62 protein-coding genes and 3 tRNA genes (1 of these 65 cut by a window edge) are annotated in these 55,959 nt (G+C 61.4%); 8 read left to right on the forward strand and 57 right to left on the reverse strand.

The features are described 5' to 3' along the window. From ABDB84_RS10715 to sucC, 25 genes are all read right to left on the reverse strand, one after another. Positions 1-1,479: the beginning of a beta strand repeat-containing protein gene (locus ABDB84_RS10715; protein ID WP_345919722.1), read on the reverse strand. Its footprint begins 8,475 nt before the window's first position; the window shows 1,479 of its 9,954 coding nt (coding positions 1-1,479); the start codon lies at positions 1,477-1,479; its stop codon lies beyond the left edge, outside the window. Between the two features lie 49 nt (positions 1,480-1,528). Next, positions 1,529-3,094: a pilus assembly protein gene (locus tag ABDB84_RS10720; protein ID WP_345919723.1), complete on the reverse strand. Its 1,566-nt coding sequence runs from the start codon at positions 3,092-3,094 to the stop codon at positions 1,529-1,531. Next, complete coding sequence (locus ABDB84_RS10725) at positions 3,091-3,684, reverse strand: TadE/TadG family type IV pilus assembly protein (protein ID WP_345919724.1); 594 nt, start codon at positions 3,682-3,684, stop codon at positions 3,091-3,093. The genes ABDB84_RS10720 and ABDB84_RS10725 overlap by 4 nt, the downstream gene beginning before the upstream one ends. Then, on the reverse strand, positions 3,684-4,181 hold the full coding sequence (locus tag ABDB84_RS10730; RefSeq protein WP_345919725.1) for a hypothetical protein: 498 nt from the start codon (positions 4,179-4,181) through the stop codon (positions 3,684-3,686). The genes ABDB84_RS10725 and ABDB84_RS10730 overlap by 1 nt, the downstream gene beginning before the upstream one ends. Continuing rightward, entirely contained in the window at positions 4,178-5,131 is a 954-nt protein-coding gene (locus ABDB84_RS10735) for a tetratricopeptide repeat protein (RefSeq protein ID WP_345919726.1), read from the reverse strand. The genes ABDB84_RS10730 and ABDB84_RS10735 overlap by 4 nt, the downstream gene beginning before the upstream one ends. After that, complete coding sequence (locus ABDB84_RS10740; protein ID WP_345919727.1) at positions 5,128-6,066, reverse strand: type II secretion system F family protein; 939 nt, start codon at positions 6,064-6,066, stop codon at positions 5,128-5,130. The genes ABDB84_RS10735 and ABDB84_RS10740 overlap by 4 nt, the downstream gene beginning before the upstream one ends. A 10-nt stretch (positions 6,067-6,076) precedes the next feature. Then, complete coding sequence (locus tag ABDB84_RS10745; RefSeq protein ID WP_345919728.1) at positions 6,077-7,078, reverse strand: type II secretion system F family protein; 1,002 nt, start codon at positions 7,076-7,078, stop codon at positions 6,077-6,079. Then, complete coding sequence (locus ABDB84_RS10750; RefSeq protein ID WP_345919729.1) at positions 7,078-8,532, reverse strand: TadA family conjugal transfer-associated ATPase; 1,455 nt, start codon at positions 8,530-8,532, stop codon at positions 7,078-7,080. The genes ABDB84_RS10745 and ABDB84_RS10750 overlap by 1 nt, the downstream gene beginning before the upstream one ends. Before the next feature lie 27 nt (positions 8,533-8,559). Next, a complete protein-coding gene (locus tag ABDB84_RS10755) occupies positions 8,560-9,810 on the reverse strand; it encodes a CpaE/TadZ family protein (RefSeq protein ID WP_345919730.1) in 1,251 nt (416 codons plus the stop codon). Between the two features lie 8 nt (positions 9,811-9,818). After that, on the reverse strand, positions 9,819-10,523 hold the full coding sequence (locus ABDB84_RS10760; RefSeq protein WP_345919731.1) for a CpaD family pilus assembly lipoprotein: 705 nt from the start codon (positions 10,521-10,523) through the stop codon (positions 9,819-9,821). A gap of 21 nt (positions 10,524-10,544) precedes the next feature. After that, the gene (locus ABDB84_RS10765; RefSeq protein WP_345919732.1) at positions 10,545-11,891 is read right to left on the reverse strand and encodes a type II and III secretion system protein family protein; all 1,347 of its coding nucleotides are present in this window, start codon (positions 11,889-11,891) and stop codon (positions 10,545-10,547) included. Positions 11,892-12,108: 217 nt separating this feature from the next. Further along, positions 12,109-13,065, reverse strand: coding sequence for a Flp pilus assembly protein CpaB (gene cpaB / locus ABDB84_RS10770; protein ID WP_345919733.1), 957 nt, complete (start codon positions 13,063-13,065; stop codon positions 12,109-12,111). Between the two features lie 59 nt (positions 13,066-13,124). Then, on the reverse strand, positions 13,125-13,667 hold the full coding sequence (locus ABDB84_RS10775) for an A24 family peptidase (protein WP_345919734.1): 543 nt from the start codon (positions 13,665-13,667) through the stop codon (positions 13,125-13,127). A 26-nt stretch (positions 13,668-13,693) separates the two neighbouring features. Further along, positions 13,694-13,918, reverse strand: coding sequence for a Flp family type IVb pilin (locus ABDB84_RS10780; RefSeq protein ID WP_345919735.1), 225 nt, complete (start codon positions 13,916-13,918; stop codon positions 13,694-13,696). Positions 13,919-14,652: 734 nt separating this feature from the next. Continuing rightward, positions 14,653-14,728, reverse strand: a tRNA-His gene (locus ABDB84_RS10785). 52 nt (positions 14,729-14,780) lie between these two features. Continuing rightward, a tRNA-Arg gene (locus ABDB84_RS10790) sits at positions 14,781-14,857 on the reverse strand. 49 nt (positions 14,858-14,906) lie between these two features. Then, positions 14,907-14,983 (reverse strand) — tRNA-Pro (locus ABDB84_RS10795). 113 nt (positions 14,984-15,096) lie between these two features. Beyond that, on the reverse strand, positions 15,097-15,576 hold the full coding sequence (locus tag ABDB84_RS10800) for an FKBP-type peptidyl-prolyl cis-trans isomerase (RefSeq protein ID WP_345919736.1): 480 nt from the start codon (positions 15,574-15,576) through the stop codon (positions 15,097-15,099). Then, positions 15,527-16,135, reverse strand: coding sequence for a peroxiredoxin (locus ABDB84_RS10805; RefSeq protein ID WP_345919737.1), 609 nt, complete (start codon positions 16,133-16,135; stop codon positions 15,527-15,529). The genes ABDB84_RS10800 and ABDB84_RS10805 overlap by 50 nt, the downstream gene beginning before the upstream one ends. A gap of 122 nt (positions 16,136-16,257) precedes the next feature. After that, positions 16,258-18,603 carry a GspE/PulE family protein gene (locus tag ABDB84_RS10810; protein WP_345919738.1) on the reverse strand — a complete coding sequence of 782 codons (2,346 nt, stop codon included), beginning with the start codon at positions 18,601-18,603 and terminating at the stop codon, positions 16,258-16,260. A gap of 56 nt (positions 18,604-18,659) precedes the next feature. Next, positions 18,660-19,433 carry a 3',5'-cyclic-nucleotide phosphodiesterase gene (locus ABDB84_RS10815; RefSeq protein WP_345919739.1) on the reverse strand — a complete coding sequence of 258 codons (774 nt, stop codon included), beginning with the start codon at positions 19,431-19,433 and terminating at the stop codon, positions 18,660-18,662. A gap of 21 nt (positions 19,434-19,454) precedes the next feature. Continuing rightward, positions 19,455-20,204: an FHA domain-containing protein gene (locus ABDB84_RS10820; RefSeq protein ID WP_345919740.1), complete on the reverse strand. Its 750-nt coding sequence runs from the start codon at positions 20,202-20,204 to the stop codon at positions 19,455-19,457. A 253-nt stretch (positions 20,205-20,457) separates the two neighbouring features. Further along, positions 20,458-21,156 (reverse strand): TerC family protein, encoded by a 699-nt coding sequence (locus tag ABDB84_RS10825; protein WP_345919741.1) that lies wholly within the window; start codon positions 21,154-21,156, stop codon positions 20,458-20,460. A 61-nt stretch (positions 21,157-21,217) separates the two neighbouring features. After that, positions 21,218-22,111, reverse strand: coding sequence for a succinate--CoA ligase subunit alpha (gene sucD / locus ABDB84_RS10830; RefSeq protein ID WP_345919742.1), 894 nt, complete (start codon positions 22,109-22,111; stop codon positions 21,218-21,220). Positions 22,112-22,134: 23 nt separating this feature from the next. Beyond that, a complete protein-coding gene (sucC, locus tag ABDB84_RS10835) occupies positions 22,135-23,301 on the reverse strand; it encodes an ADP-forming succinate--CoA ligase subunit beta (protein ID WP_345919743.1) in 1,167 nt (388 codons plus the stop codon). A gap of 365 nt (positions 23,302-23,666) precedes the next feature. Here sucC and ABDB84_RS10840 point away from each other — a divergent pair, with 365 nt between their 5' ends. Further along, entirely contained in the window at positions 23,667-26,003 is a 2,337-nt protein-coding gene (locus tag ABDB84_RS10840) for a type IV pilus assembly protein FimV (protein ID WP_345919744.1), read from the forward strand. Here the strand turns inward: ABDB84_RS10840 and ABDB84_RS10845 are convergent, their stop codons facing one another. Continuing rightward, positions 26,004-26,750: a Nif3-like dinuclear metal center hexameric protein gene (locus ABDB84_RS10845; protein WP_345919745.1), complete on the reverse strand. Its 747-nt coding sequence runs from the start codon at positions 26,748-26,750 to the stop codon at positions 26,004-26,006. A 33-nt stretch (positions 26,751-26,783) separates the two neighbouring features. Between ABDB84_RS10845 and ABDB84_RS10850 the strand changes: the two genes are divergently transcribed. Continuing rightward, entirely contained in the window at positions 26,784-27,950 is a 1,167-nt protein-coding gene (locus ABDB84_RS10850) for a Do family serine endopeptidase (protein ID WP_345919746.1), read from the forward strand. A 93-nt stretch (positions 27,951-28,043) separates the two neighbouring features. Further along, on the forward strand, positions 28,044-28,328 hold the full coding sequence (locus tag ABDB84_RS10855; protein WP_345919747.1) for a hypothetical protein: 285 nt from the start codon (positions 28,044-28,046) through the stop codon (positions 28,326-28,328). A gap of 84 nt (positions 28,329-28,412) precedes the next feature. Here ABDB84_RS10855 and tatC read toward each other — a convergent pair whose 3' ends face one another. From tatC to hisB, 10 genes are all read right to left on the reverse strand, one after another. Continuing rightward, positions 28,413-29,141, reverse strand: a complete 729-nt coding sequence (gene tatC, locus ABDB84_RS10860) for a twin-arginine translocase subunit TatC (protein WP_345919748.1) — start codon at positions 29,139-29,141, stop codon at positions 28,413-28,415. 7 nt (positions 29,142-29,148) lie between these two features. Further along, positions 29,149-29,643, reverse strand: coding sequence for a Sec-independent protein translocase protein TatB (gene tatB / locus ABDB84_RS10865; RefSeq protein WP_345919749.1), 495 nt, complete (start codon positions 29,641-29,643; stop codon positions 29,149-29,151). Positions 29,644-29,741: 98 nt separating this feature from the next. Next, a complete protein-coding gene (gene tatA / locus ABDB84_RS10870; protein ID WP_345919750.1) occupies positions 29,742-29,960 on the reverse strand; it encodes a Sec-independent protein translocase subunit TatA in 219 nt (72 codons plus the stop codon). Positions 29,961-29,969: 9 nt separating this feature from the next. Then, positions 29,970-30,317 (reverse strand): histidine triad nucleotide-binding protein, encoded by a 348-nt coding sequence (locus ABDB84_RS10875; RefSeq protein ID WP_345919751.1) that lies wholly within the window; start codon positions 30,315-30,317, stop codon positions 29,970-29,972. A 5-nt stretch (positions 30,318-30,322) separates the two neighbouring features. Then, positions 30,323-30,646, reverse strand: a complete 324-nt coding sequence (locus tag ABDB84_RS10880; RefSeq protein WP_345919752.1) for a phosphoribosyl-ATP diphosphatase — start codon at positions 30,644-30,646, stop codon at positions 30,323-30,325. Continuing rightward, the gene (gene hisI / locus ABDB84_RS10885; protein ID WP_345919753.1) at positions 30,639-31,058 is read right to left on the reverse strand and encodes a phosphoribosyl-AMP cyclohydrolase; all 420 of its coding nucleotides are present in this window, start codon (positions 31,056-31,058) and stop codon (positions 30,639-30,641) included. The genes ABDB84_RS10880 and hisI overlap by 8 nt, the downstream gene beginning before the upstream one ends. Further along, positions 31,055-31,816, reverse strand: a complete 762-nt coding sequence (hisF, locus tag ABDB84_RS10890; RefSeq protein ID WP_345919754.1) for an imidazole glycerol phosphate synthase subunit HisF — start codon at positions 31,814-31,816, stop codon at positions 31,055-31,057. The genes hisI and hisF overlap by 4 nt, the downstream gene beginning before the upstream one ends. Positions 31,817-31,852: 36 nt before the next feature. Beyond that, a complete protein-coding gene (gene hisA / locus ABDB84_RS10895; protein ID WP_345919755.1) occupies positions 31,853-32,599 on the reverse strand; it encodes a 1-(5-phosphoribosyl)-5-[(5-phosphoribosylamino)methylideneamino]imidazole-4-carboxamide isomerase in 747 nt (248 codons plus the stop codon). Between the two features lie 90 nt (positions 32,600-32,689). Further along, positions 32,690-33,334, reverse strand: a complete 645-nt coding sequence (gene hisH / locus ABDB84_RS10900) for an imidazole glycerol phosphate synthase subunit HisH (RefSeq protein WP_345919756.1) — start codon at positions 33,332-33,334, stop codon at positions 32,690-32,692. Between the two features lie 84 nt (positions 33,335-33,418). Next, a complete protein-coding gene (hisB, locus tag ABDB84_RS10905; protein ID WP_345919757.1) occupies positions 33,419-34,006 on the reverse strand; it encodes an imidazoleglycerol-phosphate dehydratase HisB in 588 nt (195 codons plus the stop codon). A 157-nt stretch (positions 34,007-34,163) separates the two neighbouring features. Between hisB and hisC the strand changes: the two genes are divergently transcribed. Beyond that, complete coding sequence (gene hisC, locus ABDB84_RS10910; RefSeq protein WP_345919758.1) at positions 34,164-35,231, forward strand: histidinol-phosphate transaminase; 1,068 nt, start codon at positions 34,164-34,166, stop codon at positions 35,229-35,231. Between the two features lie 78 nt (positions 35,232-35,309). Here hisC and hisD read toward each other — a convergent pair whose 3' ends face one another. From hisD to ABDB84_RS10965, 11 genes are all read right to left on the reverse strand, one after another. Next, positions 35,310-36,605: a histidinol dehydrogenase gene (gene hisD, locus ABDB84_RS10915; protein ID WP_345919759.1), complete on the reverse strand. Its 1,296-nt coding sequence runs from the start codon at positions 36,603-36,605 to the stop codon at positions 35,310-35,312. Beyond that, a complete protein-coding gene (gene hisG, locus ABDB84_RS10920; RefSeq protein WP_345919760.1) occupies positions 36,602-37,246 on the reverse strand; it encodes an ATP phosphoribosyltransferase in 645 nt (214 codons plus the stop codon). Before hisG ends, hisD begins: the two co-directional genes overlap by 4 nt. Before the next feature lie 105 nt (positions 37,247-37,351). Then, positions 37,352-37,603 carry a BolA family protein gene (locus ABDB84_RS10925; protein ID WP_345919761.1) on the reverse strand — a complete coding sequence of 84 codons (252 nt, stop codon included), beginning with the start codon at positions 37,601-37,603 and terminating at the stop codon, positions 37,352-37,354. Positions 37,604-37,607: 4 nt separating this feature from the next. Next, positions 37,608-38,363 (reverse strand): ABC transporter permease, encoded by a 756-nt coding sequence (locus ABDB84_RS10930; protein ID WP_345919762.1) that lies wholly within the window; start codon positions 38,361-38,363, stop codon positions 37,608-37,610. Between the two features lies 1 nt (position 38,364). Further along, entirely contained in the window at positions 38,365-39,282 is a 918-nt protein-coding gene (locus tag ABDB84_RS10935; protein WP_345919763.1) for an ABC transporter ATP-binding protein, read from the reverse strand. After that, entirely contained in the window at positions 39,266-39,571 is a 306-nt protein-coding gene (locus ABDB84_RS10940; protein ID WP_345919764.1) for an STAS domain-containing protein, read from the reverse strand. Before ABDB84_RS10940 ends, ABDB84_RS10935 begins: the two co-directional genes overlap by 17 nt. Further along, positions 39,568-40,185, reverse strand: coding sequence for an MlaC/ttg2D family ABC transporter substrate-binding protein (locus tag ABDB84_RS10945; protein WP_345919765.1), 618 nt, complete (start codon positions 40,183-40,185; stop codon positions 39,568-39,570). The genes ABDB84_RS10940 and ABDB84_RS10945 overlap by 4 nt, the downstream gene beginning before the upstream one ends. A gap of 10 nt (positions 40,186-40,195) precedes the next feature. Further along, the gene (locus tag ABDB84_RS10950) at positions 40,196-41,098 is read right to left on the reverse strand and encodes an MlaA family lipoprotein (RefSeq protein WP_345919766.1); all 903 of its coding nucleotides are present in this window, start codon (positions 41,096-41,098) and stop codon (positions 40,196-40,198) included. A gap of 8 nt (positions 41,099-41,106) precedes the next feature. After that, positions 41,107-41,577 carry an outer membrane lipid asymmetry maintenance protein MlaD gene (mlaD, locus tag ABDB84_RS10955; protein WP_345919767.1) on the reverse strand — a complete coding sequence of 157 codons (471 nt, stop codon included), beginning with the start codon at positions 41,575-41,577 and terminating at the stop codon, positions 41,107-41,109. A gap of 1 nt (position 41,578) precedes the next feature. Then, entirely contained in the window at positions 41,579-42,370 is a 792-nt protein-coding gene (gene mlaE / locus ABDB84_RS10960) for a lipid asymmetry maintenance ABC transporter permease subunit MlaE (RefSeq protein WP_345919768.1), read from the reverse strand. Further along, the gene (locus tag ABDB84_RS10965; protein ID WP_345919769.1) at positions 42,363-43,190 is read right to left on the reverse strand and encodes an ABC transporter ATP-binding protein; all 828 of its coding nucleotides are present in this window, start codon (positions 43,188-43,190) and stop codon (positions 42,363-42,365) included. Before ABDB84_RS10965 ends, mlaE begins: the two co-directional genes overlap by 8 nt. Positions 43,191-43,369: 179 nt before the next feature. On the opposite strand from ABDB84_RS10965, the gene ABDB84_RS10970 reads away from it, so the two are divergent. Then, positions 43,370-44,875 carry a sigma-54-dependent transcriptional regulator gene (locus ABDB84_RS10970; protein WP_345919770.1) on the forward strand — a complete coding sequence of 502 codons (1,506 nt, stop codon included), beginning with the start codon at positions 43,370-43,372 and terminating at the stop codon, positions 44,873-44,875. Between the two features lie 11 nt (positions 44,876-44,886). On the opposite strand, the gene ABDB84_RS10975 is transcribed toward ABDB84_RS10970, so the two are convergent. The 4 genes from ABDB84_RS10975 to ABDB84_RS10990 form a co-directional block, all read right to left on the reverse strand. Next, entirely contained in the window at positions 44,887-45,468 is a 582-nt protein-coding gene (locus ABDB84_RS10975; RefSeq protein ID WP_345919771.1) for a C40 family peptidase, read from the reverse strand. Positions 45,469-45,589: 121 nt separating this feature from the next. Continuing rightward, positions 45,590-47,047 (reverse strand): PhoH family protein, encoded by a 1,458-nt coding sequence (locus ABDB84_RS10980; protein ID WP_345919772.1) that lies wholly within the window; start codon positions 47,045-47,047, stop codon positions 45,590-45,592. 77 nt (positions 47,048-47,124) lie between these two features. Further along, positions 47,125-47,580 carry a peroxiredoxin gene (locus ABDB84_RS10985; RefSeq protein ID WP_345919773.1) on the reverse strand — a complete coding sequence of 152 codons (456 nt, stop codon included), beginning with the start codon at positions 47,578-47,580 and terminating at the stop codon, positions 47,125-47,127. A 120-nt stretch (positions 47,581-47,700) separates the two neighbouring features. Next, positions 47,701-48,081 (reverse strand): Mth938-like domain-containing protein, encoded by a 381-nt coding sequence (locus ABDB84_RS10990; RefSeq protein ID WP_345919774.1) that lies wholly within the window; start codon positions 48,079-48,081, stop codon positions 47,701-47,703. Positions 48,082-48,184: 103 nt separating this feature from the next. Here ABDB84_RS10990 and ABDB84_RS10995 point away from each other — a divergent pair, with 103 nt between their 5' ends. Genes ABDB84_RS10995 through thrC form a run of 3 tightly spaced genes read left to right on the forward strand, consistent with a single transcriptional unit; the run spans position 48,185 to position 52,245 of the window. Beyond that, positions 48,185-49,462 (forward strand): pyridoxal phosphate-dependent aminotransferase, encoded by a 1,278-nt coding sequence (locus ABDB84_RS10995; protein WP_345919775.1) that lies wholly within the window; start codon positions 48,185-48,187, stop codon positions 49,460-49,462. A gap of 36 nt (positions 49,463-49,498) precedes the next feature. Then, positions 49,499-50,809, forward strand: a complete 1,311-nt coding sequence (locus ABDB84_RS11000) for a homoserine dehydrogenase (protein ID WP_345919776.1) — start codon at positions 49,499-49,501, stop codon at positions 50,807-50,809. Positions 50,810-50,817: 8 nt separating this feature from the next. Beyond that, positions 50,818-52,245: a threonine synthase gene (gene thrC, locus ABDB84_RS11005; protein ID WP_345919956.1), complete on the forward strand. Its 1,428-nt coding sequence runs from the start codon at positions 50,818-50,820 to the stop codon at positions 52,243-52,245. A gap of 70 nt (positions 52,246-52,315) precedes the next feature. Here the strand turns inward: thrC and ABDB84_RS11010 are convergent, their stop codons facing one another. The 6 genes from ABDB84_RS11010 to ABDB84_RS11035 form a co-directional block, all read right to left on the reverse strand. Next, positions 52,316-52,519, reverse strand: coding sequence for a cold-shock protein (locus ABDB84_RS11010; RefSeq protein WP_345919777.1), 204 nt, complete (start codon positions 52,517-52,519; stop codon positions 52,316-52,318). 243 nt (positions 52,520-52,762) lie between these two features. Beyond that, positions 52,763-53,740 (reverse strand): S49 family peptidase, encoded by a 978-nt coding sequence (locus ABDB84_RS11015; protein WP_345919778.1) that lies wholly within the window; start codon positions 53,738-53,740, stop codon positions 52,763-52,765. Beyond that, positions 53,737-54,078, reverse strand: coding sequence for a Rieske (2Fe-2S) protein (locus ABDB84_RS11020; RefSeq protein WP_345919779.1), 342 nt, complete (start codon positions 54,076-54,078; stop codon positions 53,737-53,739). The genes ABDB84_RS11015 and ABDB84_RS11020 overlap by 4 nt, the downstream gene beginning before the upstream one ends. Further along, entirely contained in the window at positions 54,066-54,722 is a 657-nt protein-coding gene (locus ABDB84_RS11025; RefSeq protein ID WP_345919780.1) for an HAD-IIIA family hydrolase, read from the reverse strand. Before ABDB84_RS11025 ends, ABDB84_RS11020 begins: the two co-directional genes overlap by 13 nt. Positions 54,723-54,756: 34 nt before the next feature. Beyond that, positions 54,757-55,719 (reverse strand): RluA family pseudouridine synthase, encoded by a 963-nt coding sequence (locus ABDB84_RS11030; RefSeq protein ID WP_345919781.1) that lies wholly within the window; start codon positions 55,717-55,719, stop codon positions 54,757-54,759. 65 nt (positions 55,720-55,784) lie between these two features. After that, positions 55,785-55,958, reverse strand: coding sequence for a hypothetical protein (locus ABDB84_RS11035; protein ID WP_345919782.1), 174 nt, complete (start codon positions 55,956-55,958; stop codon positions 55,785-55,787). Position 55,959 lies beyond the last annotated feature (1 nt).

The raw sequence follows: 55,959 nt of genomic DNA on the forward strand, positions 1-55,959 counted from the left end.
GCTTTCGAGCGTATAGACCTGGAGCGTGCCATTGCTGCGAGCGGCATAAAGCTGGCTGCCGTCCGCGCTGAGCGCCAGGCTGCCAACCCCACTCAAGGCAACGCTGCCTGACTCGCTCAATGCTCCGTTCTTGAACTGGAAGATGGCGATGACGCCATTGTCCGGGTCCGCGACGTAAAGGCTCTGACCGTCTGCCGAGACGACCAGGTGGTCATTCGAGGTATCCCGGCCGATGGTGCTGGAAGTGATGCTGGTCAATAGACTCAGGCTGCCATCGGCATTGCGCTGGTAGACAGTCAGGCTGGCTGGGTTCAGGACCCCGACCCCGGCGTAGAACACGTAGACATGATCACCCTGCGTGGCAATCACCCCGTCGCGTCCATTTCCATTGCTGATGGCACGGCCGAATATAGCCAAGGCTCCGGTCGTTGCATCGCGACTGAATATGACTACGTCGTTGTATTGGGTGCCCACATAGACATAGGCGCCATCGCTGGAAATCGCCAGGCCACCGGTGGCATTGCCGTTCCCGGTGGCGACGGTGCTGGCGCTGACGATGCGGCCATCACTGGACAAGCTCAATTGCACCACCGTAGCCGTACCGGAAATGCTGTAGATCGACTTGCCATCACTGCTGACGACCATCTGGCTGACACTGCCCAGATCTGTGCTGGTAAAGGTTTGCAAGGAGCTCAGCGTGCCGATGCTGTCCACCGCGAAGACCTGGATGCCGTTGCTACCCGCCACATAGGCAAACTTGCCGTCCGTGGAGTAGGCCACCTCGTTGGCGCCAAGCTCGGCCAGCGTCAACTGCTCGCGGATTTCGAGCGCGCTGACGGCCTCGATCACCGGTGCCGCATTGATCGCACTGTCGATGGTGATACTCGCCTGGATCGCACTCAGATCGCTGCTCTGCCCCCCTTCATCGCTGAGGCTGCGCAGGGTCACGGTGGCAGTGCCGGCGCTGACCGTCTTGTCCAGCACCTGGTAGGCCAGACCGTCGATCAAGGCCTGGGCGCCGGCCACGGTGTCAGAGGCAAAGGAATTGATCTGCACCGTGATGGTCGTGGTGCTGCCGGAAACCGTCACGCTATAGACATAACCATCGTCGGCAGCGCGTGTCGTACCGCTGCCAGCTTCGAGCGTGATGGCCTTGCCATCGATCACCAGGGCTTGATTGCTGCCAGCGCGATCGATGCTGATGACCAGTGTGCTCAGGGAATCGGCCGTGCCGGTGGCAGCAGTTTCGGCGGTCACGCTGACCGCCTTGAACAGATCCACCGCCGCAAAGCTGTCCGTCGTATCGGTGAGGGTGATCGTGGCATTCACCGGGGTGGCCTGCACACCCGGCGCCTCAGCGCTAGCCGTGACCGCCTTGGCCACTGAGTCGGCCGTGCTCACTGCGGCGGCATCGAACATCATGCGTGGTTCCAGAACCAGGGCTTGGAAACGACGCGGCGAAGGTAGGCGTGTGGTCATGAAGATCTTCCGGGACAAGAGGAATGAAAATGGGAGGCGGGCGCAGGCTTCAATCGATCAGTCGGACATAGGTGCTTTTCTGTCGGATGTCCTTGAGGATCTCGTCCAGGCGGTCCTGGATCGTGCCTTCCCGCGCCACGAAGTCGAAGCCGGACAGATAAGTGATGTCGCCCTTATCTTCGGCGCAGTTGGTCAGCCCCGGCCCCGCGATGCGCCTGAATTGAGAAGCCCCATCAATCGTGCCGCTAGCGCCCAGATCGTTGTTCGGGATCTCGTCCTGGCCCACGGCGATCAGGAAGAAGCGCAGCTTGCGCTGGCGGAAACTGTCACACAGCCGGGCGAAGCGCCGGGTAATGACCGGATCACTGGCCCCGCTGCCCTGCCCTGTACCGCCGTCAATAGACTGGCCAACATAGGCGTTGTAGGAATCGCTGTCGAACCAGCGCTGACCGGTGGTATTGACGAGCATGACGATGGTCTTATAACTACCGCTATTGCCATCCTGGAACTCACCTGGCAAGTCATTCTGCAGCCCCCAGCCTGAACTGCCTTGAAAAGCCGGCGCCAGCGCCATCGCCGCCCAGCCCATGGCAATCGCGTAATTGACATTGAAGCGCGTGCTCATCTGGTCGAGCCGCTCGCCAATCTTGTCCAGATCATTGCTCAGCGGCAGCAGCGGAGCATGCGGGCAGCCCTTGTCCGCCACCATCCAGCGGGTGTCGTTGGCACCGTTGGCCTGACCGAAAGTTGGGTTGGGGCCGATCCAGCTGATGGCCGGGGCGCCGGGGCTGCCGTTCTCGGGCAGATCGGCGCGGTAATAGACCCTGAACTGGCCACTCGGGGGCTGATCCCAGAAGTAGTTTTCGCCCAGATTGAGTCCGCGATACATGCACAGCAGATTGGCACGACGGTCCGGAATACGGCGGTCCGTCAAGCCGGCATAACCGCTGCGGAACAAGGCTGTCAATTCGACCGGGCGCAGCGCACTGGCCATCGCCCATTGCCGAAGACGCAGCGCATGTTCGGCGCCCGGGCCGTTCGAGCCGAGTTCGACCGACACGTTCACCGCCTGGCTATAGGGCACCAGCGCCAGCCAGGCGTTCTCCCGGCTGTCTACGAGATTTTCTGCAAAGTGCCGCCCCAGGCGCCGCAGCACGGCAAGATTGCTGTCATTCTCACTCGAGGTATTGGGCAGCACCAATGACACTTCCAGCGGCTGATAGCGAGCAATTGCCGTCGATGACACGCTGACCGTCTGCGTGCTGGCCCCGCTCAACAAGGGCGCGCTGACAAAGCTTGCACTGACGGTGTAGCCCTTGCCTTCAGCGTTTGAAACCGGGCTCAGCTGGATGCGCAGATCCTCTGACAATTGCGCTGCATCGGTACCCAGATTGCTGCGCACATAGCTCTCCGCCAGCGTCTGTACATCCGTATCCGGCGCGCGCGCGGCGGCCTGCGCCACCGCCAGCGCGGCCGCGTCGGTCGCACGTTTGAGCTGAGCTGCATCACTCTTCATGCGTGCCGCATCCAGCGCAAAAACCGACAGTGACAACACGCCAGCAAGGAGTAACAAACTCAGGGGCAGTGCCGCCCCACGACAGTCTTTGCTCATCATGATTCGCTATCCGCCAAGCCAGTGGCTTTGTTCTCGCTTGTCAGGGTGTCATCCAGCTCCGGATCGAGGACCACGCTGCGCTGGAGGCTATTGACCTGCAGCACCTGCGGCCAGCTCACCCCGCCAGCCAGGCTGATGTCATCGGTATTGCGGCAGCTGCGCACCACGATGTAGGAAAACGTGCTGCTATCGGTGCCGCTCTCACTGTCTTCAGGCAGAGCTTCGGGCAGCGCGCCGGTATAGCGGCCGGCGCTGACCGGCACCTCACATAGCTCACCGCCTTGACCACGCTTGAAGCCCCAATTGAGCTTGCCGGACTGGCGAACATTGAGGATCAGCAGCTGGTAGCGCGTGGGCGCATCCTGCGTACTCAAGTCCACCAAGGCCTGCAAGCCGCTCTCGGTGAGCTGGTGTTGCATCGCCAGCGTCAGCGCCAAGGAGCCATTGCGCTGTTCGAGCTCGGTACGCGTAATGCCAATGCGATACATGTCGCTACCGACCACGCCGACACCAAACAGGATCGGCAACATGAGTGCCGCTTCGACAGCGAAGCTGCCGCGCTGACGCATCAGGCGAAGCATCGTACGCATCAGCTGGTCTCCTTGGGCAGATAGCCCAGCAGTTGCTGATAGCGATAGCGGAAGTTGGTATTTTCCAAAGCCATCAAGCGCGGAATCGGCGTGATGAAATCCTTGCGGATATCAACGGTGACGCGCCACACCGGCACTTGTTGCTGGGTGCTGGAGCTCGTGTCGGCCGCGCTGTCGCCGCCCTTGCCCATCGCGTCGAGCGAGCTGAAGCGCTCGACGCTGACCTCGACGATATTGCCGGCCGTCAGATAGCCATGCGAGGCTGCCGCCATCTGCTGGCGGATGCGATCCTCCATATCGTCCATATCGACGCCGGCCGCGCCGGCCGGGCGGAATTCCTGCAAGGCACGCTCCAGAGCCGTGTTACCAATGTCGATGGTCAAACCGATGCTGGCCAGCTCCATGAACATCATCGCCCCGGCAATCACCACCGGCAGCACGAAAGCCGCCTCGACCGCCAGCACGCCACGCTGTGCGCCCCGCCCTGCGCCTCTCACGGCTTGTACTCCTCACGCAAAGCCAGCAATTGGCGGCTTGCTGCCAGGAACTCTGCTGCCACGGGCGCACCGTCGCGAATCCGCGTCCGATAGCTTTGCAGCGTCACCAAGGCTTTGTCCGCCATGCGTGGCGAGAGAAAGCCGAGCGCTTGTCGGGCTTCCTGGTCCTGTCCGTCGAGCAGATACGCCAGCGCCAGATTCAAGCGTGCGGTGGGCAAGCCGGTCGCTCCCGCCTGCTTGAGCAGCCGGATGCCCTCCGCCGAGTTGCCGCTGGACAGATGCGACAGGGCCAGATTATTGAGGACGCGAAAATCTGCGGGGTCCAGCGCGCTGGCACGTGCAAACATGCTGCGTGCGTCTTCGTGTCGTCCCAGCGCGTCAAGAGCCACGCCTCTGGCGTTGAGCGCGGGAAGGTTGTCTGCATCCTGCTGGAGCACGCAATCGAAGTCACGCAAGGCCTCTTCCGTTTGCCCCAGCGCCAGGCGTGCGCGCCCCAGTCCGCCGCACAAGGCAATCTGTGCGGCCGGCGAGAGCAGCTCGGCACTGCGCTGCAACTCGCGGCGGGCACGCCCGAACAGCGCCAGGCTATCCTGGGAGGTCTGCACGATGGCTGCCGTACTGGCGTATTCGAGCAGTTCCAGCGGTTTGAGCAACTGCTTGTGATCCAGTTGTGAATACACCTCGCTGGCGGCCTGGAAACTACCCTGATCACGCAGCACACGCGCCAGACGCAAACCTTCCGCCCGACGCATCTCCCCTTCCGCCGCCGCAGCCGCCGTGTTGTCCTGTTGCGAACGGCTGGGCGCGGCGCCAGGGAGTCCGGCCACACTGGCTGTAGCGGGCAGCGTGCGACTGCTCAGCACCGTTGCATTGCGGACGGGAATTGCGCCGCAGCCTGCCAGCGCGAGGATCAGGAGCGGCAATGAAAGACGTACAAATAGCTTTTTCATGACATCAGGGAACGCATGACGCGCATCAGCGCAGGGGTGGCGACCAGTGCCACCACGGGTGGCAGGATCAGGGTCATCAGCGGCAGCGAAAGCTGCGCAGGCAACTTGCCGGCACGCTCCTCCAGGCTGAGGATCAGCGTGCTGCGGCTTTCATCGGCGATGGTGCGCAGCGCTTGCGCCAGCGGCGTGCCATAGCGCTCGGCCTGGATCAGCGAAGACACCGTGCTCTCGACCGCCGCCACGCGCGTCCGCTCGGCCAGATGGTGCAGCGCCTGGGTCCGGTCGGGCAGCATTTGCAGCTCGGCACTGGTATAGGCAAGCTCCTCGGCCATCACCGGGGCACTCAGCGCCAGCTCGCGCGAGACCACCTTGAGAATGCGCGGGAAAGGCAAACCCGCCTCCGCGCAAATCACCATCAAGTCGAGCGCATCGGGCATGCTGCGCGTCAGGCTCTCGTGACGCCGGGCGGCACGCCGCTTGACCAGTAACTCAGGCAGCGTGCTACCGACGAACAAGGCCAGCAGTCCGACCGCCAGAGCGCTCATGCCGAAGTGGCTGGCGGGCGCAAACGGCCCCCACAGCGCAGCGATCAGGCACAGCAGGCCAGACGCATATTTCGCCAGCATCAGCAGCCCCAGCGCATCGCTGTGGTGCCAACCGGCCGTCCCCAGCAAGCGGCGCAGCGTGGCGCGATCCTGCTCGCTGCCGGCGATACGCTCGCCGAAAGTCGCAAGACGAGTGAGCCAGGGCGACAACACGGCCTGCTCCAGCGCGATCCCCTCACCCGAGGGGGTCAGCCCGGCGGCGGCGGAATCTTGCTGCAAGCGCTCACGCAGCGGATTGCGGGCCAGTTCGCGGCGCCACAGCAACACGCTTGCCGCCAGACTGCTGAGGAACATGCCCAGCAGCACATTGAACAAGAAGTCTTCGCTCATACGCAGCCCCTCAACCGACACGCCGAACCATCACGTGAGTGATCAACAAACCCAGGGCGACACTGGCCAGCGCATAGGCACTGACCTTAAGGCCGGTCGGATCACTGAACATGAAACGGAAATCTGCCGGTGCGTTGAGGTACATGTAAGCCAGCACGCCGGGCACCAGCAAGGCCACGATCTTGGTCGAGGCGCGGGCCTCGGAGGTCTTGGCCATCACCTTCAGTTTCAGCTCGGCGCGTGCCCGCAGGGTGGCGGCCAGACGTTCCAGCGTATCGCCAAGGCGTCCGCCAGACTCCTGGCTGATGATCAGAATGACCGCGAAGAAACGGTATTCGGCAAGCGGCACGCGCTGTGCCGAAGTCTGCACGACCTGGCGCAGCGGCAAGCCCAGGCGCAACCACTGGTCGATCTGATTGAATTCATCTGCCAAAGGGCCTGGCTGATTCGCTGCGGTGATCGCAAAAGCGCTGTGCAGGGGCACGCCGGCGCGGCAAATACGCGTAATGGCATCGATGCACTCGGGCAGATGACGCGCCAGTTCAAGCCTGTATTTGCCCATCGCCGCCTGGAAACTGAGCAACACAATGGCCAGCCAGCACAGCAGCCCGGAGCCAAAACCAGCCAATAGCGGCACCGGCGTCATCCGGCCCAGCAGCAGTCCCACAAAAGCGGCTGCCGCAGCACTCAAAACCAGACGCCGGCGCAAGCTGGGCAGCCAGCCGATGCGCTGCAAGTTCATGTAGAGCGCGTCGAGCAGCGCCGCGCCGCGCGGCCAGCGTGGCAAGCAGCGTTGCAGAACGGCGGGAAGCCAGGCCCGCTCCGCAGGCATGGCAATAGAATCATCCGCCTCCAGCACCGCCGTCGGCGCATCATGCAGCAGCTGCGCCTTCAGCGTCGCCAAGTGCTCGGCGATGGCGACTTCGCGGCGCTCGCGCGCACTGAGCGAGCGCACGGTAAAGAAAACGATGAAGACCAGCACGAACACCAGAAGCGTGAACAGATCCAGCATCAAGCGCCTCCCATTTCGAAGAGATGGCCCTTCTCGGTGTAGAAATTGGGACGCAGACCACTCCCCAGATGCTCGCCGACGAGTTTGCCGCCGGCGCTGAAGCTGCGCGTCTTGAAATAGAACAATTCCTGCGTCTGGATGACTTCCTCTTCCATGCCGCAGACCTCGACGATGGACACCAGACGGCGAGCGCCGTCACGCATGCGTTCGATCTGCACGATCAGGTCGACCGCGCTGGCGATCTGGCGGCGGATCGCCGCCAAGGGCAGCTGCATATTGGCCATCATCACCATGTTTTCCAGCCGAGCCAGCGCGTCACGCGGCGTGTTGGCGTGCACCGTGCATAGCGAGCCGTCGTGGCCGGTATTCATCGCCTGCAGCATGTCAAAGCATTCACCACCACGCACTTCGCCGAGAATGATGCGGTCGGGCCGCATGCGCAGCGCATTTTTGAGCAGATCGCGCTGATCAATGCGTCCGCCGCCCTCCGCGCTCTCGGGGCGAGTTTCCAGGCGTACCGTGTGGACTTGCTGGAGCTGCAGTTCAGCGGCGTCTTCAATGGTCACGATGCGCTCGGCCTCGCTGATCTTCTGCGACAAGGCATTGAGCAGCGTGGTTTTGCCCGCGCCGGTGCCGCCCGAGACGATGACATTGAGCCGCGCTTCCATCGCACGACGCAGCAACAGCGCCATCTCCACCGACATCGCGCCGCGCTCGGCCAGCGATTCCAGCGACAGCTCACGGCGCATGAATTTGCGAATCGAGATGGTGGTGCCATCCAGTGCCAGCGGATGGGTAATCACATTGACCCGGCTGCCATCCGGCAATCGGGCATCGACCATCGGATTGGCTTCGTCGATGCGGCGTCCCACCCGTGCGGCAATACGCTGTGCGGTGTTGAAGACGTGCTCTTCATCGATGAAGGTGATCGGCGTCAGCTCCAGCTTGCCGAAGCGCTCGACGAAAACCTGGTTGGCGCCATTGATCAAAATGTCATTCACGCTGTCATCGGCAAGCAAAGGCTCGACCGGTCCGATGCCAACCATCTCGTCGAGCATCTGGCGCGCAATCAGGCTTTCTTCCTGAGCGGCCAGTTGCAGGCGCTGCTCATCGCAGATCCGGCGAATCAGCGCGTCAATCTGCGCTTGCAGGCGATCGCGTGGCGTCGCCGCAGCCTTCATCGGATCGATCTGTTCAAACAAGGCCGTGCGGATCAGCCGGCGCTGCGCTTGCTGCTCGCTGTTGACCGCGCCACGCGCCATCGACTCGGTACGCAACGATGGGGGCGCGGGCTCCACAGCCGCTGCGCGCGCTGCGGCGGGCTGCGGCGTGCCCTTGGCCGGCGCAGATGGGCGTGTACTGGCCGGTGGGACAGGCGCAATCGCATGCGGCGACACCTGGGCTTCAGCGGCATGGGCCTGCGGACGAGAATGGGGAGATTTGCGCGGCAGCATCGTGGGCCTTCTCTTTCTGTGGCGTGCTCAGGAATACGAATGGCGCTTGGCCGCGTTAGGCAGCAGCTTCTGCAACCAGCCCGCGCGAACAGGCGCCGCCCGCTGCGGCGCACGTCCGAGCACGCTGTCGGCCAGTCCCAGCACGGCTTGCGCAAAGCCGGAATGACTGGCCGGGTCCAGCGGCCCCTTGAGCAGGCTGTCAGCGAGGCTGGAGCCCGCATAAGGCAGCTGGCAATCGATGCGGCGACCGATGAATTCCTCAAACTGCGCCTGCGTCAGCGGCGCCGCGCCGGCCGGCCGCGTCGGGTTGAGGACCAGGAGCAGGCGCTGGCCCGAGCGTTCGTCGCCAAAGCGCTGTACCAGGCGATGCACATGACGGGCCGACTGCACATTCAGTTCGCAGAGCAGCAGGCGCACATCGGCGTGATCGAGGACTTCGGCAACGCCTTCGGTATGACAGCTGGGCATATCCCAGATCACCAGCGAGAACAGCTGGGTCAGCGCGCCCCCCAGCTCCAGCACACGCTCGGGATCAACCCTCAGGTGCGGCGCCGGACGCTGCGCCAGCAAGTGCAAGCGCTGCGGCACCCCACCACTGAGCGCGGGCGGCAAGCTGCGCAGGCTGCGTTGCAACATGCGCGGGTCGATCTCCGGCGCCGCCAACAAGGCGGCCAGCCCGGCGTCGGCGTCGGTGCCCAGCAAGAGCGGCAGATCGCCCTTGCTACGATCAAAATCCACCAGCACGCAGGGCATCTGGCGCTGCCCGGCGATCAGCTGCCCCAAGGCTGCTGCAATGCAGCTGCAACCGGCACCGCCGCTGGCGCCGACGATGGCGACGGTGCGTCCGCCTGGCAAGCGCTCACCCATGCCAAGCGGAATCCCGTTGGCGGCACGCTCCAAGGTGTTTGCCAGCAGACTCAGGCGCAAGGGCTTGAGCAGATAGTCCACCGCACCGGCCTGCAGCAGCTGACGGTAGAAATCCACATCCTGTGCATCGCCTACCGCAATGATCCGGGTCGCCGGACCATATGCCGCAGCCAGCTCAGCCATCGCCTGCAAGGGATGCGCCTCAGCCGCCAGATCCACCAGCAAGATGCCGGGCAGGACATTGCTGGCCGCCCAGGCAAGCGCCTCGGGCACGCCACCGACCTGCAAGGCCTGAGGTACGCGCTGCAAGCGCTGTAACAGATCGCCCAGCGCCGCGTACTCGGGCGCCGCCACAAAGGCCACCAAGCTGTCTGCCGCGCTACGCTCACTGGCCGCTGAATTCGAGCTCATGTTCATGCTCAGTCCTTGAAGTCGAGGTCAATCAGGTCGCGGGTATCGCCTTCCTGATAGCGCGTCACGGCGGCAACAGCCGCTGCACCATTGGCGCTGTCCAGCGTGCGTGGGCGCATCAGGTCGCGGGGGTCGCTGACCATCGCCGCCAGGTTGGCGCGCGTCGCGCAGCCCAGGCGGCCGACACCGTCGTAGGGGCGCAGCATGAGCTGATCTGGCTGTGCCACACGGCATTCAGGCAGGCTGACCACCATGGCTTCCGATTGCAGCTCCAAGTCCCAAGTGTTGTCCTGCGCCTCTTTGAGGCGCGCAGCCTCCACAGGACGAGGCTTCACGATGGGCTGTCGTGCACCACTGCGCAGCAGCGCCTGCGCCAGGCGCTGGGCCAGTGCCTCGCCACGCGCATTAAAAGGGGTGATGCTCAGGGTCTGTAAGGGCAGCCGTCCCTGGCTGAACAGCATGCGGTTTGCCTCTGCCAGGGATTGCGGGGTCAGTCCATGTCCATCCTCAGCCACTCGGAGCGCCAGGGCTACGGCGCGGGGAGCGACCACCGGTGAAGGCAGTGGGGCATTGCCAATAGATTCCATGCGCATGCGATTCAAGGGTGTCTCGCATGCGGACAGGCCGATCACCAGCAGCGCACCGAGCAGCCAGCTTCGCGCGTAGTGCGGACTTGGCAGACCTGAGTCAGATGTCGGGAAGTCGCGTTTCATGATTTCAGGGCTCCTGCGGAATCAGTAGAGATAGCCAGCGCTACCCGACTCGGGCACCGTGGTATCGATAGAAGGAATGCCTCTGTTCGTGGCCTGCAGCGTTTGTGGCGATACCGGATCGACCACCTGGGCAGTGACCAGCAACACCAGCTCGGACTCTTTGGCCTGAGTCATTTCATGCTCGAACAGGCGGCCCAGCCAGGGAATGCGCGAGAGCCCGGGCACGCCGCTGATCTGCTGCGCGCTGGTACTGCGCAACATGCCGGCCAGCGCAAAGCTCTGCCCGCTGGCCAGCTCGACGGTCGTGTCGGCACGCCGTACCGTGAAAGCTGGAATGGTGGTTCCACCATCGAGTACAACCTGGCCCTCGGAACTGAGCTCACTCACCTCCGGGGCGATATGCAGGCTGATCCGATTGGCCGACAGCAAGGTCGGTGTCATACGCAGGATCACACCGTAGGACTTGTAGTCGATCTGCACATTGTTGTTGGTGATGACGACGATCGGCACCTCTCCCCCCGCAGCAAAAGCCGCACTCTCACCGGACATCGCAGTGAGATTCGGCTCTGCCAGCACGGTCGCCATACCTTGCGCAGACAGCGCGGACAGCAAGCCCCCCAAAGAGAACGAACCGCGTCGCACGACCGTACCGCCAATGGCCGCACCGCCCGTCACCGAGCTGGGCATCAGCGCGGTATAGCCCCCTCCATTCATAGCGGTGAACACGCCGGAGGCATTACCAACACCCATCGTCGCGCCGTCCAGCACCGTGGCCCAGTTGAATCCCAGCTCATGGGACAAAGAGCGCGACACCTCAACCACCCGCACCTGGATGTTGATCTGCGAGGAAAGCTCGACTTTCAGCTGATTGATGACGCTACTGCCCTGTGCGCTACGGGCTGCGCCGGAGGTCTTGCCATTGCCGTCCAGATAAGCCTGAACCTGTTCGACCACCTGGGCCGCCTCAATCGGCGTGCGCACCTTGCCACGCACAATCATGCGGTCATTGACCGAGGGCTCCAATTCCACCTGTGCATCGGGTACGGCACGCGAGATCTGTTCGCGCAAGGCATCAAGATTGTGCTCGGACACTACACGCAAGGCCGCAACCACCTCATCCTTGGCGTCCAGCGCATACAGCGTGGTAGTGCCGACACTCTCGCCAAACACGAACAGACTGCTCGGCGAAGGCATCTGGAAACTCGCTATCTTGGGATCCGCCACCAGCACCTTGGCTGCCGCACGCGGCAGTTGCAACAGACTGCCTTCGCGCACACGGACGCGCACCTGTCCCTGCTCGGCAACCTGGCGCACACTGGCGGGCAGGCGCGATGCCGCCCCATTGACGACAACCGCAGAGGGAGCCATTTCTGCCGCGACGGCAGCGCCGCAAAATGCTGCTCCCGAGACGGCCACAGCGCACAGCGACAGACAGGAAATACGTCTAGGAATGGACTGAGAGTTCATGAGACCACGCAACTTGTATTTGTTTGTCATATAAAAAAGACATGCTCAGTCAAGCTGGACACACATCCGCAATCAAAAATAGAAATGTCCGACTTCGGACGCCGCGCGAGAACTGCGCTCAGAAACTGATGGCGCCTTGCTGGGTCCCCTGATAAGTCTTCACCGTGACGCTGCTGCCGCTTCGCCCTGCGCCCTGGAAAATCTCGGTCGCATCTGCGAGCCGTGTCACACGCCGCGCGCCGCTTGCCGTGCCGGCTTGCGCCGTAGCAGACCCGTCCTGCCCCGGCAAATCCTCCTTTGTGCCACGCAAGGCCACCTGCAAGGTACCCACTTCACGCGCAACCGCCAGCCGCTCCGCGGCTTCAGGCGTCACTTCCAGGGTCAGGGTTTCATACACCTGGCGGCCCGGCGTCGTACGCACGGCCTTGGCCTTGCCATCGCGCTCAGGCTCTTCCGGCACCACCACCGGCGCGATACTCTCTACGCTGTTGTTGAGCGCCAACACCCTCACTCGACGCAGAATGGTCTGCGCCGCCAAGGAGGCCAGCGGACTGCTCGACGCAGTGGACAGCTGGGTACCGCGCTCAAGGCTCAGAATGACATCGACCCAGTCGCCCGCCGACACCAGGCCGGCATTGCTGGCCACGGCACTGGTCGGAATCGATACAGCACGCATACCCGGCGCGAGCACCGCCGAAATAAAGCCCGGCTCACCCGCACGGACCAGTGCATCGCGCGTCAGCACCTCTCCCGCATGCAGCGCGCGACGCGGTGTCGCACCGTACACACCGCGCTCAACAGCCAACCCATCACCATCGCTGCGCACTGACAAATGACTCGCCCGCAGATCACTCTCCGGTACATCTTTCCACGCCAGCACGCCGCCATTGATGAATTCGCCCGGCAGCAGATCGCGCTGCGCGCTCAGCACGCGAAAAACAACGGGGCGCGCCGCCGGCACTTCCTTGACAATCGTCACCGGCGGTGGCGGCCGCATCAAGGCCCGCGCCACCAGCGCCGTCGCCGTGGCTATCGCCAGAGCGCCCGTCAACAACACAATCGACTTGCTTTTCACTTGTTCTCTCCTACACACCGGCACCGCCAGCACTCAGGCTGGCCATGCCGCAAACCCCATCACCCGAGATACAGCATGCAAGCCGCGCCGGCTGCGATCGCCAAACCATATGGAATACCCTGGGGCGACGAGCCCCCCAATACCACTGGCACCGGCATCAATAAGCTCGGCCAGTAGAGCGCCAAGGCCTGAGAAAAACCCAGCACAGCACGCGCCAGCCATAGCTCAAAAACGCGCAGCAGCGGCAAGGCCAAAGCGAGGACACCACCGACCATCGAGGTCACAAGCAGGAAGTTCAGCCCCTGATCACCGAACCACAAACTCAGCACAGCCATCAGCTTCACATCCCCGGCCCCGACCCAGCGCACGACAAACAAGCCGAGCCCTACCAGCAGCACCGCCAAGGCCGTCAGCACGCCGCACAGCAAACTCGTCGACCAGATCGTCGTATCACCACTACAAGCACGCCACACCAGCCCCGCCAGCCAAACTGCGAGCAAGCCGAGCACCAGCCCGTTGCTGATTCGTCGATAAAGCAGATCTGAAATCACCACCCAGATCAGGGCAGCGATCAATAGCCAGGTAGCAGACGCCGCGAACACGAGGGGCAATCCTCAGTCACCAACAATTACTTGCTGGTGGCTGCGCTTTGCTTGATGTCCTGTCCCGAAGCCGTGATGTCCTTGGCGATACTGCTGAACTTGTCACGCAGCGCCGAAACAAACGCGCCGTCTGAGCCAAAGATCACGCCGATCGCAGCAGCCATGGCGGCCGCAAGAATGCCGTACTCGATCGCGGTGACACCGCTCTCGTCACGCAGAAAAGCCCGGAGATGCTTGATGAAGGAAGTCATGTTGGGGATGCCTTGTAATCTTATTAACGAATGGCGGGCGCTCACCACAACAAAGGAGGCCACCCGACAGTTCGCAATTAAGAAGCATTCTCACTTACAAGACAACAGGACGACTATTAAGAACTCTTAACGTGCCCTAGCAAGTGGCGACAGAAACCAGTGGCCTGCCGCCGCGACACGCCCGCAGGCCACTAAACGCGGACAGCCCACGTCTTCACGCCCCAAGGGCTGTGGCGCCTTGCGGCGATGGAGACTTGGCGACCTGCACAGAAACCCCAACCGAGGCGCCACGAAATTGCATCGTGCGCATTGCATCAGCGGAGGGCGCTGCCTACTCCCTGATAATCAGTCAGCGCGATATCCACACGATCTGCGACGAGGATCATGACGGCACAGCCACCCTCCCCTGCGCGCCCGGCGAATGCGCCCATGGCGGGGCTGTTCTGCCCTCTCGCCCCCCAATAACGGCAGCCTGCGACTGCAATCAAACCTCGAAGACTCGTTGCAGACTAACGCCTGAATTTGCCTCAAGAAACGCTATGAGTTTGATCCGGCCAATTGCCAGTTGTGTGCAGCCCGGAGCCAACGTGGCCACCTGGCTGTAGCACAGGCCAGCTGCGTAGCAGTCCGTGCCATGTTGCATCGAAGGAGACGCCCGGCGCCAGCCTGCGAGCGGCTCACGCGCACGAAAATGAAAACGGCCCCGTGATCACTCACGGGGCCGTTCGTATTTCTGGGGCGACATACCGGGTTCGAACCGGTGACACCTGGAATCACAATCCAGTGCTCTACCGACTGAGCTAATGCCGCCACTGGGGTACTACAAATTACCTACTGCAATCTTACCACTACTTTTAAAACCTGGCCTGCCCGAAGGGAATCGAACCCCTAACCTACGGCTTAGAAGGCCGTTGCTCTATCCGGTTGAGCTACGGGCAGTCTTGCTTGCTTACCTTCGTGCCTACCGTCTTGGGCCAGACCCTTCGTATGGTCGGGGTGGAGGGATTCGAACTCTCGACATCTTGCTCCCAAAGCAAGCGCGCTACCGGGCTGCGCTACACCCCGAAGAGGCGGCACTATAGGCACATCGATACGGCTTGTCAAATTTTAATGCGCGCCGTTCAAATAGCCTGACAGGGATGCAGGCGAAGCCGCCAACAGCCCTGCCCTGAAGCGTATCAGTGGTGATGGCCGTGCGGGCCGTGCACGTGACCGTGCGTGATTTCCTCAAGCGTTGCTTCACGCACATCGGCGATGGTGATGTCGAACAGCAGCGCCGAACCAGCCAGCGGATGATTGCCATCGACAACGACCTTGCCGTCGGCGATGTCGGTGATGCGGAAGATCATGTCTTCCTCACCGTCTTCACCGACGCGCTCGAAAGCCATGCCCACTTCGATGTCGGCCGGGAACAGCTTGGCGTCTTCGACCTGCACCAGCTCTTCGTCGTAATCGCCGAAAGCATCGTCCGGCTGCAGCTTGATCTGCAGCTTGTCACCCAGCTTCTTGCCGTGCAGGGTTTCTTCGATCAAGGGGAAAATGCCGTCGTAGCCGCCGTGCAGGTAGACGAGCGGCTGTGCGCCATCGTCAACGAGGTTGCCGTCCGGGTCATGGACTTTGTAATCCAGCGTGACGACGGTATTTTTGACGATCTCCATGCTTACTCCTGGTCAGTTCTTTCAATGATTGCAGCACTGCTGCGAGATGATCTTGCGCGCCTGCGTCGTGAAACACATCATGGATCACGCCATCGCGGCCAATGATGAAGCTTGCACGCTGCACTGAAGCCCTGGGCACACCGCCAACGTCGAGCTGCTCGAAAACGCCGTAGAGACGGCAGACTTCGGCCTCTTCATCGGAGAGCAGCTGCATGGCCAGGCCATGTGCGTCCCGGTAAGCTGCATGCCGCTGACAGCTGTCTAGACTGACTCCCACCATGACCGCATCGCAGTCTGCAAACGCTGACTCGTTATCGGAGTACTGGATCGCCTGGCGCGTGCAGGATGGCATCCCGTTGCGCGGATAGAAGTAAAGTACGACATTGTGACGGCTGATCGCATCGGCCAGATCAAACATGCACATGTCTGCATCTGGCAAGGTGAAAATCGGCGCGAGGCTTCCCGGAACAAGCATGCCGCCCGTGGCTTGCAGGGCAGATTGTACGCCGAGAGACGGCGACTGCGGGATGCTGCGATACTCCGTCGTAGACCAGGCCATCGTGTTCTCCTCAAGCACTCACACTCTCTGGATAGTCAACGACTGCGCCGCGCACAAGTTATATACCGACAAACCTGCACGCGCGCGCACTTTGTTGCGTAAAGCACCACAGCGCCACAGCGCTAGCGGATGCTGACCTTGCGCACCTGGACCATGTCGGTCATGCCTGCCAGCACTTTCTCGATGCCATCCTGGCGCAAGGTACGCATGCCATCGTTCAACGCTGCCGTCAGCAGCTCGGAAACCAGTGCGCGGGTCTGGATCAGGCGCTTGGCCGTATCGGTGCCGAGCATCAGCTCATGCAGGCCGATCCGGCCGCGATATCCAGTGTTATTGCACTCGACACAACCGACCGGCCTGACCAGGGAGAACTGGCCATTCTCGTCGGCATATTGTTTTCGCCAATCGTCCAGAATGGCCTCACGCGCCGCCTGCGGATCAGCCATGAAACGCGGGCTGTGGCGCAAGTCTTCGCAGTACTCGTCGAGCAGGGTATTGATTTCCGCCTCGTCGGCCACGTAGGACTCACCGCAGCTGCGGCACAGGCGCCGCGTCAGGCGCTGGGCCAACACGCCGAGCAAGGCATCGGCAAAGTTGAAGGGATCCATACCCATGTCGAGCAGGCGCACGATGGATTCCGGCGCGCTATTGGTGTGCAGGGTGGAGAACACCAGGTGGCCCGTCAGCGAGGCTTCCAGACCGATGGACACGGTTTCCACATCACGCATTTCGCCGACCATGATGACATCCGGGTCGGCACGCAAAAACGCACGCATGACTACCGGAAAATCCAGCCCCGCCTTGCGATTGACCTGCACCTGACGCAGGCCTTTCTGGGTGATTTCGACCGGATCTTCAGCGGTCCAGATCTTGGTATCCGGCTTGTTGATGTGCTTGAGGATGGAGTGCAGCGTCGTCGTCTTGCCCGAGCCAGTCGGGCCGCAGACGAAAAAGATGCCATAGGGTTTGGAGATGGTTTCCTTGAGGCGGAACAGATTATGGTCCGACAACGACAACGCGCTCAGCGGAATCGGCTCCCCCTGCTGCAACAGACGCATGACGACATCTTCCATCCCGCCAGCGGTGGGAATGGTTGCCACACGCAGCTCCAGATCGAGCGGGCCGTACTTGCGGAAGCGGATCTTGCCATCCTGCGGCTTGCGGCGCTCGGAAATGTCGAGTTCGGACATGATCTTGATGCGCGCCACCAGGGCATTGCGATAGCTCGCAGGCACCTCGATGTAGGGCGTGAGCATGCCGTCGACGCGGAAGCGCACAAGGGTCTTTTCCTTGCCGGGCCGCGGCTCGATGTGGATATCGGAAGCGCCCTGGCGATGCGCATCGACAATGATGCGATTGACCAGCTTGACCAGCTCGTTGTCCGAAGCGGCGTTGAAATCTTCAGTGGTCGGCGCTTCGCCGTCCTCACTCATATCGGAAAGCAGATCGCCGACCGAGAAATCATCCGCCACCTGCTCGAAGAATTGCGCCACCGTGCGTGTAAATTCGCGCCGGCTGCACACGCGGTAAAGCAGCTTGGCGTGCTGGAACACGTTCTGCGCCACCCGCGAGCCCATCACCTGCCCGGGATCAACGGCCAGGATCACGATCCCTTCGGCATTCTCTTCCAGCGGCAACCATTGATTCTGCTCGGCGTATTCGCGTTTGAGATTGCGCAGCAGATCCATCGGACGGATGCGATCTGCGTGGAAGGCTTCGTACGGCACGCCATAGAACTTGGACATCGACTCACCGAGCTCGGCGAGTGAACAACCACAGGCGTCGAGCAGATAATCTTCGAGATCCACGCCCTGCTGGCGGGCTTTTTCAGCCAGCTCCTCCAGCTGCTGACCGCTCAGGCTGCCACTGCGCACCAGCAGATCGAACTTGGAATGCAGCGGCGCCTCGGCCTTGAGCAATTGCGCGAAGACCGCCGAGAGCGTTTGCGTCAGCGCCAGCAAGCCCTCCTCTTCGATCGCCGAGAAGGGCTGCGCATCGATGGTGTTGATCAGCTGCACAACGCCGATCAGCTGCTGGCTCTGCACATTGATCAGGGGTGCCGCCAGCATCTGCTTGGTGCGTGCGCCGCTGCGCTCATCCACGTCCTGGCGGAATTCAAGCTCGGACGAGATCGCACGCAGCTCCGCTTCGTCATAGACGTTGCAGATATTGAGCAGCTGGCGTCGCGCCGCCACGCAGCCGACAATCGATTTTTCGGAGATGGGGACACGCACCGTGCGTGCTACATGCTGTCCGGTTTTCAGACGCGCGGAAACCGTCGTCCCGGAATCATCCACGATATAAATCGCGAAGCGCTCGGCACCGAACAGCGCACAGACATCGACCGCCACCGCTGCGATGGCGCCATCGATGTTATGGGTTTCCTGTACCCGGGCGGTCAACGCCTGCAGCCCTTTGAAGAAGGCCAGACGCCTTGCCATCGCATTGGGCTTGGGACTCAGACTCATACCATCTCCACACGACTAGGGGTCAAACAGCTTTAACGGCAGGAGCGCATAGTACTTCAGTCTTGCAGCACAAATCGTTGCTCATTGCTGAGCAAGGCAGGCTTGAGGGTGCCAAATCCAAGCGCCAGTTCGCGCGCGATCACGTCCTGCATGCCCGGTTTGAGATGGGTCACGAATACCTCGGGCTGCACTTTGAGGCGCGAGAGCATCAGGCGCAAGGTACTCGGGCACATGTGCCGCGCCGCCAGCGCCAGATCGTGCTGCGCATCGGCAAAAGCTGTTTCGACCAACAGATAGCGTAAATCGCTGATGCCATTGAGCGCCTCGATCAAGGGCTCGCACAGCCCGGTATCACCGCTGAAGGCCAGACTCCCGCCACGTCCGCTGACGCAATAGCCAACCGCCGGCACCGAGTGCAAGGCCGGCAGTGCGGTGATCAGACGCTGCCCCAGGCGGATGGTCTCGCCAACCTCCATGACCTGCAGCCGCAGATAGGGATGTTCGCGATCCGGAATCGCAGTGAAATCCGGCCACACCAGCCAGTTGAAGATGTGCGCACGCAGAATGTGAACGGTTTCAGCACAGGCGTGCACCGTAATCGGCTGGCTGCGGAACTCCCCCACCGTGTCGACCAGCAGCGGCAAGAGCGCGATATGGTCGAGATGGGAATGGGTAATGAAGACGTGGTTGATCTTCAGCAGCGACTCAAAGGAGAGTACCGACAAACCGGTACCGCAGTCGATCAGGACATCTTCGTCGAGCAACAGGGAAGTCGTCCTGGTCGCCAGACCACCGATGCCGCCACTACAGCCCAGGACCCGAATTTCCATGGCCAGCCGCGCGCTGCTGCCTCAGCCAAGCGGCCGCAGATAAAAGCCCATTTTTACGCCGGCCAGCTCAATCACATCCTGATCAACCAGAAGATGGGCCTGGGCATCGATCTGCCGACCATTGACGATAGGGAAGCTGCCCCCTTCGACATGAGTAATGAAGTAGCCGTGCGGGCGACGCGTGATGACCGCCACTTGAGTCCCGGGTTTTCCCAGCGTCGTCAGAGACTTGGAGAGCTCGAGCTCGCGCCCGGCATTTTTCCCGGAGAGGATCTGCACCATCCCCACCGCCTGGTCCGGCTTGGTTTTGAGCATGTCGCCCGGTGCGGCCCAGCTCGTAGCCGTCCCGATATCTGCGGCCACGGTCTCGGTGCCAAAACCCACCATGGTCTCGGTATGGCCACGCGGCGCAGCGGCCAGCGGATCCGGCTCGGGCACGCCGACAAAGGCCTTGTCGAAGGTGCTCGAGGACATGAACTCGGCGCTTTCCTTGATGAACTTGAGGCGGTACTTGCCCAGTTCCACCATGTCACCGTCCTTGAGCACATGCTTCTTGACCGGCTGACCATTGACATAGGTGCCATTGGTGCTGTTCAGGTCTTCCAGAAACGCATCATCGAGAATGACGACGATGATCGCATGCTCGCCACTGATCGCCAGATTGTCGATCTGGATGTCGTTGTGCGGCTTGCGGCCAATGCTCGTCCGCTCCTTGATCAAGGTGATTTCCTTGAGGACCAGACCATCCATGCTCAGAATCAGCTTTGCCATCTTTTCCCCGAACTCGACGTCATCAGGCCACCTGCAGCCACGCCACCGGCAAACCCAGCCCGATCAAGCACTGTATGGACAGACTGGCGGGAGCGATCCTCATCATTTCGGCCGCTCGCGCCATAGCTTGAGGCAAGCGCCCAGCTTTGCAGCGATGCCGGGCCAAGCGCCAATGATAACCGCCCTGCGGGCGCCGCTCCATGACAAAGCGTCACCGACCGGCCTGCAAGCTCCGGGCCGGGCAGTCGCACCATCAAGTCGATGCGTCACGCCGGCGCAAGAACCATTGCCAATTCCCCAACACCAGAACAAGCAATGCCCCCGCCAGCGGCAGACCATAATGCAACCACTCAACACCGCTGAACCAGGCGGACAGCGCCGATTCGCCCAACAGCATCTCACCTGCGATCCAGCCAAGCAACATGCCGCCAAAGGTAATCACCCAAGGGAAACGCTCCATCAGGCGCATGACCAGCTGGCTACCGAAAACAATGATGGGAATGCTCACCAACAATCCAAAGATAACGAGCGGCATGCGATGCCCGCCAGCGGTCTCGGCTGCGCCAGCAATCGCGATCACATTATCGACACTCATCACCAGATCAGCCACGATGACTGTTCGCACGGCAGCCAGCAAGCGATCACTGGGCTCGATATTATCGTGCTCATCATCCCCTTGCCCCAGCAACTTGCAGCCAATCCAAATCAACAGCAGGGCTCCGCACAGCTTCAAAAACGGCAGCTGCAGCAAACTGAGCGCAAAGAAAATCAACACCACTCTCAACAAGACGGCGCCGGCGGTTCCCCACAAAACCCCTTTGAGGCGCAGATGGTCCGGCAGCCTTCGACAGGCCAATGCAATGACCACCGCATTATCGCCACCCAGCAAAATATCGATCATGATGATCTGCCCGACCGCAATAAAAAAGTCCGGCGTCAAAAACTGTTCCATCTGTACCTCCAAAAAAAGGGCCGCATAAGCGGCCCTTTATGCCCATCACAACAGATTCAAATCAGAGCACGCTCTTGAGCAGTTTGCCCATTTCCGAGGGGTTGCGCGTGACGGTAAAACCGCACTCTTCCATGATGGCGAGCTTGGCATCGGCCGTATCAGCACCACCAGAGATCAGCGCACCTGCGTGGCCCATGCGCTTGCCGGCCGGTGCCGTAACACCCGCGATGAAGCCGACCACCGGCTTCTTCATGTTGGCCTTGCACCATTGTGCCGCTTCGGCTTCGTCCGGACCACCGATTTCGCCAATCATGATGACCGCATCGGTGTCGGGATCGTCGTTGAAAGCACGCATCACGTCGATGTGCTTGAGGCCATTGATCGGATCGCCACCGATACCGACAGCCGAAGACTGGCCCAGGCCGATTTCGGTCAGCTGTGCCACGGCTTCATAGGTCAGGGTACCCGAACGCGAGACGACACCGATGCGCCCCTTGCGGTGGATATGGCCGGGCATGATACCGATCTTGATTTCGTCCGGCGTGATCAGACCCGGGCAGTTCGGGCCGAGCAGCAGGGTCTTCTTGCCGCCCGCAGCTTCCTTGGCCTTCATCTTGTTGCGCACTTCCAGCATGTCACGCACCGGAATGCCTTCGGTGATGCAGATGGCCAGATCCAGATCGGCTTCGACAGCTTCCCAGATCGCAGCGGCGGCGCCGGCCGGCGGCACGTAGATCACGGAAACCGTAGCGCCCGTCTCGGCAGCGGCTTCCTTCACCGAACCGTAAATGGGGATATTGAAGATCGACTCGCCCGCCTTCTTGGGATTGACGCCTGCGACGAAACAGTTCTTGCCGTTTGCGTATTCCTGGCACTTCTCGGTGTGGAACTGCCCGGTCTTGCCCGTGATGCCCTGGGTGATGACCTTGGTATCTTTGTTGATGAAAATCGACATTTATTAAACTCCTGACCTATGGCTCACGCCGTTGCGACGGCGGCGACAATCTTCTGGGCGGCTTCTGCCATGCTGTCGGCAGCGATGATGGGAAGACCCGACTCGGCAAGAATCTTCTTGCCCAGATCTTCGTTGGTACCCTTCATGCGCACCACCAGCGGCACAGCCAGCTTGACTTCACGCGCAGCCGTCACCACGCCGTTGGCGATGGTGTCGCACTTCATGATGCCGCCGAAGATATTGACCAGGATGCCCTTGACTGCAGGGTTCTTGAGCATGATCTTGAAAGCTTCGGTCACCTTCTCGGTGGTGGCGCCGCCACCGACGTCGAGGAAGTTGGCCGGCTCGGCGCCGAACAGCTTGATGGTGTCCATGGTGGCCATGGCCAGACCGGCGCCATTGACCAGACAGCCGATGTTGCCGTCGAGCGAGATGTAGGCCAGATCGAACTTGGAAGCTTCGATTTCAGCGGCGTCTTCTTCGTCCAGGTCGCGGTAGGCGACGATGTCCGGATGACGGAACAACGCGTTCGGATCGAAGTTGAACTTGGCGTCCAGCGCCTTAATGTTGCCGTTGCCTTCAAGGATCAGCGGGTTGATTTCCGCCAGCGAGGCATCGGTTTCCATGTAGCAGGTGTAGAGCTTCTTGAAAGTGTCGATCGCCTTGTCGATCGAGCCTTCCGGCACGCCAATGCCATTGGCCAGCTCCAGACCTTGCGCATCGGTCAGGCCGGTGGCCGGATCAATGAAGACCTTGATGATCTTCTCGGGCGTGTTGTGCGCAACTTCTTCGATGTCCATGCCACCTTCGCTGGAAGCCATCATGGCGACCTTCTGCGTAGCACGGTCCGTCAGCGCAGCGACATAATATTCCTTCTTGATGTCTGCACCTTCTTCGATCATCAGGCGGCGAACCTTCTGACCTTCGGGGCCAGTCTGGTGCGTCACCAGCTGCATGCCCAGGATTTGCCCTGCAAGCGTGCGCACTTCTTCCTTGGAGCGGGCCAGCTTGACGCCGCCACCCTTGCCGCGACCGCCGGCATGGATCTGTGCCTTGACGACCCAGATCGAACCGCCCAGGGTGTCAGCCGCAGCCACGGCTTCGTCCACGCTGAAGCAAGGAACACCACGAGGCGTCACCACCCCGTATTTGCGCAAGATTTCTTTTGCCTGATACTCGTGAATTTTCATGTCTGCCCTTCAAGCGCGCAACAGGCCAAAGCTTGGCCACGGCACGGGTTCGTAACATTGTGGGTTGTAGTCGTCCATCCGGACCGCTGTCGCCGTCGATATGACAGTGGCACACACAAGGGGGTCACATTCGGATCGTCTCGAAAGAGATTGATCCGGCGCATGGACTGGATGAGCACATTATTGTACCCAAAGCATTGCTGTTACGCACAATCGATGCAACTACTGAGGAAAATCTTGGCATACCATATCGGTGCTGCACATTGCGCCTCTGGCATGGAGATTGCGCTGACACGCTTAAATTGTTTTGTACGAACAGGCATTTTCGGAAAACAGATCACGTCCGTCAGGTAAAATCGCTGCAAATGACTTCATCCACAGCCTCCATCAGCAAGCTTCGCCAATCCGGCCGCCTGCTGCATCTCAGGCCGGCCCGGCCAATTTACCTGCTCGCCCGGGTGTGGTCGCCATTGCTGGCGCTGGCTTGCCTGAGCCTGACGACACCGGCTTACTCCGTAGGCCTCGGCGAAGCACAGACCAGCAGTCATATCGGCCAGCTCCTGCAAGTACGCATTCCCCTGCAAGGCACGGCCGATGACGGCCTGAGCACGGAGTGCATCCGCCTTGAAGGTCCGCGCGCCAGCAGCGCAGACGATCTGCCCTGGCTGCGTAACGGACGCCTGCAGCTGATGGCCCAGGATGGCCAGCAAGTCCTGATCATCAATTCAACGCAGCCGATCAACTCGCCCGTCATCATGCTCGCCGTCCGCCTGGACTGCGGCACTTCGCTGCGTCGCGAATACACGCTGCTGCTCAACCCGCCCGGCAGCAACGAGATCACCCCGGCCGTCATCAAAGCCACGCCAAGCCCGGCGCCCAAAGCCGCACCCGACACCAGCGCGCCGGCATCAACCCTGCGCACCCGCGCGGGCGAGAGCTTGCGCAGCATCGCGCAAAGCTTTTTCCCGGACAGCAAGAGCCTGCAGCGCGATTACGCAAACCTGATCCGTGCACAAAATGCCGACAAGCTGGGCAACACGAAGGACAGCGCCCAGCTGCCCGCCGGCCTGGAGCTACAGCTGCCGGATATGCAGGCGCTGGACAACAAGCGCTTGCCCAGCGCCGCTGAACATCCAGCACCTCCAGTTCGTAAAGCCGCAGCGAGCCCGGCCGCCGCCCCGGCTCCCGCGCGCAGCAAGCGCAGCGGGGAACCGCAGCAACGCCTGATCGTGGGCAGCGCAGCGCTGCCCACCCTGCAAATGGACACCACGCTGGCTGGCCGCAAGGATCTGTCGGAGAAAGAGCGCGCCCAGCTGCGCACCGATCTGCAGTTGATCGCCACGCTCGACGAGAAGATCGCCACCCAGCTCGAGCTGAGTGAGAAGCTGCGCCAGCTCGAAGCCCTGCAAACGCAGATGCAGTCAGCCGTACAGGCGCTGGAACAGCGCATCCAGACCCAGCAGGCCGTGCTGGCCAACGGCGTGCCTGCCGGCAACAGCAGCAACAGTGCAACGCCTGCGAGCCTGCCCAGCAAAGCTCAGGTGGAGTCTGCGCTGAGCTTTAGCGCCGTGCCCTGGTGGCTGTGGCCAGCGGCACTGCTGCTTGTACTGCTGATCCTGGTGCTGGCCCTGCTGCGGCAGCGCCGCGCCCGGTCTGCTGAAAAAACGCTGATTCTCGACGAAGCTGGACCGACGCAGAGCGCCTCTGCGGCCGACAATCTGTATGAGCCGCTGACCGAAGAAGACATCTGGCCCGAGCACAAACCCAGTAGCAGCCCAGAACAACGCCCTGGCGCCTCTGACGACCTGCCCAGCCTCAGCGAAATCGGCCCGACCTCGGTGCTGCACATCGGCGAAGACCTGGAAGAGCACAATTCAGCCGTCGAGCTGGCCGAGATCATGATGTCCTTCGGCCGTGTGCAAGGCGCCGCACAGACGCTGGCAGACTTCATCCGCAACAATCCGAAGCAGGCTGTCCGCCCCTGGGTCAAGCTGCTGGAAGTCTATAAAGCAGCAGAAATGCGCACCGAGTTCGAAGCGCTGACCGCTCAGCTGAACAAGACTTTCAACGTCAAGCCGGTCGCCTGGGAAGAATTCGAGGTGGCCATGCAGGCACCCGAATCAATTGAAAACATCGCTCATCTGAACAGCCGGCTATGCGCCCAATGGGGCACGCGCGAATGCCAGGCCTGGCTGTACGAACTGCTGCGCGATAACCGCCAGGGCTCGCGCCAAGGCTTCCCGCTGGCGATTGTCGATGAAATCCTGCTGCTGATGGGCATTCTTGAAGCACAGCTTGGCCCCTACAAACCTGACACCGATGGCGCCAACCTTGGCAAAGCAGCTGCACCGGCCAATGCCAGCTCGCACGCCAGCGCCAATACAGCCAATACAGTCGCCCCCACGCTGAAAATGCCCACCGAGCAACTCCTGACCCCGACCCTGCCGGCGGCGGCGGGCACAGCTGCTGCGCTGTCGGCCACTGCGGCGGTGCTGGAGTCCGGTCTGGAGCCTGCCAAACCCACGGAAGAACTGCTGGATCTGAACTTCGACATGGGTTCGACTGATCTGGATCTGGGGCTGGACATGGACTCAAGCGACCTGAGCACCACGCTGACCATCAATCTCGACGACCTGCCTGACGATGACGATGATCAGACCCACGCCAAGACGCGCTTCGAGCCGCGCGACAAGGACCTCTGATCAGACCGGATTGTCCACATCGAGGAAATCCACCTGCAGCCCGAAGCGTTCTGCCAGATGCGTACCGAGCGCCTTGACACCGTAACGCTCGGTGGCGTGATGGCCGGCGGCAAGATAAGCAACGCCGCTCTCCCGCGCCAGATGCACGGTAGGCTCTGAAATCTCGCCTGACAGATAGAGATCCGCGCCGGCCAAAATAGCCTGCTCGAAGCTAGACTGCGCCGCGCCTGTACACCAAGCCACGCGCTTGACGCTGCGCTGCGGATCGCCAATCAGCATGGGGGTCCGCCCCAAAGCGGCAGCGAGCGACTGCGCCAACTCGCCGGCCGTTGTCGCGCCCCCGCAATCGCCAAGAAAAATCAGATCCTGATCGCCACAGCGCCCACTGATCTGCCAGCCGAGCAGCGCCGCCAGCTGTGCGTTATTGCCCAGCTGGGGATGCAGATCCAGCGGCAAATGGTAGGCAAACAGATTGATGTCCGCCGCCAGCAGACTCGCCAGACGCTTGCGGCGAAAGCCAGTGACACGGCCGTCCTCGCCGCGCCAGAACCAGCCGTGATGCACCAGGATAGCGTCTGCCTGCAGCGCCACGGCCTGATCAATCAAAGCTTGGCTGGCCGTCACCCCGCAAACCACGCGCCGTATATCCTCACGACCTTCCACCTGCAGACCGTTTGGGCAATAATCCTTGATCCGCGCGGATAGCAGCAAATCGTCCAGATACTCCTGCAGTTCGTGTCTTTTCATCTTGCTTCACTCAAATAAAACCGGGTTGGCACCATGCAGCGTCTGTGGCTCATCTTCGCACAAACAGTCACCGTCGCACTGGCGATCCTGTTTGCCCTCAGCACCTTGCGCCCGCAGTGGCTGCCGGCACAACTGTCCCGCACGCCGCCCAGTCTGAACATCCAGACCAAGCCTGCGGAGCAGGCCGCAATGCCCTCCGGCAATGGCTACGCAGCCGCTGCGCGCACCGCCCTGCCCGCAGTGGTGCACATTTTTACCAGCAAGGATGTACGCACACCGCGCCACCCGCTGATGGACGACCCGCTGTTCCGGCACTTCTTCGGTGATCGCTCGGAGGGCAGCACGCAGCGCCGTGCTTCGGGACTGGGCTCAGGGGTCGTGGTCAGCCCTGAAGGCTATATTCTGACCAATAACCACGTCATCGACACTGCCGACGAGATCGAAGTCGCGCTACAGGATGGCCGCAAGTTTGCCGCCAGAATCGTCGGGCGCGACCCCGAGAGCGATGTCGCCGTGCTGCGCATCAAGAGCCCGCAAGCCTTGCCGGCCATCACCTTCGCCAGCAGCAAATCGCTCAATGTCGGCGATGTGGTCCTCGCCATCGGCAACCCCTTCGGCGTTGGCCAAACCGTGACCATGGGCATTGTCAGCGCACTGGGGCGCTCGCACCTGGGCATCAATACCTTCGAGAACTTCATCCAGACCGATGCGGCCATCAACCCCGGCAACTCCGGCGGCGCCCTGGTCGATACCGAGGGCCACCTGGTCGGCATCAATACGGCCATTTACTCGCGCTCTGGCGGCTCACTGGGGATCGGCTTTGCGATTCCTGCCGACAGCGTGCGCAAGACCATGGACGAGATCATCCGCAACGGCAGTGTCACGCGCGGCTGGATCGGCGTTGAAATCCAGGAGATCACGCCTGAACTGGCGCGCTCCTTCAAGCTCCCGCTGCAAGGCGCGCTGATCGCAGGCGTTGCCCGCAACAGCCCTGCCGAACAAGGCGGCGTCAAACCCGGGGACGCGATGGTCAGCGTTGCCGGTCAAAGCATCACAGACCCTCAGAGCATGCTGGAGCTGATCGCGGCGCAAACCCCAGGCAGCAGCGTCAAATTCCAGTTCGTACGTAAAGGCGCCCCGATTGAATTGACCCTGCAGATCGGCAAACGTCCGCTTCCTGACAAAACACAGCAGGAATGAAAAATTCCTGTCATCTGCCGTCAACCTGAAGCGCTGTTACGACGTTGTACGCCCATCGCTTGCAAAAAGCGCGCATGGGAAAGTGAATTGAAAATGGGACAGAAAATCTGGGAATCGGTCGATTCCTTCATCGAATCGCTGAAAAATGCCGGCGTTCGGATCAACAACGAAAGTGAATTGCGCGAGCGCATGCTCGAAGCGCGGATGTGGCACATGGCCTTCATGACCCTCGCCTCCAACGGCCAGTCACTGGGCATCAGCTTTGAAGGCGATGAAAACTCGCTGGATGAATCGGCCTTGAGCCGTCTGTTTGCCAGTAACAAGTTTGCACGCGGCGCTGAACACAGCTTCGCGGCACACCTTAAGGCCGCACACTGAGCGCCTGCCACGGGCGATCAACGGGTTTTCGGCAGCTCAAGCACTTGAGCTGCCAACCCGCTCAGCGTGCCACTCAAGCCTGACTCAAGTCAGGTCCTGCCGGCGCTGCATCAGGCTGGCCAGCAGCAAGCCAATCTCGAATAGCACACACATCGGGATTGCCAGCATTAGCTGCGAGGTTACGTCGGGCGGCGTGACCACCGCAGCGACCACAAAAGCCCCCACGATCACGTAGCGCCGCGCTTCGCGCAGCTGGGCAACGCTCACCAGGCCCGTACGGACCAGCAAGAGCACCACGATCGGCACCTCGAAGGTGATACCGAAAGCGAGGAACATGCTCATCACGAAGGACAGGTATTGCTCGATATCGGGCGCCACCGTGATGCTCGCTGGCGCAAAACCAGCGATGAACTTGAACACCATGCCAAACACAAAGAAGTAGCAGAAGGCCATGCCCAGCAAAAACAGCAGCGTGCTGCCAACCACCACGGGCAGGGCAAAACGCCGCTCATGCGCATACAGGCCCGGAGCGACAAAGGCCCAGGTCTGGTAGAGCACAACAGGCAAGGCAATCACGAAGGCGGCCATTGCAGTCACCTTGATCGGCACCAGAAATGGCGCCACCACCCCCGTCGAGATCATTCGCGTCCCTTCCGGCATCGCATTGATCAAGGGTAGCGCGAGCAAATCGTAGATCTGGCTGGCCCAGGGCATCAGACAGATAAAGACCACCAGGATCGCCAGTGCAGCGCGAATCAGTCGCGAACGCAACTCAACAAGATGAGACAGGAAAGATTCTTCGAGAATGGCCACGGGGTACTCAGTGCTTGTGTTCAGCTGCAGCGGGCGCCGCAAACAAATCCGGCTGGCTATCATCAACAGCAGGCTCAGCCGCCACGTCCTGCTCCAGCGGCACGGCGGCAGACGCGGCAACAGGCCCCGGCTCGGCCGACGCCGTAGCGGGCGTGTCGACCTGCGCGGGGGCGGCAATCGATGTGTGTTCTGTCACCGCCTCGAAGGCGCTCACCACAACAGGCTCCAGCGTGTGCTGCGCAGCCTGTTCCAGAGTGGAAACCTCTTCCTGCACAGCCGTCTGCACATGCTGCAGCGAAGACTCCACCTCTTCTTGCATGCGCTTGAAGTCGGCCATCTCCATCTCGCGACTGATATCGGCTTTGACATCCGAGACGTAGCGCCGCAGGCGGCCGGTCAGATGGCCAACCGTTCGCGCAACGCGCGGCAACTGCTCGGGACCGATGACGACCAATGCAACTGCGCCAATGACGCCCAGCTCGGCAATGCTGAAATCAAACATGGACAAAACCTGGCAGGAACAGTCGCATGTACAGCACAGGCGACCGCAAAAACGAAGGGCGCCGAAGGATCAGCGCCCCGCTTGTGGCAAACGGTAACTCAGGACTTCTTTTCCGTTGCCTGACCTTCGATGGTTTGCGCGCTCGCTTGCGCAGCCGGGGCTGCTGCTGCAGCGTCCGAACCATCCTTCATGCCTTGCTTGAAGCCCTTGATCGCACCACCAAGATCTTCGCCGATATTACGCAGCTTCTTGGTGCCGAAAATCATGGCGACGACGGCCAGCACGATAAGCCAATGAACAAAACTAAATGAACCCATGATTTCTCCTCAATACTTCAGCATGGCAGGCAGGCCTTGCTCGCCGCCCAACACATGGAGGTGCAAATGATACACCTCTTGCCCACCGACCCTGCCGGTGTTGATGATGCTACGAAAACCGTCCGCACTCCCGTGCTCGCGGGCCAGTCTGGGGGCCAGCGCCAACATTCGGCCCAGCAGCGCTGCATCCTCGGGCTCAGCATCGAACAAGGTCGCAATATGCTTTTTCGGGATGATCAGCAAATGCAGCGGCGCTTGCGGATGAATGTCACGAAAAGCCAGCAGCTCTTCATCTTCATAGACCTTGCTGGCAGGAATGCTGCCCTCAACGATGCGGCAGAAGATACAGTCGCTCACGGGCCCTACTCCTTGCGTGAATTCTTTTCGTCGATACCCGAAATGCCTTCGCGCCGATGCAGCTCGGCCAGCACATCATCGGCGGACAAACCGAAGTGCGCCAGCAACACCAGCGAATGGAACCAGACATCAGTCACTTCATACACAAGGTGACGCAGATCGCCATCCTTCGCGGCCATGATGGTTTCCGCCGCCTCTTCTGCCACTTTCTTGCAGATGGCGTCGGTCCCCTTGGCGTAGAGCTTGGCGACGTAGGACGATTCCGGTGCGGCACCCTTGCGTTCGACAAGCGTGGCAGACAAACGTTGCAAAACGTGTGGGTCAATCATGCGATTTACCTCCGTCCTTGCTGTAGATGAGATTGGGGTCCTTGAGCACCGGCTCAACCGTCTCCCACCCCGTCTCAGCCAGATATTTCTGAAAGAAACAGCTATGCCGTCCGGTGTGGCAGGCAATACCACCAACCTGCTCGATCCGCAGCAGGATGACATCGTTATCGCAATCCATGCGCAGCTCGTGCACCTTCTGGATATGGCCGGACTCTTCACCCTTGTGCCACAGCTTGCGCCGCGAGCGCGACCAATACACGGCCTCGCCGGTGCGCGCAGTGGTCTCCAGCGCCTCGCGATTCATCCAGGCGAACATCAGTACATCGCCGCTTGCGTGATCCTGGGCAATCACAGGTACCAAGCCCTGATCATCCCAGCTGACCTGATTCAACCAACGCACATCTGCATTCACAAACGCACCTCGATTCCGCGCGCACGCATGAACTCCTTGGCTTCGCGCACCGTGTGTTCTCCGTAGTGAAAAATGCTGGCGGCCAACACCGCGTCTGCGCGGCCTTGCTGCACGCCATCGGCCAGATGCGCCAGCGAGCCGACTCCGCCGCTGGCGATCACCGGAATACTGACAGCATCGGCAATGGCACGGGTCAGTGCCAGATCAAAACCGCTTTTGGTACCGTCGCGATCCATGCTGGTGAGCAGAATTTCACCGGCCCCCAGGCTGGCCACACGCTTGGCCCACTCGACGGCATCCAGCCCCGTGTTCTTGCGGCCGCCGTGTGAAAACACTTCCCAGCGGCTGTCGTCAGCGCTGCGCTTGGCGTCGATGGCGACCACGATGCACTGGTTGCCGACCTTGCCGGAAGCCTCGGCCACCAGGTCCGGATTGCTCAGCGCCGCGCTGTTCATGCTGACCTTGTCAGCGCCGGCATTGAGCAGGCGGCGCACATCGGCCACCGTGCGCACGCCGCCGCCCACCGTCAGCGGAATGAAGACCTGATTGGCGACCTGCTCGACGATGTGCAGGATGATGTCGCGCTCGTCCGAACTGGCGGTGATGTCGAGAAAGGTAATCTCGTCAGCCCCTTGCTCGTCATACCGACGCGCCACTTCAACCGGATCTCCGGCGTCGCGCAATTCAAGGAAATTGATACCTTTGACGACACGACCGGCATTGACGTCAAGACAGGGGATGATGCGTTTTGCAAGCATGGCAGTAAGCCTGGCCGGAGCGGCCGTAAACGGGTTTCAGGCCTCGCCGTTGAGTTCGTCAGCGCGCGCCTGCGCAGCCGCGAAATCCAGCGTACCTTCGTAGATCGCACGGCCGGTGATGGCGCCGATGACGCCTTCCTCTTCAACCGCGCACAGCGCATCGATGTCGGCCAGATTGGTGACACCACCGCTGGCAATGACCGGAATACGCAGCGACTGCGCCAGCTTGACGGTCGCTTCGATATTCACACCGCCGAGCATGCCGTCACGGCCGATGTCGGTGTAGACGATGGCTTCAACACCATAGTCCTCGAATTTCTTGGCCAGGTCGATGACATCGTGACGGGTCAGCTTGGACCAGCCATCAACGGCGACTTTGCCTTCGCGCGCATCGAGCCCGACGATGATGTGTCCCGGAAAAGCGCTGCAGGCGTCGTGCAGGAAACCGGGGTTTTTCACCGCGGCCGTGCCGATGATCACGTAGCTGATGCCATCGTCAAGATAGCGCTCGATGGTATCGAGATCGCGAATGCCACCGCCGAGTTGCACGGGAATCTCGTCGCCGACTTCCTCGATGATGGCCTTGATGACGGATTCATTCTTCGGCTTGCCGGCAACGGCACCGTTGAGGTCGACCAGATGCAGGCGGCGGCCGCCTTGATCGACCCAGTGACGCGCCATCGCGCGCGGGTCTTCCGAGAACACGGTGGCATCTTCCATGTCGCCCTGGCGCAGGCGTACACAATGTCCGTCTTTAAGATCGATGGCAGGAATCAGCAGCATGATGAGGAGCGTTCTGGAGTTGGGAAATTCTTGAGTACAGGGAGGGCGCCGGGTCGGCGCGTGCGGGTCGCAGGCTCTAAGTCTCGCGGTTCAGGGCTGCCAATCGATGAAATTGGCAAGCAGGCGCAAACCTGCAGCCGCACTCTTTTCCGGGTGGAACTGGATGGCTGCGATATTAGCTTGGGCCACCGCACAGGTAAAGGGCAGGCCATAGACGGTGCGCGCGGCAACGGCGGCCTGATCAGCCGGGTCACAGTAGTAGCTGTGCACGAAATAAAAGCGCTCGCCCGCCGTGCCCTGCTCGGCGATGCCCTGCCACAGCGGATGCGGCTTGACCGGCAGCACCTCGTTCCAGCCCATGTGCGGCACCTTGAGCGGCACACCTGCAGCATCGAACATGTCGGCGGGGAAACGGCGCACCCTGCCCGGCAGGATGCCCAGGCCCGGCGTGTCGCCTTCTTCACTGTGGTCGAAGAGCATCTGCATGCCGACACAGATGCCCAGAAAAGGCTTTTCAGCGGCGACCTTGAGCAGTGCATCATGCAGACCACGCGCCATGAATTCGCGCATGCAGTCATGCATCGCGCCCTGGCCGGGGATGATCACCCGATCCGCATCGCGCAGCGCTTGCGCCTGGTCGCTGACCACCACCTGGGCGTGCGGCGCAACGCGCTCGACAGCCTTGGCAACCGAGCGCAGGTTGCCCATTCCATAATCGACGACGAGGACTTTCATTTTCACATCACGCATGAAGTGGGCGGAGCGCCCACGATTTCAACACCCGGACAGGCGAGCACATAACGTGCCCGCCAAAGCGCTTTACAGAGCGCCCTTGGTCGACGGAATTACGCCGGCAGCGCGCGGATCCAGCGTGGTGGCTGCCCGCAGGGCGCGACCAAAGGCCTTGAACACGGTCTCGCACTGGTGGTGCGCATTGATGCCACGCAGATTGTCGATGTGCAGCGTCACCTGGGCGTGATTGACGAAGCCCTGGAAGAATTCGCGTGTCAGGTCGACATCAAAACCGCCAATCATCGCACGCGTGAATTCAAGGTGATATTCCAGGCCGGGGCGGCCGGAGAGATCCACCACCACGCGCGACAGCGCCTCATCAAGGGGCACATAGGCGTAGCCATAGCGCACCAGGCCCTTCTTGTCGCCGACGGCCTGGGCAAAAGCCTGGCCGAGGGTGATGCCGACATCCTCCACCGTGTGGTGGGCATCGATGTGCAGGTCACCTTTTGCTTCCACTTGCAGGTCGATCAGGCCATGGCGGGCGATCTGCTCCAGCATGTGATCGAGAAACGGCACGCCCGTGGCCAGCTTGGCCACACCGCTACCATCCAGGTTGAGCGCCACATGAATCTGGGTTTCCAGGGTGTTGCGCGTAACTTCAGCTTGCCGCATGGCGGGAGGTCTTCCGGTATTGATGGATCAGGCCGCGCGCAGCTGGCACGCGGCGATGTGCCCGTATAATAACATCCGCAAGCCACTCGGGCCCGCCGACGCGTGTCGGCCGGCCAGGGCGCGCCTGTCACCCCTCCCCGTTTGAAGAAAGCATTGCATGAGTGCCTACTGGAGCGATCTCGTTCATCGCCTGACGCCTTACGTTCCGGGCGAACAGCCCAAGCTCGCCGATCTGGTCAAGCTCAATACCAACGAACATCCCTACGGCCCCTCGCCGCAGGTGCTGGCGGCGATCACCGCCCAGGCCAACGAGGGCCTGCGCCTGTACCCCGACCCCAATGCGGATGTGCTCAAGCGCAGCATCGCCGGGCATTTTGCACTGCAAGCGAATCAGGTTTTTGTCGGCAATGGCTCGGACGAAGTGCTGGCCCACGTCTTCATGGCCTTGCTCAAGCATCAGCGCCCCCTGCTCTTCCCGGACATCAGCTACAGCTTCTACCCAGTGTATTGCGGCCTCTACGACATCGCGCACGAGACCGTGGCGCTGGATGAAGATTTCGCGATCCGCGTCGACGACTACCTCGCGCGCGACTGCGGCGCCATCATCTTCCCGAACCCGAATGCGCCCACCGGCCGCTTGCTGACACTGGCCGAGATTGAACGCCTGGCGCGGGGCAAGCCCGATGTGGTGGTGGTCATCGACGAGGCCTACATCGATTTCGGCGGCGAATCGGCGGCGCGCCTGGTCGACCGGCTCCCCAATCTGCTGGTCGTGCAGACGCTCTCCAAGAGCCGTTCGCTGGCCGGTTTGCGGGTTGGCTTTGCGCTGGGCAATGCAGTGCTGATCGAAGCGCTGGAACGCGTCAAGAACAGCTTCAACTCCTACCCGCTGGACCGGCTGGCAATCGCCGGCGCCGTGGCGGCCTTTGCCGATCAGGCGTATTTCGAAACCTGCCGTCAGCGCGTGATCGACAGCCGCGAGCAGCTGATTGGCCAATTGCAGGCGCTGGGCTTCGACACCCTGCCCTCGGCGGCCAACTTCATCTTCACCCGCCATCCGCAGCACGACGCCAGCCAACTGGCCGCCCGCCTGCGCGAGCGCAGCATCATCGTGCGCCACTTCAAGCTGCCGCGTATCGAGCAGTATTTGCGCATCAGCATCGGTACCGAGGAACAATGCGCGACCCTGGTCAGCGCGCTGCAAGAGATCCTCAAGGCCAGCTGAGTCGCCCACTCAGGCGATCCCGCAAAAGAAAACGCCGCGCAATGCGCGGCGTTTTTCATTCAAGCAGGATGCTGCGAGTCACTTCCCTGAGCGATATTCAGCCGAGCGCGCGTGCGCCTGCAGGCCTTCGCCGTAGGCCAGGGTCGCCGCCACCGGCGCCAGCGCGGCAGCACCGGCCTGCGAGATGCGGATCAGGCTGCTGCGCTTCTGGAAGTCATACACACCCAGCGGCGAGGAGAAGCGCGCACTGCGCCCGGTCGGCAGGACGTGATTCGGACCCGCACAATAATCGCCCAGCGCCTCGACCGACCAATGGCCGATGAAGATCGCGCCGGCATGGCGAATCTTCGGCAGCAGCGCTTCCGGATCTTCAACCGACAACTCAAGGTGTTCGGCCGCGATGTAGTTGGCGATCTCGCAGGCTTCGTCCAGATCGCGCACCTGGATCAGCGCACCGCGCTCGCGCAGCGACACGGCGATGATCTCGGCACGCGGCATGGTCGGCAGCAGACGGGCAATCGACTCCTCCACGCGCGCCAGATAGGCGGCGTCCGGACACAGCAGGATGGACTGCGCGCGCTCGTCGTGCTCAGCTTGCGCGAAGAGGTCCATCGCCACCCAGTCCGGATCGCCCGACGCGTCGGAGATCACCAGCACTTCCGACGGGCCCGCCACCATGTCGATGCCGACGCGGCCAAACACGCGGCGCTTGGCTTCGGCGACATAGGCATTGCCGGGGCCGACGATCTTGTCGACGGCCGGAATGCTCTCGGTTCCGTAGGCCAGCGCGGCCACGGCCTGCGCACCGCCAATCGTGAACACGCGATCCACGCCGGCCAGCGCGGCGGCGGCCAGCACCAGCTGATTGCGCTCGCCACCCGGCGTCGGCGCCACCATGATGATCTCGGCAACGCCCGCGACCTTGGCCGGCATGGCATTCATCAGCACCGAACTCGGGTAGCTGGCCTTGCCGCCGGGAACATAGATGCCGACGCGATCAAGCGGCGTGACACGCTGGCCCAGGCGCGTGCCGTCAGCCTCGCTGATTTCCCAGTCCTGCTGCAATTGATGTGTGTGATAGCTGCGCACGCGCTCGCAGGCGACTTCCAACGCCTTGCGCTGCTCGGCCGGCAAGCCGTCGAGGGCGCGCTGCATTTCCGCGCGCGGCACTTCGAGCTCGGCAATGCTGCCGACGTCAAGCCGGTCAAAGCGCTTGGTGAGGTCGAGCACGGCGGCGTCGCCACGGGCGCGCACATCGCTGATGATGTCGCTGACCGCTTGCTGCACGCCGGCATCCAGCGCGGCTTCAAATGCCAGCAGCACTTCAAGGCGCTGACGGAAATCCGCGTCGCTCGTCGCCAGTCGATTGATCATGGCTTGATGGCTCCTGCAAAGGCTTCGATCACGGGTTGCAGCAAATCACGCTTGAGCTTGAGCGCGGCCTGATTGACTACCAGACGCGAGCTGATCGACATGATCTCCTCGACTTCCAGCAGATTATTCGCACGCAAGGTGCCGCCAGTGGACACCAGGTCGACGATGGCATCGGCCAGCCCAACCAGGGGCGCCAGCTCCATCGAGCCATACAGCTTGATGAGGTCGACGTGCATGCCCTTGGCCGCGAAATGCTCGCGCGCGGTCTTGATGTACTTGGTCGCCACGCGGATGCGTGCGCCGCGCTGCACCGCTGCGGCGTAATCGAAGCCCGCCGGCACGGCGACGCTCATGCGGCAGCGCGCGATGTTCAGATCCAGCGGCTGGTACAGCCCACCACCGCCATGTTCGAGCAGCACGTCCTTGCCGGCGATGCCCAGATCGGCGGCGCCATACTGCACATAGGTGGGGGTGTCGGTGGCACGCACGATGACCAGACGCACATCCGGGCGATTGGTGCCGATGATCAGCTTGCGCGAGGACTCGGGGTTCTCGCTCGGTTCGATGCCCGCCGCAGCCAGCAGGGGCAAGGTTTCCTCAAAGATACGGCCCTTGGAGAGAGCCAGTGTAATTCCCGTCACGGTGTACTTTCGTCGTTCAAAGGGCATCGCGCAAATACCGGGAGGCATTTGCGCGATGCAGGGATATTACCGTAAAGCGGCGCGGCGGCGGTCCGCCCGGGGCGATTAGAGCGTCTTCTGGAACTCTTCCCACTGCGCCGGCGTGTAGGTCGTCAGCTGCAGGGCGTGGATTTCATTGCCCATCAGCTTGCCCAGGGTGCTGTAGACAGCCTGATGCTGGCGAACGCGCATCTTGCCTTCAAACTCGCCACTTACAACAATGCCGGTGAAGTGCACGCCGTCGTCGCCTTCAATGGCGACAAATTCACAGGGCAGACCGGCTTCGATCATGCGTTTGATTTCAGATGCAGGAAACATGGTGTCAGTGCCTCAGCTTGTATCCGCGACGCAGCATTTCCAGACAGGCTCCGGCAAACAACAGCGCGGCAATCGTCACGAAAGCCAGGCTGAACCAGGGCGACACGTCGGAGACGCCGAAAAAGCCGTAGCGGAATCCGTCAATGATGAAGAAAAAAGGGTTCAGGTGCGACACGCCTTGCCAGAACGCCGGCAAGGAATGAATCGAGTAGAACACGCCAGAGAGCATCGTCAGGGGCATGATCAGGAAGTTCTGGAAACCCGCCAATTGGTCGAATTTGTCGGCCCAGATCCCCGCCACAATGCCCAACGAGCCCATCATGGCACTGCCAAGCAGGACGAATGCCAGCACCCAGAATGGATGCACAAGACTGGCTTGCGCAAAGGGCAGCGCCGCCAGCCAGACACCGAAACCGACGACCACGCCGCGCACCATGGATGCGATCACATAGGCGGCGAAAAACTCGCGGTAGGAGATCGGCGGCAGCAAGACGAACACGATATTGCCGGTCAGCTTGCTCTGGATCAGCGAGGAAGAGCTGTTGGCAAAGGCGTTCTGCAGCACCGACATCATCACCAGGCCGGGAATCAGGAAGTCGGTGTAAGGCACGCTGCCATAGACTTTGACGTGGTCGGCGAGCACGTGGGAGAAGATCATCAGGTAGAGCACGGCGGTGAGCACCGGCGCGCCGACGGTCTGGAACGATACCTTCCAGAAACGCAGGCTTTCCTTGTACAGCAGGGTACGGAATGCAATCACCTCAGTGCTCACTCACCAGATCGATGAAGGCCTGCTCAAGATCAGGCTTGCTGATTTCGAGCTCCACAACGTCGGCGCCGGCGCCACGCAGCAAGGCCAGCAAAGGCTCGACTTCGTCCGCCTGATCAAAGCTGAAGGCATATGCAAGGCCTTCCTGTTTAACCAGTCGCGCCTGAAGCGCGGCTGGAAGTACTTGTGCGGCACTCAAGCGCACGTGCAGCGCCTTGCTGCTGACACGCGAAAGGATATTCTGCGTGCTGTCGAGCGCAATCACCCGCCCAGCCTTGAGCATGGCAATGCGCGTACAGAGTTCCTGCGCCTCTTCCAGATAATGCGTGGTCAGCACCACAGTGTGTCCGTCAGCATTGAGCTTGCGGATGAAATGCCACAAGGTCTGGCGCAATTCGACATCGACGCCGGCCGTGGGCTCGTCGAGCACGATCACCGGCGGCTTGTGCACCAGGGCCTGGGCCACCAGCACGCGCCGCTTCATGCCACCTGACAAGGTACGCATATTGGCCGAAGCCTTGTCGCTCAGGCCCAGACTCTCCAGCAATTCATCGATCCAGGGATCATTGTTGCGGATGCCAAAGTAGCCCGACTGGATGCGCAAAACCTCGCGCACCGTGAAGAAGGGGTCGAACACCAGCTCCTGCGGCACCACACCCAGTGCACGCCGCGCCGCGCGGTAATCGGCAACAACATCATGCCCCATCACCGCAATGTGTCCGGCGCTGAGCCGGGTAAGACCGGCGAGTGCCGTGATCAGGGTGGTTTTGCCGGCACCATTGGGGCCCAGCAAGCCGAAAAACTCGCCTTGCCGGATCTCCAGATCAACGCCCGCCAGTGCATGGAGATTGCCGTACTGCTTGACCGCTCCCCGTACCTGGATGGCTACGCCATCAGGCCGCTGCGTCATGAGCCAGTTGTTCTGCGAAGATGCCATCGACCCCATAAAGGGCCGCGAGGCTATTGAAAGCCGGCGGCGCGCTGCACAGCTTGAGCGAATGCTGGGCACCGCGCGCCTTGCGCAGCAAGCTCAGCAACAGCGCGAGGCTGGAGGAGTCGACATGCGGCACACGCGAAAAGTCGAGCAGCACATCGCCCGCCTCGACGCGCGGCAGCAAGGCGTCCAGCAAGGCCGCCACGCTGTCCATCTGGATCGGCCCCTCGACGAAGAGGCGCCCTGCTTCACCTTGCGTAATCATTTCTTCTCTGCAAGCTTGGCCGTGTTTTTGTCGTGCAGTGACTTGATCAGGCCATCAATACCATTGGCCTTGATTTCCTGACCGAAGCTGTCGCGGTAGTTAGCCACCAGGCTCACACCCGCCACGTAGACGTCGTAGATCTTCCAGCCATCGGCCTGCTTGATGAGGTCGTAATCGATCGGCACCGGCTTGGTTCCAGGCTGCTTGATTTCGGTCTTCACCGTGACATCGGTCTCGCCTGCAGCTGATTTCAGCGGTTTGACGTCGATGGTCTGGTTCTTGTACTGGGTCAGCGCGTTCGAATAGCTACGCACCAGCAAGGTCTGGAATTCACGCGCCAGCTGCGCCTTCTGGTCCGGCGTTGCGCTGTTCCAGTTACGGCCGACTGCAGAACCGGTCATCTTGTTGAAATCAAAATGCTTGAGCACCTTGGTTTCGATGACTTCCTGGATACGCTTCTGATCGCCTGCCTGGATGGCCTTGTCAGTCTTGACGATGTCGATGACTTCAGAGGTCAGATTCTTGATCGTGACGTCCGGCGCCTCGTCCGCTGCATGAACAGCCGGAATGGCCAAGGCAGCGAGCATCACGGTACGCAATAAAAATTTCAGCATGAAAAATCCTTTAAATAGCTTCAGTTGTAGGCGCGGGCACGTCACTGGCGAGCTCGGACTGTTGCAGCACGCCTGCTGCTAACACCTTGCGCTCCAGCTCCACGAACAACAATCTGCTGCGTCCCAATTCCACATCCTTGTCTTGTGCATTGAAGACGATCACCGTTGGTTGCTCGGCGCGGCTCTGTTCGTCTTCATCACGCACGCGCCGACCATCACGGATCTGGCTCTTGCGACGATTCAAATAGAAGTCACGCAGATAGCTGTAGTAATCCAGCGCCGCATCATCGAGCGCCTTCTCGGCCGACAACAGATCTGCCCGCTCACTTATGAGTTTCAATCCACGCGAAACGTTCCGCACCGGAATGGCGGGAATGTAGCTCAGCGGATTGGCCAGGGTATCGACCACGAGAGCACCCGAATCCCTTAACGTACGAGGGCCGAAAAAAGGCAACATGACAAAGGGGCCGTCCTTGACGCCCCACACACCCAGCGTCTGGCCGAAGTCTTCGTCGTGCTTGTCCAGCCCCATTTCACTGGCCACGTCGAAGACGCCGAAAATCCCCAGCGTCAGATTGATCGCAAACCGGCCAAAGTCATTGGCGGAAGCCGCCGGCTTGCCTTGCAAGAGGTTGTTGATGCCGATCCAGACATCTTCAACATTGGAGAAGACATTGGAGACACCGATCCGCACCGGCGTCGGTGCGACGGCATCGTAACCCTGAGCGACCGGTTTGAGCACCCAGGCATCGACCTTCTGGTTGAACACCAGCACCTTACGGTTGGCGTCCTCCCAGGGATCACGCGGGTTGCTGCCCGTCGCACAGGCGGCCAGCAAAAGCGACACGCCACAGGCAAACCAGACGCCAGCGCGGCGTCCTTCAGCAATCATTTTTGAAAGACAGGACAGCATGTATGCGCTCACTTGGAGGACGTGCCCTCAGATGCCTTGTTGAACATGAACTGGCTGATCAGCTTCTCAAGCACCACAGCCGACTGTGTTTTCTTGATCACATCACCGCTCTTGAGCACGTTCTCATCGCCGCCGGGCTCCAGGCCGATGTACTGCTCGCCGAGCAAACCCGAGGTGTTGATGGTGGCGAACGTGTCCTTGGGGAAGTTATAGCGCTTGTCGATGCGCATCGTCACATCCGCCTGGAACGTCTGTGGATTGAGGGTGATCGATTCGATACGCCCCACCACCACACCCGCGCTCTTGATCGGCGCACGTGCCTTGAGACCGCCAATGTTGTCGAACCTCGCCACCAGCGGATACGGATCCTGCAACTGCGCGCCGCTCAGATTGCCAACCTTCAAGGCGAGAAACACCAGGGCAGCCACGCCCAGCGTCACGAAAATACCTACCCATAGATCAATTGTTGTGCGCTTCAAGTCAGCCTCTGAACATGAAAGAAGTCAGGATGAAGTCCAGACCAAGAATTGCGAGCGAAGAAGTCACGACCGTGCGCGTTGTTGCGCGCGAGACCCCTTCTGCCGTCGCGTCCGAATCGTAACCCTCGAACACTGCAATGAGGGATACGGCGATACCAAAGACGACGCTTTTCAAAACACCATTGAGGATGTCGCGCCGGAAATCGACAAAGGCCTGCATCTGCGCCCAGAACGAACCAGAGTCTACGCCAATCAGCACAACGCCGACCAGAAAGCCGCCCAGCACGCCCATCGCCGAGAACATCGCCGCCAGCAAAGGCATCGAAATGACGCCGCCCCAGAAACGTGGTGCCACAACACGTGCAATAGGGTTGACCGCCATCATGTCCATGGCATCGAGTTGCTCGGTCGCCTTCATCAGGCCGATTTCTGCCGTGATGGCTGAGCCTGCGCGACTGGCGAACAGCAAGCCTGCGACCACCGGCCCCAGCTCACGCACCAGCGACAAAGCGACCAGCACACCCAGCGCTTCTTCCGAACCGTAGCGCTGCAAGGTGTCATAGCCTTGCAGGCCAAGCACCATGCCGACAAACAGGCCGGAGACGAGGATGATGATCAGCGACAAGGTGCCCGAGAAGTAGATCTCGCGCAGTGTCAGATGAATACGGCGAAAGCTCGTACCCGAGAGCAGCAAGATGCTGGCAAAGAAGCGCATGGCATAACCAAGACGCCATATGCCATTGACCACGCGCGAGCCGAATTCGGTGAAAAAACCACGCAAACCACTAAACATGGCTATCTCCGAGCAAGGCATCCGCATACGGGCGGCGCGAGGGATACTGGAACGGCACCGGCCCATCCACCTCGGCCCACACGAACTGATGCACCCAGGGATCGGTGGATGCGCGGATCTCATCCGGCGTCCCCTCGGCAACCACCTTGCCTTCAGACAGGAAGTAGATGTAATCGACGATCTGCAAAGACTCCTGCACATCGTGGGTAACGACGATGGAGCTAGCTCCCAGCGCATCATTGAGACGGCGGATCAGCTGCCCGATCACCCCCAGCGAGATGGGATCGAGACCAGCAAAGGGCTCGTCGTACATGATCACCTGTGGGTCCAGCGCCACCGTGCGCGCCAGCGCCACGCGCCGCGCCATCCCGCCGGAGAGCTCGCTGGGCTTGAGCTGGGCAGCGCCCCGCAAACCCACAGCGTGGAGCTTCATGAGCACCAGATCGCGGATGACTTCTTCAGGCAGATCCGTGTGCTCGCGCAGCGGAAACGCAACATTGTCGAACACCGTGCTGTCGGTGAACAAAGCGCCGAACTGGAACAACATGCCCATGCGCCGACGCAGCCGATACAGGCCATCGCGATCGAGCTGGTCGATACGCTCGCCAAACACATTCACACCGCCAGATTTGGGTTTGAGCTGTCCGCCGATCAGACGCAGCAAGGTCGTTTTGCCGCATCCAGAGCCACCCATGATGGCCACCACCTTGCCACGCGGCACCGACAGATTGACCCCGTGCAGGATCTGTCGCGCGCCGTAGCCAAAACGCAGATCACGGACCTCAATCGGAACCGATGAATCCTGAGCCGGATTATTCAAAATGAATCTCTTGTCCTTACTGATGATTGAACGCCTGTGTGGCAAAACCCATCCGCGCACACAAGCCCGGGACAATCATAACACGCTGCCCGTTTGGGCCCTGAGATGCGTGAGTGAATGCGATTAAACTGCCTAACCAGGAAGCTTGTCGTCCACACCACAATCCACGGCCAAACTTCATGAGCTCTCTTGCCAAACCCAGGCCACGCCTGCTTCTCGTCGACGACGACCCGCTCATCATCGACACTTTGAGCAGCCTTCTGGCCGAGGATTTTGAAATCGTAAAAGCGGGTAATCGCGCCGACGCCATCGCGCTGCTGCGCACGTCCCAGCAACTGGCACAACTGGCTCTGATCGACCTTGGCCTGCCACCGCAGCGCAACTATCCGGACGAAGGCTTCGCACTGATCAGCGAACTGCTGGCACTCGACCCTGACTGCAAAATCATCGTGTTTTCAGGGCGTGACGAAGAGAGCTACGCACGGCAAGCACGCACCCTGGGCGCGCTCGAGTTTCTGGTCAAGCCCGTACAACTCAGCACGCTGCGCCAAGCTCTATGGCACGCATTGCAATCACGCGACAAGGCCCGTGCGCATCACAAGGATACGGCGCTCTCGCGCATCATCGGCGAGAGCCCCGCCATCGCCAAGACCAAAACCTTGCTGCAAGGCTTGGCGCAATCCCGCTTCCCGGTCCTGATCGAGGGCGAGTCGGGCGTCGGCAAGGAAATGGTAGCCCAAGCCCTGCATGAGCTCTCCACCGCGGCGAGCAAAGTCCCGCAGAGCTTCATTGCCCTCAACTGCGCGGCGATTTCACCTGGACTGATTGAATCGACCCTGTTCGGTCATGTGCGCGGCGCCTTTACTGGCGCACAAAGTGCCCAGGCGGGCTATTTTGAGGAAGCTGGCGAAGGCACCCTGTTTCTCGACGAGATCGGTGAATTGCCGCTGGAGCTGCAACCCAAACTTTTGCGCGCACTCGAAAACGGCGAATACCAGCGCGTGGGCGAAACCCGCAGCCACCGGGTACGGGCGCGCATCCTGGCGGCCACCAATCGCAATCTGCAGCGCGAGGTCCAAGCGGGCCGCTTCCGCGCCGATCTATTCCACCGCCTCTCGGTGCTGCGCGTACGCATACCGCCTTTGCGCGACACCGGCAACGACCGCGCACTACTACTGGAGCACTACCTCCAGTACTACAGCGCACAGATGAACACCCAGCCTTTCAGGCTCAGCCCCGAAGCCATGCGCAGCTGGCTGGCCTATGACTTTCCCGGAAATGTACGCGAGCTGCGCAATATCGTCATCCGCATGCTGACCCGCTACGCCGGCCAAATTGTCGGCGAGGCCGCACTGAAAGAGGAACTCGAAAGCGATCAGGACACTGCACCGGAGGAACAGATCTCGACGACCAGCACTGCCACCCTTCCATCGCTCAAGGAGCTGCCGGTGGGACAGCCGGAGATATCGGCGCTCGAAGGAGGTCTCAGCCTGCCGGCGATATTACGCCAGATAGAACGCGACTACATCGCAGCCGCCTTGCAGAAAAGCCGCGGCAATATGAGCCTCGCTGCCAAACTGCTGGGCATCAATCGCTCGACGCTCTACAACCGCATCGAGACACTGGAGCGCAATGGCGCAAGTTTCGGGAATAACACAGAAGGACCAGCGCCGGGCGGCAACTGATCAGGAAGGGGTCAGGGGCGCGAGTCGCGCGGCGTGGCCATCACGGCAGGCTGAGCCGCTTGGGCTTCGGACATCAGGCGGCGAGCGCCATTGAAGCGCTTGACCCAGTACTCGCTATCCATGTTTTCGACACGCACCACCCCACCCGAGGCGGGAGCATGCAGGAAACGGTTTTCACCCAGATAGATGCCGACATGCGAAAACGCGCGGCGCATGGTGTTGAAGAACACCAGATCACCGGGTTTGAGCTCTTCCTTATTGATGCGATCACCCAGCTTGGCCATCTCGGCCGCCGTGCGCGGCAGATTCAACCCCAAGGCATCACCAAAAACGCGGCGCACCAGACCGCTGCAGTCGAAACCGCCATCGGCCGGACCATCGCCACCCATGCGGTAACGAATGCCAAGGAAGGAAAAACCTTTGTCGAACAGGTTTTCAACGCCGCTACGCGTCGCCGTATAGACATCGCGCGCGCCGAGCACATAGCGCTGAACGATGTTGGGCTGGGCCGGCTGGGCAGGGGTCTCGTCAGCGCAAAGTGCGCCGGCAGACAGACTGCTCAGACAGATAACAAGGAAGATCTTGCGTAGCATAGGCCGCACTATAGTCGTACACGGCCTGGAGGTAAACCCGGTCGGACAAACGAGAAGGCCAAAGTAGGCATTTGCCGGACGAGCGTGAAGCCCGCCCGGCAAGCCTCTGCCGAGCGGCCGCTTACAAGATCTCGGCGGCGTGATCAGCCAGACGCGAACGCTCACCGCGCTGCAAAGTGATATGCCCGCTATGCGGCCAGCCCTTGAAACGATCGACGACATAGGTCAGACCCGAACTGCCTTCGGTGAGGTAAGGCGTATCGATCTGCGCAATATTGCCCAGACAGATCACCTTGGTGCCGGGTCCGGCACGGGTGATCAGGGTCTTCATCTGCTTGGGCGTGAGGTTCTGCGCTTCATCGATGATCAGGAACTTGTTGATGAAGGTGCGACCGCGCATGAAGTTGAGCGACTTGACCTTGATGCGCGTGCGGATCAGGTCGCGCGTTGCCGCCCGACCCCATTCACCGCCATAACCGCCGCCCTCTTCCGCGCCGCCATTGAGCACATCCAGATTGTCTTCGAGCGCGCCCATCCACGGCGCCATCTTCTCTTCCTCAGTGCCCGGCAGGAAGCCGATGTCCTCGCCAACCGGCACGGTCACGCGGGTCATGATGATCTCGGAGTAGCGCTTGGTTTCCAGCACTTGCGTGAGCCCGGCCGCCAGGGTCAGCAGGGTTTTGCCGGTACCGGCCTGACCCAGCAAGGTGATGAAGTCGACCTCGGGATTCATCAGCAGGTTGAGCGCAAAATTCTGCTCGCGATTGCGCGCGACGATGCCCCAGACATTGTTTTTCTGGTGCCCGTAGTCGATCAGGGTCTCGAATACCGCAGTCGGGCCGCTGCGCTGCTTGATGATAGCGTGCAGCGGCTTGTCACCATCCTGAAAGACCAGCTCGTTGACCGACATATCGGCACACAGCGGGCCCTTGACCTTGAAATAGGTGCGGCCGTTTTCCTTCCAGGACTCCATCTCCTTGCCGTGCGTCTCCCAGAAATCGTCGGGGAGCTCACGCATGCCGGTGTAAAGAAGATCGGTATCTTCCAGCACCTTGTCGTTGAAGTAGTCCTGCGCTTCGAGGCCCAGCGCGCGGGCCTTGATGCGCATATTGATGTCCTTGGAAACCAGGATCACCGAGCGATCAGCAAAGCGCTGGCTGAGGAACATCACCACCGCGAGGATCTGGTTGTCGGCCTTGGCCGTCGGCACGCCAGCCGGCAGGGTCGGATCAATCGCCTCGGTCTGCAGGAACAGCTTGCCGCTGGCCAGCTCCTTGGACGGTCCGCTGAGCGGAATGCCTTCGTCGATCCCGTTCGGGAAGGCCGAGACGATCTCGTCCATCATGCGGCTGGCCTGGCGCGCATTGCGCGAGACTTCCGACATGCCCTTCTTGTTGTTGTCGAGCTCTTCGAGCGTCATGATCGGCACGTAGATATCGTGCTCTTCGAAGCGATAAAGACTGGTCGGGTCGTGCATCAGCACATTGGTGTCGAGAACGAACAGCTTGGTGTTCGAGGCAGAGTCTGCCTTGGCGCCAGCGTGGTTGCGCTCGGCGGAGTTGCGCTTATTCGTAGCCATATCTCTCGTTTCGATTAATCCGTTGTTCGGTGAGCGCCGGCGTCTGTGTGCGGCGCTTGCGGTGAGGACATGTGCGCTTAAAGGGTTTTGACGAAATCCAGCACCTCCTTCGCGTGTCCCGCCACCTTGACCTTGCGCCATTCGCGCACCAGCTTGCCGTCCTTGTCGATGACGAAGGTGCTGCGCTCGATGCCCAGCACCTGTTTGCCGTACATGTTCTTCAGCTTGATCACGTCGAACAGCTTGCAGAGTGCCTCGTCACTATCCGAGAGCAGCTCGAAGGGCATGCACAGCTTGGCCTTGAAGCCCTCGTGCGACTTCACGCTATCGCGCGAAATACCAAAGATGACCGCGCCGGCCGCCGTAAACTCGGCATTGAGTGCGGTGAAGTCCTGGCCCTCGGTGGTACAGCCCGGCGTATTGTCTTTCGGATAGAAGTACAGGATGACAGTTTGACCGCGCAGCGCCGACAAGGTGACGGTCTGGCCACTGGTGGCGGCTACGGAAAAATCAGGAACGCTCTTGCCCAGCATGAAAACTCCTAGTGCTTGTATGGAGTCAGCCTAAACAGATTCCGCGTCGCCCGCAACAGCCCCCGGCAGTGGCATACTGATAGGCCCGATCAACAACTTGCCGAGCGCTGCGAGCTGCTTTCAAGCCTGCGCGTCGAGCAGCAAGGCGGCCGCGACGACGCGACCTTCGGAAGCCAGGATGTTGTAGGTGCGACACGCCGAGCCGGTATCCATGACTTCATAACCGATCTGCGCCTCAATCAGCGCGCGCAGCAAGGCTGGCTTGGGAAAGCGCTGGCGTGCGCCGGTGCCGATCAGCACCAGCGCCGGGTCGAGCGCGCGAATCTGCTGGAAATCCGCTGCCGTCAAGGCGTCGAAACCGCCCGGCGCCCAGCCTGTCACCAGTTTGTCAGGCATCACGATCAGACTGGCCGTGTAAGACTCACGATTGATGCCCAGGTGCGTGGCGTCGTAGCTTGTCACCAGTTGCAGGTCGGAAACCTCGTCGCGATAGAGCTTCATGGGTGGGATTCAAGATGGGGGCTTGTTATCATAAGCGTTTTCACGCCTCGGGTTTCGACGCCCGGGGCTTTTCAGTCTCGGCAGATTGCCGGGGGAGTCCATCATGAAGCACGGAAGCACTTTGCGCGTTGCCACGCCCGCCTTTGATCCCAAGAACAAGATGATCGCCAAGTCGGCCAAGCTGGCCAATGTCTGTTACGACATCCGCGGTCCTGTGCTCGAGCGAGCGCGCCAGATGGAAGACGAAGGCCAGCGCATCATCAAGCTGAACATCGGCAATGTCGCCGTGTTCGGCCTTGAGCCGCCCGAAGAGATCGTGCGCGACATGATCCGCAACCTGCCCGACTCCGCCGGTTACACCGACTCCAAGGGCTTGTTCGCGCCGCGCAAGGCGATCATGCATTACACCCAGCAAAAGGGGATCGCCAACGTCACCATCGACGACATCTATCTGGGCAATGGCGCCTCCGAGCTGATCGTGATGAGCATGAACGCCCTGCTCAATCCGGGCGACGAAGTGCTGATCCCGGCGCCCGACTACCCGCTCTATACCGCCGCAGTGGCGCTGTCGACCGGCACGCCGGTGCATTACATCTGTGATGAATCGGTCGGCTGGATGCCCGATATTGCCGACATGCGCAGCAAGATCACGCCGAATACGCGTGCCATCGTCGTCATCAACCCCAACAATCCGACCGGCGCGCTGTACCCGCGTGAAGTGCTCGAACAGATCGTGCAGGTGGCGCGCGAGCACCAGCTGATCATCTTCGCCGACGAGATCTATGACAAGACGCTGTACGACGATGCCGAACACGTCAGCATCGCTTCGCTGGCCGACGACGTACTGTTCCTCACTTTCAACGGCCTGTCGAAGAACTACCGGTCCTGTGGCTACCGCTCGGGCTGGATGATCGTTTCCGGCGACAAGCGCTATGCCCGCGATTACATCGAAGGCCTCAACATGCTCGCCTCGATGCGCCTGTGCGCCAACACGCCGGGCCAGCTGGCGATCCAGACCGCGCTGGGTGGCTACCAGAGCATCAATGATCTGGTCAAACCCGGCGGCCGCCTGCGTCGCCAGCGCGACCTCGCCTATGAATTGCTCAACGCCATTCCCGGCGTCAGCTGTGTCAAGCCGCAAGCGGCGCTGTACCTGTTCCCCAAGCTCGACCCGGCGATCTACCCGATCGAGGACGACCAGCAATTCATCCTCGAACTGCTGGAGGCCGAACGCGTGCTGCTGGTGCAAGGCACCGGCTTCAACTGGAAGAAGCCGGACCACTTCCGCGTCGTCTTCCTGCCGCATGAGGACGATCTGCGCGAAGCCATCGGCCGCATCGCCCGCTTCCTGGAGTCGTACCGCAAACGCCACGGCACCTGAAATCCATCACTTATTGCCCACACTCAGAAAAACAGCATGAAACCAATCAATGTAGGCCTACTCGGCATCGGCACCGTCGGCGGTGGCACCTGGACGGTGCTCTCGCGCAATGCAGAAGAAATCACCCGTCGCGCAGGTCGCCCGATCCGCATCACCACGGTGGCTGACCGCAATGTCGAGCTCGCCCGCAGCGTCACCGGCGGCGCCGCACGCGTCACCGCCGACGCCTTCGAGCTGGTGCGCGATCCGGAGATCGACATCGTCGTCGAGCTGATCGGCGGCTACACCGTGGCCAAGGAACTGGTCCTCGCGGCCATCGAGAACGGCAAGCACGTCGTCACCGCCAACAAGGCACTGCTGGCCGTACATGGCACCGAGATCTTCGCCGCGGCGCAAGCCAAGGGCGTGATGGTCGCCTTTGAAGCCGCGGTTGCCGGCGGCATTCCGATCATCAAGGCGCTGCGCGAAGGCCTGTCGGCCAACCGCATCCAGTGGATCGCCGGCATCATCAACGGCACCACCAACTTCATTCTCTCCGAGATGCGCGACAAGGGCCTGCCCTTTGCCGAGGTGCTCAAGCAAGCGCAAGCCCTGGGCTACGCCGAAGCCGATCCGACCTTCGACATCGAAGGCGTGGATGCCGCGCACAAGGCCACCCTGATGTCGGCCATCGCCTTCGGCATTCCGGTGCAATTCGACAAAGCCTATGTTGAAGGCATTACCAAGCTGGAAGCGACCGACATCAAATACGCCGAACAGCTGGGCTACCGCATCAAGCTGCTGGGCATCGCCAAACGCCGTGACCACGGCGTCGAGCTGCGCGTGCACCCGACCCTGATCCCCGCCAAGCGCCTGATCGCCAATGTCGAAGGCGCGATGAATGCCGTGCTGGTGCAAGGCGACGCTGTCGGCGCCACGCTCTACTACGGCAAGGGTGCCGGCGCCGAGCCGACCGCCTCCGCGGTGATCGCCGACCTCGTCGACGTGACGCGCCTGGCCACCGCCGACCCGGAAAACCGCGTTCCGCACCTGGCCTTCCAGGCCGATCAGCTGGCCGACCTGACTATCCTGCCGATCGAGCAGATCGAAACGGCCTACTACCTGCGCATGCGTGTCGAAGACAAGCCGGGCGTGCTCGCCGACATCACACGCATCCTCGCCGACAACGCCATCTCGATCGACGCCATGCTGCAGAAGGAGCCGGGCGAAGGCGAAGCGCAAACCGACATCGTGGTGCTCACTCACCGCACTGTTGAAGCGCAGGCCAATGCAGCGCTGGCGAGCATCGAAGCGCTGAGCACCGTGGTTGGCACGGTCAAGCGCATCCGCCTGGAAGAGCTGAGCTGATCATGCCGATGCAATACCTCTCGACGCGCGGCCAGGCTGCGCAAAAGTCCTTCACGCAAATCCTGCTCGGCGGGCTGATGGAAGACGGCGGCCTGGCGCTGCCGCTCGCCTATCCCACGCTGACGGCGGCCGAATTGACGGCGATGCGCGGCATGAACTACCGCGAGCTGGCCTTTGCGGTGTTGTCCAAATTTGCCGATGACATTCCGGCCGCAGATCTGCAAGCACTCGTCGACAAGACTTACACGGCTGCCGTGTATTGCAATGGCCGCCCGGACTCGAATGCCGAAGACATCACGCCGCTGCGCGAGATCGAGCCTGGCCTGTTCCTGCAGGAACTCTCGAACGGCCCGACCCTGGCGTTCAAGGACATGGCCATGCAGATGCTTGGCAACCTGTTCGAGTACGCATTGGGCAAGTCTGGCGAAACGCTGAATATCCTCGGCGCGACCTCGGGCGACACGGGTTCCTCGGCCGAATACGCGATGCGCGGCAAGCGCGGCGTGAAGGTGTTCATGCTCTCACCCTACGGCAAGATGAGCGCCTTCCAGACCGCACAGATGTTCTCGCTGCAAGACCCGAACATCTTCAACCTCGCGGTGCGCGGCGTGTTCGATGATGCGCAGGACATCGTCAAGGCCGTCTCCAACGATCTGGCATTCAAGGGCAAGCACCGCATCGGCACGGTCAATTCGATCAACTGGGCGCGCGTCGTCTCGCAGGTCGTGTACTACTTCAAGGGCTATTTTGCAGCGACGAAGTCCAATAGCGAACAGGTCGACTTCTCGGTGCCATCGGGCAACTTCGGCAACATCTGCGCCGGCCACATCGCACGCATGATGGGCCTGCCGATCCGCAAGCTGATCCTCGCCACCAACGAGAACGACGTGCTCGACGAGTTCTTCCGCAGCGGTGTTTATCGCCCGCGCGGCTCGGCCGAAACGCATCAGACCTCCAGCCCGTCAATGGACATTTCCAAGGCCTCGAACTTTGAGCGCTTCGTCTTCGACCTGGTCGGGCGCGATCCGGCGGTGGTACGCGAGCTCTGGGCTGCGGTGGACAAAGGCGGCGCCTTCGATCTGTCGAACACGCCCTACTTCCCGCGCATCGAGGAATTCGGCTTCGTTTCCGGCCGCAGCAGTCATGCTGATCGCATCGCGACGATTCGCCGCGTGTGGGAAAAACACCAGCTGATGATCGACACCCACACGGCCGACGGCCTCAAGGTGGGTCTGGAGCATCGCGAAGCAGGCGCTGCGCTGGTCGTGCTGGAAACAGCGCTGCCGACCAAGTTTGAGGAAACCATCGTCGAAGCGCTGGGCCAGAAACCCTGGCGCCCGGCCGCCTTCGCCAACATCGAAGCACTGCCGCAGCGCTCAACCGTGGTCGATGTCGACGTCCAGCAAGTCAAGGATTTCATCGTCGCCAACACCTGAGCCGGGTGCGAGGCGCAATAAAAAGGCCGGCGCATGCGCCGGCCTTTTTGCATTACAGAATCAGATCGGATCAGAGCGGCTTGATAGTGGAAGCCTGGCGCCCCTTGGGGCCTTGCTTGATTTCAAACTCGACGCGCTGCCCTTCCTTGAGGGAGCGGAAACCGCTGCCCTGCACCTCAGAGAAATGCGCAAACAGGTCTTCGCCACCTTGATCGGGGGTGATGAAGCCATAGCCCTTTGCATCGTTGAACCACTTGACGATTCCAGTTGCCATACAACATTCCTTACATACTGTGATGAACACCGGGCCCGCGCCCCCGCGAACCCTCCGCAGCAAACGAAAACCGGAAAGCAGTGCGACACTGGACTACAGCCACCAGGGGCGGCGTCGGGAAGTTCAACACCTAAGCAACCGCGCTTGCTCTCAAAAAGATAAGCCATGTGGATAAACGAATCAAGCGCTTACACCCGCCCAAACGGGTGTAAGCGCCTATCGTTTACCCTAGGCTAACGTTTATCAGCGCCAATGAACCGCATTCAGGTCGCTGCCAAAGCCTGCCATCACGCTGGCGCCAAAGCGTTTGGCGACGCGCTCGGCAAAGTTTTCATGCTGGGTGAAATCGCGCACATCCTCGGCCTTGATGACATCCCGCGCCACGCTATCGACCGTGCCGTAGCCATCTGCCAGACCGAGTTCGATACTCTTGGCGCCCGACCAGAACAGGCCCGAGAACATGTCCGGCGTCTCTTTCAGACGCTTGCCCCGCCCTTTGCGCACCACATCGATGAACTGTTGGTGAATTTCGTCGAGCATCGCGTGGGCGAACTCCACCTGTTCCGGGCTCTGCGGCAGGAAGGGATCGAGGAAAGCCTTGTTCTTGCCAGCCGTCAGCGAGCGGCGCTCGACGCCGACTTTCTGCATCAGCTCGGTAAAACCGAAACCATCCATGCGCACGCCAATCGAGCCGACGATGCTGGCCTTGTCGACGAAGATTTTGTCGGCCGCGGCGGCAATGTAATAGCCGCCCGAGGCGCAGATGTCTTCGACCACCACGTAGAGCGGGATGTTCGGATGCAGTTTGCGCAGACGGCCGATTTCATCATTGATGATGCCCGACTGAACCGGACTGCCGCCGGGGCTGTTGATGTGCAGGATCACGCCTGCCGTGCCCGCGTCGGCAAACGCATCATTGAGTGCGCTGTTGATCACCTCGGCACTGGCCTGGCCGCCGGCACCGATGGCGCCTTCAAGCTCGACCAGCGCGGTGTGCCGCCCGCCGCCGGCAACGGTCTTGCCGTCCTTGTCATGATGACCGGCGCCCCAGATCATCGCCACCACGACGCCGGCGTAGGCAAAACCCAGCAGCTTGAAGAAGATGCCCCAACGCCGACGCCGGCGCTGCTCCTTGAGACTCTCGAAGGCGAGCTTTTCGAGCACGCTGCGCTCCCAATGGGGTTCACTACTGGCGGACACTTCCTTGCCGGATTCACTCATGGATCAACTTTCAGGTAGATGGCGCCGTCACGCTCTTCAACCGCTACGGGCTGCAAGCCCTCTCCGCGGCAAGGCCCGCCTGCACAGCGCCCTGTTGCAGGTTCGTACAGCGCGCCATGGGTGGCGCACATCAAGTATAAACCGCTGTCATCGAAGAACCGGCCGGGCAGCCAATCGAGCTCGATCGGTACATGGGCACAGCGGTTGAGATAGGCCCGCGCGACGCCCTCGAAGCGCACCACGAAGGCGCTTTGCGCGCCATGCTCGGTCGGCAACTCGAAGCGTACGCCCTCACCGCCTTCTTGCACGGCATCAGCGCGGCAGATCAGGGATAGCATGCCAGCCACTCCGGCAGCGCCGACACATCCGGCAGCATCGCCAGATGCGGTTCGCGCTGCAATTGCTCAAGCGGATGCGCGCCGCAGCTGACCGCGACGGCCGCAGCGCCCGCATTGGCCGCCAGCTGCAAGTCGTGCGTGGTGTCACCGATCATCAGCACGCGCTGCGGCGCGACTTCCAGCTCGTCCATCAGCTCCAGCAACATTTGCGGGTCCGGCTTGGAAGCGGTCTCGTCGGCGCAGCGCGTGGCATCGAAATAGGCCTGCAAACCCGTTTGCGCCAGCGCGCGGTCGAGGCCCTGGCGCGCCTTGCCAGTCGCCACCGCCAGCTTGTAGCCCTGCGCGCGCAGGGCCGGCAGCAGTTCAGTCACGCCGGCAAACAAGGTGATCTCGCTGTCCCGCGTCAGGAAGTGATAGCGATAGCGACCGAGCAAAGCCTGATAACGCGCCTCGCTCTGCTGCGGAAACAACCAGGCCAGCGCCTGCATGAGCCCCAGGCCGATGACGTGCTGGGCGTCCTCCTGCGAGGGCACGGGCAGCTCCACATCGGCCGCGGCGCGCTGCAGGGAGCTGGAGATCAGCGCCGTGGAATCAATCAAGGTGCCATCCCAGTCGAAGGCGATCAGGTCAAACGCTCGGGTCATGTTCTATCTCAGCAATGCTCCGCGAGGAGCAGATTCAAATATCAGGGTGGGCGTGGGCCGCGGCCGGCGCACGGTAATCACGTTGTTCCGCCTGCTGCACGCCATCCAGGAAGCCCTGCAAATCGGCCGGCAGGGGCGCACGCAGCTGCAGCACCTCGCCGGAAACCGGATGCTGGAAGCACAGCAGCGCCGCATGCAGGAACATGCGCGGCAGGCCTTCCTTCATCAGCTGCTTGTTGAGCGGGAAGTTGCCGTACTTGTCGTCGCCCAGCAAAGGAAAGCCCAGATGCGCCAGATGCACACGGATCTGATGCGTGCGACCGGTCTTCAGTTCCACTTCAAGCAAGCTGTAGCGCTGCCAGCGCCCGACCAGCCGCATGATGCTGTGCGAGGGCTTGCCCTCGGGGCTGACGCGCACGCGGCGCTCACCGTCAGGCAAGAGGTACTTATGCAGCGCCAGCTTGACGTGCTGCAGCGGGTTCATCCAGCGCCCGCTAACCAGGGTGAGGTAGCGCTTCTCGATCTTGCCCGCGCGCATCTGGTCCTGCACATGATTGAGCGCGGCACGGCGCTTGCCGACGATCAGCAGGCCGGAGGTCTCACGGTCAAGCCGGTGCGCCAGCTCCAGAAAGCGTGCCTCGGGTCGCTGCGCACGCAGCTGTTCGATCAGGCCGAAGCTCACGCCGCTGCCGCCATGCACGGCCAGCCCGGCCGGCTTGTCGACCACCAGCAGATGCTCATCTTCAAACACGATGCGAAAATCACGCGCCGGAATGCTGGCCGGCGGCGCACTGTCCTGCTTCTGCGCCAGGCGCAGCGGCGGGATGCGCAACTCGTCGCCCGCCTGCACGCGGTAGGTCTGGCTGATGCGCCCGCCATTGACGCGCACCTCGCCGCTGCGCAGGATGCGATAGATGTGACTCTTGGGCACGCCCTTGCATTCGCGCAGCAAAAAGTTGTCGATCCGCTGACCCGCGTCCTCCTCGCTGACGAGCACGCGCTGGACCGCTGGAGCGGGCGACCGGACAGTATCTGCCGAGATGATTGCTGCTTTGCGTAAACTCACGTTCTTCCCATATACTGCAGGTGTTTTTCCGGACGAATATCCGGCGCGCTGTCCAACGAGCCCCGCAGGGATCCGGTCAGGATGGTAGCTGCCAAGCCGAAATTCACCGAACCCGACAGGCCAGCGGCCTGTTGATCGAGGCAAATGCCGACATTGTCGCGCTTCGCCACC

The organism is Uliginosibacterium sediminicola (assembly GCF_039631295.1).
GTDB classification, from domain to species: Bacteria; Pseudomonadota; Gammaproteobacteria; order Burkholderiales; family Rhodocyclaceae; genus Viridibacterium; species Viridibacterium sediminicola.

Bases quoted from the DNA above. Each gene is read 5' to 3' on its own strand.
- ABDB84_RS10720 (WP_345919723.1), bottom strand. From the start codon at position 3,094: ATGATGAGCAAAGACTGTCGTGGGGCGGCACTGCCCCTGAGTTTGTTA.
- ABDB84_RS10725 (WP_345919724.1), bottom strand. From the start codon at position 3,684: ATGCGTACGATGCTTCGCCTGATGCGTCAGCGCGGCAGCTTCGCTGTC.
- ABDB84_RS10735 (WP_345919726.1), bottom strand. From the start codon at position 5,131: ATGAAAAAGCTATTTGTACGTCTTTCATTGCCGCTCCTGATCCTCGCG.
- ABDB84_RS10740 (WP_345919727.1), bottom strand. From the start codon at position 6,066: ATGAGCGAAGACTTCTTGTTCAATGTGCTGCTGGGCATGTTCCTCAGC.
- ABDB84_RS10745 (WP_345919728.1), bottom strand. From the start codon at position 7,078: ATGCTGGATCTGTTCACGCTTCTGGTGTTCGTGCTGGTCTTCATCGTT.
- ABDB84_RS10750 (WP_345919729.1), bottom strand. From the start codon at position 8,532: ATGCTGCCGCGCAAATCTCCCCATTCTCGTCCGCAGGCCCATGCCGCT.
- ABDB84_RS10755 (WP_345919730.1), bottom strand. From the start codon at position 9,810: ATGAGCTCGAATTCAGCGGCCAGTGAGCGTAGCGCGGCAGACAGCTTG.
- ABDB84_RS10760 (WP_345919731.1), bottom strand. From the start codon at position 10,523: ATGAAACGCGACTTCCCGACATCTGACTCAGGTCTGCCAAGTCCGCAC.
- ABDB84_RS10765 (WP_345919732.1), bottom strand. From the start codon at position 11,891: ATGGCTCCCTCTGCGGTTGTCGTCAATGGGGCGGCATCGCGCCTGCCC.
- ABDB84_RS10780 (WP_345919735.1), bottom strand. From the start codon at position 13,918: ATGACTTCCTTCATCAAGCATCTCCGGGCTTTTCTGCGTGACGAGAGC.
- ABDB84_RS10800 (WP_345919736.1), bottom strand. From the start codon at position 15,576: ATGGAGATCGTCAAAAATACCGTCGTCACGCTGGATTACAAAGTCCAT.
- ABDB84_RS10805 (WP_345919737.1), bottom strand. From the start codon at position 16,135: ATGGCCTGGTCTACGACGGAGTATCGCAGCATCCCGCAGTCGCCGTCT.
- ABDB84_RS10810 (WP_345919738.1), bottom strand. From the start codon at position 18,603: ATGAGTCTGAGTCCCAAGCCCAATGCGATGGCAAGGCGTCTGGCCTTC.
- ABDB84_RS10815 (WP_345919739.1), bottom strand. From the start codon at position 19,433: ATGGAAATTCGGGTCCTGGGCTGTAGTGGCGGCATCGGTGGTCTGGCG.
- ABDB84_RS10820 (WP_345919740.1), bottom strand. From the start codon at position 20,204: ATGGCAAAGCTGATTCTGAGCATGGATGGTCTGGTCCTCAAGGAAATC.
- ABDB84_RS10825 (WP_345919741.1), bottom strand. From the start codon at position 21,156: ATGGAACAGTTTTTGACGCCGGACTTTTTTATTGCGGTCGGGCAGATC.
- sucD (WP_345919742.1), bottom strand. From the start codon at position 22,111: ATGTCGATTTTCATCAACAAAGATACCAAGGTCATCACCCAGGGCATC.
- sucC (WP_345919743.1), bottom strand. From the start codon at position 23,301: ATGAAAATTCACGAGTATCAGGCAAAAGAAATCTTGCGCAAATACGGG.
- ABDB84_RS10840 (WP_345919744.1), top strand. From the start codon at position 23,667: ATGACTTCATCCACAGCCTCCATCAGCAAGCTTCGCCAATCCGGCCGC.
- ABDB84_RS10845 (WP_345919745.1), bottom strand. From the start codon at position 26,750: ATGAAAAGACACGAACTGCAGGAGTATCTGGACGATTTGCTGCTATCC.
- ABDB84_RS10850 (WP_345919746.1), top strand. From the start codon at position 26,784: ATGCAGCGTCTGTGGCTCATCTTCGCACAAACAGTCACCGTCGCACTG.
- ABDB84_RS10855 (WP_345919747.1), top strand. From the start codon at position 28,044: ATGGGACAGAAAATCTGGGAATCGGTCGATTCCTTCATCGAATCGCTG.
- tatB (WP_345919749.1), bottom strand. From the start codon at position 29,643: ATGTTTGATTTCAGCATTGCCGAGCTGGGCGTCATTGGCGCAGTTGCA.
- tatA (WP_345919750.1), bottom strand. From the start codon at position 29,960: ATGGGTTCATTTAGTTTTGTTCATTGGCTTATCGTGCTGGCCGTCGTC.
- ABDB84_RS10880 (WP_345919752.1), bottom strand. From the start codon at position 30,646: ATGATTGACCCACACGTTTTGCAACGTTTGTCTGCCACGCTTGTCGAA.
- hisF (WP_345919754.1), bottom strand. From the start codon at position 31,816: ATGCTTGCAAAACGCATCATCCCCTGTCTTGACGTCAATGCCGGTCGT.
- hisA (WP_345919755.1), bottom strand. From the start codon at position 32,599: ATGCTGCTGATTCCTGCCATCGATCTTAAAGACGGACATTGTGTACGC.
- hisH (WP_345919756.1), bottom strand. From the start codon at position 33,334: ATGAAAGTCCTCGTCGTCGATTATGGAATGGGCAACCTGCGCTCGGTT.
- hisB (WP_345919757.1), bottom strand. From the start codon at position 34,006: ATGCGGCAAGCTGAAGTTACGCGCAACACCCTGGAAACCCAGATTCAT.
- hisC (WP_345919758.1), top strand. From the start codon at position 34,164: ATGAGTGCCTACTGGAGCGATCTCGTTCATCGCCTGACGCCTTACGTT.
- hisD (WP_345919759.1), bottom strand. From the start codon at position 36,605: ATGATCAATCGACTGGCGACGAGCGACGCGGATTTCCGTCAGCGCCTT.
- ABDB84_RS10925 (WP_345919761.1), bottom strand. From the start codon at position 37,603: ATGTTTCCTGCATCTGAAATCAAACGCATGATCGAAGCCGGTCTGCCC.
- ABDB84_RS10935 (WP_345919763.1), bottom strand. From the start codon at position 39,282: ATGACGCAGCGGCCTGATGGCGTAGCCATCCAGGTACGGGGAGCGGTC.
- ABDB84_RS10940 (WP_345919764.1), bottom strand. From the start codon at position 39,571: ATGATTACGCAAGGTGAAGCAGGGCGCCTCTTCGTCGAGGGGCCGATC.
- ABDB84_RS10945 (WP_345919765.1), bottom strand. From the start codon at position 40,185: ATGCTGAAATTTTTATTGCGTACCGTGATGCTCGCTGCCTTGGCCATT.
- ABDB84_RS10950 (WP_345919766.1), bottom strand. From the start codon at position 41,098: ATGCTGTCCTGTCTTTCAAAAATGATTGCTGAAGGACGCCGCGCTGGC.
- mlaE (WP_345919768.1), bottom strand. From the start codon at position 42,370: ATGTTTAGTGGTTTGCGTGGTTTTTTCACCGAATTCGGCTCGCGCGTG.
- ABDB84_RS10970 (WP_345919770.1), top strand. From the start codon at position 43,370: ATGAGCTCTCTTGCCAAACCCAGGCCACGCCTGCTTCTCGTCGACGAC.
- ABDB84_RS10975 (WP_345919771.1), bottom strand. From the start codon at position 45,468: ATGCTACGCAAGATCTTCCTTGTTATCTGTCTGAGCAGTCTGTCTGCC.
- ABDB84_RS10980 (WP_345919772.1), bottom strand. From the start codon at position 47,047: ATGGCTACGAATAAGCGCAACTCCGCCGAGCGCAACCACGCTGGCGCC.
- ABDB84_RS10985 (WP_345919773.1), bottom strand. From the start codon at position 47,580: ATGCTGGGCAAGAGCGTTCCTGATTTTTCCGTAGCCGCCACCAGTGGC.
- ABDB84_RS10990 (WP_345919774.1), bottom strand. From the start codon at position 48,081: ATGAAGCTCTATCGCGACGAGGTTTCCGACCTGCAACTGGTGACAAGC.
- ABDB84_RS10995 (WP_345919775.1), top strand. From the start codon at position 48,185: ATGAAGCACGGAAGCACTTTGCGCGTTGCCACGCCCGCCTTTGATCCC.
- ABDB84_RS11000 (WP_345919776.1), top strand. From the start codon at position 49,499: ATGAAACCAATCAATGTAGGCCTACTCGGCATCGGCACCGTCGGCGGT.
- thrC (WP_345919956.1), top strand. From the start codon at position 50,818: ATGCAATACCTCTCGACGCGCGGCCAGGCTGCGCAAAAGTCCTTCACG.
- ABDB84_RS11010 (WP_345919777.1), bottom strand. From the start codon at position 52,519: ATGGCAACTGGAATCGTCAAGTGGTTCAACGATGCAAAGGGCTATGGC.
- ABDB84_RS11015 (WP_345919778.1), bottom strand. From the start codon at position 53,740: ATGAGTGAATCCGGCAAGGAAGTGTCCGCCAGTAGTGAACCCCATTGG.
- ABDB84_RS11020 (WP_345919779.1), bottom strand. From the start codon at position 54,078: ATGCTATCCCTGATCTGCCGCGCTGATGCCGTGCAAGAAGGCGGTGAG.
- ABDB84_RS11025 (WP_345919780.1), bottom strand. From the start codon at position 54,722: ATGACCCGAGCGTTTGACCTGATCGCCTTCGACTGGGATGGCACCTTG.